Source organism: Cellulosimicrobium cellulans (assembly GCF_016921195.1).
Classification (GTDB): Bacteria; Actinomycetota; Actinomycetes; order Actinomycetales; family Cellulomonadaceae; genus Cellulosimicrobium; species Cellulosimicrobium cellulans_F.
The window spans coordinates 114,455-172,125 of the sequence record NZ_JAFGYF010000005.1; the positions used below are offsets into that span (position 1 = coordinate 114,455).

Genomic DNA, 57,671 nt, shown 5'->3' on the forward strand with positions numbered 1-57,671 from the left:
AAGTCCCTGCCTGACATAAACCCTGCGCTCCTGGTCGACTACCAGGTTCGTCACAGGAAGCCACAGCCTACGGCGGGGGGACGGGTACTTGGGCCGGTCGCGGGGAATTCACCCGGGACCTTCGTCCTCCGTGTGCGGGCCAGGGCCAGGGCAGGTCCCTGGCCCGCACACGGCGGGTCTGGGCGTCCGCTAGACCGTGCAGGTGGGGGAGGGGAACCCGGCCGCCCGCCACTGGTTGTACGTGAGCACGCCGCCGTAGCTCCAGCCGTTGTAGAAGAGGTCCTGCGTTCCGCTCATGGTGCACACCTCGTCACCGGGGAGCATGCGGGCGGAATTGGGGGTCGGCGACCCCTCCGACTTCCACCACTCGTAGGTGACGCTGTAGACGTCTTGGTTGGCGATGGAGTCGTAGAAGACGATCGTCGAGTCCCACGAGAGCTTGTAGAAGCCGCTGTCGCTGAGGACGTCGGGGACAGGCGAACCCGCCGCCTTCCACTGGTTGAGCGTGAGCTTGTGGGACTCGTCGTCGAGGTAGACGAAGACCTCGGAGCTGTTCGTGCCCCACTTGTAGTAATAGGAGCCCTCGATGTGCCCTGCGGTGCGAGGCGTCGGCTTGCCCGCCTTGGACCACTCGGCGAACGTGAGCTTCTTCCACTCCCACTGGGTCGACGCGTTGTCGAAGAACGAGACCGCGTAGATGTTGGACGACCACGGGTACTTGACGAAGTCGGTGGGGACGGGCTTCGGAGCCGGACGACCGAGGTCCACCCACTCCTGGAAGTTGAGGGGCTGGTGGTACTGCCCCGTGTGCGAGTGGTAGTAGAGCGCGCTCGAGTAGGGCACGCTGTATACGCCGTCGGACTGTGCCGAGGCGGAAGGGGCAGCAGCGACGGCGACGGCGCCGGCGGTGCCGAGGGCGAGGATCGACGCGAGGGCGCGTCGGAGGACGTGGTGCACGTATACCTGCCTGGGTGCTCAACTGCGCTCCCGGCCGGCTGCCGGGTTCGTCACAGCGAAAGCACAGCATACGGCGCCCCCGACGGTGCTCCTGCCAGAGGTCGGGTGAGCCAGAACGACACCCTCAGTGCGACAGGTGACGCACGAACTCCTGGACGGCGCTCCACTCCGGAAGCAGCCCGGCCGCGTCGGCCTCGGCGAGGGTGGGCGCCGAGGAGTCCTTTGGTGAGAGCTCGTAGGTGAGCTCGCGCCCGTCGCGTCCGTTCCGCGGCCAATCGATATCGAGCGCTGGATCGAGTGGGTTGATGCCGTGCTCTCGCCCAGGGGCGTACGGCGCGGAGCACAGATAGGTGACCGTCGACCCGTCCTCGAGCGAAAGGAACGCGTGCCCGAGGCCTTCGGAGAGGAAGACCGCGCGACGGTCGACGTCGTCGAGCAGCACGGACGCGGTGCGACCGAAGGTGGGAGATCCCCGGCGGATGTCGACGACGACGTCGAGCACGGCCCCGCGAGGGCAGGCCACGTACTTCGCCTGACCAGGTGGGACGTCGGCAAAGTGCACTCCTCGGAGCGCACCCGCCGCCGACACCGACAGGTTCGCCTGCTTGAGCTCGAGGTCCCGGCCGGTCGTCTCGGCGAAGAGGTCTGACTTGAACCACTCGAGAAACAGGCCGCGGTCGTCCCCGTGCTGGGTAGGGGTGAAGGACCATGCTCCGGCGATCGGCAGTTCTTCCACCCGCACCAGGACTCTCCGTTCGTTCGAGGACACCCGATGATAGACCCCGACGTGGGATCCGGACCTGCCAGGCCGACAGGGGCACTCGAACGCTAGGCTGTGTCGCCGTCGTCAACAGGAGGAGTCGCATGCGTTGGTTGGTCACCGGGGCCGGCGGGATGCTCGGCACGGACGTCGTCGCGACGCTCGGCTCGAAGGGAGAGGTTCTCGCGCTCGGCCGCTCTGATCTCGACATCACGTCCGCCGAAGCGTGCCAGAACCTGCTCCGCGAGGGTGACGTCGTCGTGAACTGCGCTGCGTGGACCGACGTCGACGATGCCGAGACGCACGAGGGGGAGGCCTTTGCCGTCAACGCCGTCGGCGCCGCGAACCTCGCAGTCGCAGCCGCGTCCGTCGGAGCGCGGATGGTGCACGTCTCCACCGACTACGTGTTCGACGGAGAGGCGGGGGTGCCATATGCAGCAGACGCTGCGCTCCACCCCGTCTCAGCCTACGGACGGACGAAGGCGGCGGGCGAGTGGGCGGTGCGGGCGGCGAGCCCGGCGCACCTCGTCGTGCGGACCGCCTGGCTCTACGGAGCCAACGGGTCCAGCTTTCCTCGGACGATCGCCAGACTCCTCCGTGAGCGGGGGAAGGTCTCCGTCGTGGAGGACCAGACGGGCCAGCCGACGTGGACGGCGGACGTCGCCGAGCTCGTCGCCGCTCTCGTCGTCGCCGACGCGCCGGGCGGGGTCTACCACGCCACCTCGTCCGGTGCGTGCACCTGGTACGAGTTCGCGCGTGCGGTCGCTGTCGAGCTCGAGATCCCCGTGGAGGCAGTGAGCCCGACGACGAGCGAGGACTTCGCCCGGCCGGCACCTCGGCCGACGTATTCCGTGCTCTCGCACGACACGATCGAACGCGCGGGGGTGGCGGTGCTGGGCGACTGGCGTGATCGGTGGGCGGTCGCCGCCCCCTCCGTGGTCGGTGGGCCGGCAGCGGAGGGCTGAGAGGCCGTCGGCCGAGACTACGCGTTCTGCCCTTGCCGGATCTCCGAGACCGCCTTGGGGGTCAGGATGCTGATCTCGGGCACACGACCGTCGTTCAGCGAGAGGAGCCGTGCCCAGGACGAGACCCAGTGGCGCGTCCCTCCTTGGACGAGGAACACGGAGTCGCTCGACGACGAGCGGATGAAGCGGCTCAGGGGTGGCCCTGCGGCGAGGCGCGACCACTGGGCGGCCGTGACGTCGACGGCGGCCGCGCAACTCGAGCCGAAGCTGGTGACCAGGTCACAGCTCGACGCGCGCCGCCTCGTGTTTCCGTCCACGAAGGCCACCGTCCCGTCCCGAGGGTCTCGAAGGAACCGCCCGAGCGGCTTGCCGGTCGCGAGGTAGGACAAGTAGCTGTCGGCCGCGTCGGAGACCCGACCCTGGGCGGAGAGGGAATCGAGGATTCCCGTCGTGGTGAGACGGTGCTTGGTGCCACCGACGACGAGATACACGTCAGGGCGGTATGGAGACATCACGAGGCTCCCCGTCGCTGTTCCCCAGAGCGCCGAGTACTTCGACTGCTCGGCCTTGACACGCCGTCGGATCTCGTCCTGCCGTACCCACAAGGTCTGGCCCGGACAGGAGGTCGAAGCGACGTCACGATGGCCGAAGATCGTCGGAAGCCGCTGCCCGTTGATCACGGTCGTCCCGCCCGCGTCGACGCCGTGGATCGACAGCTTCCAGCCGAGCAGCCGGACGATCGCGTCGACCGCGGCGTTGCTCACGGTGGCGGTCTGGTAGTTCCCGAGGACCGACACGCCCGTCGTCGGGGTGTTGTAGCCAGAGACGTGGGCGCCCGTCGTCTCGAGCTCGATCCCGCCTGCACGGCCCTCCCAGATCCGGCCGAACTTGTCGACGAGGAAGTTGTAGCCGATGTCCCCCCACCCGCGGGTCTGCGCGTGATACGCGTAGATCCCTCGGAGGATCGCCGGGACGTCTCCCGTCCCGTAGGTGTTGGTGCCCGCCGTGTGGTGGATGACGGCGGCCTGGATGTTGCCCTGCGCGGGCGACCACGTCCGCAGCGACTCGTCCGCGCCCCACTGGGCGCGGGAGTAGAAGGCGGGCGCCAGCGAGCTACCGGGATACCCCGACGCGACGGCGGCGTCGATCCCGGCGGACGCCGCCGTTCGGGCGCCCGACAATCCGCTCCCCGAACCTCCGCCGAAGCTCGCGGTGGCAGGCGGAGCGAGTGTGTCCGACGCGTCGGCAGCGCTCGTTCCCGGATCGATGATCACGAGTTCGAGGTCGTGGACCTCGCCGACGGCCCCGGTGACCCGGGCTTCGACACGGGACGCGTCGCCGACCACGAACGGTGCCGTCCCGGGGACCCCGCCCTCGGAGCCCGGCTCGATCTCGAGGGCCTCCCAGCTGCTCACTCGACCGGTAGCGTCTTCGGACCGCACCTCGACAGTCAGCCCGGTCGGGTCTGCAGGGCCTTGCCAGACGACCCCGACCGTCGCAAAACCGGAGACGTCGGACGAGGCATGGAGGCCGTCGAGCGCGTCCGCCGCCCTCGCGTCGGGCGAGTCAGCCGAGAATGGCGCGACCGACGGCGACTCACCGTCGGCGGAGGCCGACTCGAGCGGCACCTCCTCCACCGACGGTTCGACCGGTTCGGGATTCGCCGTCGAGGGAACGGCTGCCGGCACCGCCGTGGAGGCCGTGGGACGGGCGATGGTCGGCCCGGCGACGAGCGTCGTGGCGAGCATGGTGAGGGACGCCGTCAGCGCGACGGCGCGCCGGGTTCGGGTCAGCATCGTCCGGGCACCTCCTAGGAGACTCGGGCACCTGTCGGCGCCGTCGTCACGCTAACCCGTTGCCTCTCCCGTCGCGCGGGGGACGTCTCAGGAGTCGAGCAGCCCCAGAAGATACGTGCCGTAGCCGGACTTCACCAGCTTCTCGGCCCGAGCGCGCAGCTCGTCGTCCGTGAGGAAGCCCTGGCGCCACGCGACCTCTTCCGGCGAGCCGATCTTCAGCCCCTGCCGGTTCTCGATGGTCCGCACGAAGTCCGAGGCTTCGAGCAGCGAGTCGAAGGTCCCGGTGTCCAGCCACGCGGTGCCACGAGGAAGGACCTCGACCTGGAGCCTGCCTTGCCGCAGGTACTCGCGGTTCACGTCCGTGATCTCGTACTCGCCTCGCGCGGAGGGCTTCAGGTCGCGGGCGATCGCGACGACGTCGTTGTCGTAGAAGTACAGGCCCGGCACCGCGTAGTTGGACTTCGGTTCCTGGGGCTTCTCCTCGAGGGAGAGCGCGGTCCCGTTCTGGTCGAACTCGACCACGCCGTACGCGGTGGGGTCAGAGACCCGGTACGCGAACACGGCGCCTCCGTCGATCCCGTCGAAGCGGGTGAGCTGGGTCCCGAGGCCGGGGCCGTAGAAGATGTTGTCCCCGAGCACGAGCGCCGCGGAGTCGTCTCCGATGAACTCCGCGCCGAGCACGAAGGCCTGCGCGAGCCCGTTCGGTTCTGCCTGAACGGTGTACGTGATCGAGACGCCGAACTGTGAGCCGTCGCCGAGGAGCCGGCGGAACTGCTCGGCGTCGTGCGGCGTCGTGATGACGAGGATGTCCTGGATCCCCGCGAGGATGAGGGTCGAGAGCGGGTAGTAGATCATCGGCTTGTCGTACACGGGCACGAGCTGCTTGCTCACGCCGAGGGTGATCGGGTGCAGTCGGGTGCCGGAGCCGCCGGCGAGGATGATTCCGCGCATGGTGGCGATCTTCTCATGCCAGGTCCGCCTGTCCGAGGCAGCGCCCGCATACGCTACGATCCGCGTGTTCGCACGGCAGGTTTCCGGACGGAGAGCGATGAAGCGGCTCGTGAAGATCGTCGCGACGGCGTTGACGGCTGCCGCGCTGGGGCTCTCACTCGCGCCTCCCGCCAGTGCCGAGCCGAACACCTTCCTCGTCAAGTCCCGCTTCGACCCCACGATCTATGAGATCTCGGTAGACGAGTCGGGGGCAGCCCTGGGCGGTCGGACTGCGCTGACCTACGCGGAATGGGTCGCCCGCGGGCGGCAGACCGCTCACGTCCTCGAACCCGAGTACGCGGGTCTCCCGTGGTCGTCCACGATCTATGCGGTCACCAACTGGCCGGGCGAGACCTGGGCGGATGTCCGCCCCCTGACGTACGCGGAGTGGGTCGGGGCAGGACGTCCGCCCGCCGACCGGTCCTTCCCGTTCTGTGAGCGGACGTGGTGCTCAGTCACGCGCTACCCGACATCGTCCGAGCTCTTCGTGGACATCGAGGGGTCGGGCGGGGTGCACAAGCTCACCTACTCCGAGTGGACGAGGATCGGCGCCCCCGAGGTGTCCCTCGTCCAGACCGTGGGCTACTACCGGCTCGCGTGGAACGACCGCGTCTTCGCGGCGACGCCGATCTCCATCGGGCCGCGTTCCGCTTACGACTCGGACGTGTACGCCACAGGACGCTCGTTGACGCCCCAGGAGTGGCGAGCGTCCGGATCGCCGACCCCCAAGGTGGTCCCGTCCGCCGTGAGGGAGCGTTTCGTCGTCTTCGCGGGGAGCCGTGACGTCTATTACGACGGGCCAGCCGGCTTCTTCCCGATCACGTATCAGCAGTGGAAGGCGGCCGGTTCACCACCTCCGTCGCCGAAGCCCTTCGGCCCGCCGGTCGGCGGGATCGTCGTGGCGTCGTCCCGGTGAGCGGGGGACTCAGCGCGTCGACCCGTCCCGCGGTAGCGGTCGACGTGGTCGGCGACGAGGGAGGTGGCCTGTCGATCTCCGCCCGGAGCGGATTCCGGGTCCGGGCCGTCGCACTGTTGGTGGCGGCGTTCGCGTTCGCCGCGGCAGCGTCCCCGTGGGGAGCGGCACCCGCGGTCTCGACCGAGGCGTCGTTCGTGGTCAAGTCCCGCTTCAGTCCGAGCCTCTATCTCGTCGCTGGTTCTCCGGAGACGTGGGGGAGCACCCGCAACCCGCGCCAGTATCTCGATCTGGGTTCCTGGCGGGCTCTCGGCTCTCCGGCGCCCGCCGTCTGGGAACCTCGCTACTCGTCGCCGCCGTGGAGCGACACCATCTATGCGCTGACCTACTGGCCGGACTCCGACGACAGGCACGATGCCCACGCAGACCCGCACGTCCTGACGTTCGACGAATGGCGGTCGGTCGGGAGCCCCAGGCCCGTCAAGGACTTTCGAGCATGTACCGACGCGAAAGCGATGTGCCGCGTGTTCTCTCGTCCGTCGTCGCTGACCGAGATCTTCGTCGCGGAGACGGCCGTGCACGCCCCTACCCACAAACTGGCCTACTCCGAGTGGGTCTCGATGGGACGTCCTCTCCCGGACCCGACGGATCGCCAGCTCGGCGTCTACCGGTACTCGTGGAGTCCCATCCTCTTCTGGGACGTCCCGGAGAACATCGGGCCCGTGCACCACTCCACGACCAACGGTCACTCTGACGCGTGCGGGTCGCGGCTCGGCTACGCAGAGTGGGTGCGAGAGGGCTCGCCGACACCTCAGACGATCTCGTCGAGCAGAGCGAGCAGGTTCATTCAGGGCCCCCCGCGAGGCTTCGGCTATGACGACGAGATCTGGTACGACGGCCCCGCGGGCTTCTTCCGGCTGACCTACGCCGAGTGGTCCGGTGCCGGATCACCGAGGCCGACATCCGTGAGCTTCACGCCGTTCCTTCCCTCGTCCTGGACCTGCACCAAGTAAGAAGCATCGAGCCAGGCCGGCGATGTCAGCGGACACGGCCGACCGCCACAAACTCGTTGTAGACGAAGAGCTCTCCTGCGCTCCGCGGGAACGGGAACGACGACCAGCCCTCGACCTCGAGACCGAGCGAACGGAAGATGCTCACGAGACGCGGACCGTCCACGAAGTCCGTGTGGCTCGAGTCGCTCCTGAACCCCCGCTCCTGTGGGCAGACCGCCATGACGACCGCTCCCGGCAGGAGCGTCTCGACGTAGGGGCGAAGGAAGCTCTCCTGGCTCCGCGGCTCCAGGTGCTCGAGCACGTGGGCCACCAGTAGCCCGTCCCGGGGACGGTCGCTGTCAGGAAGCTGGAAGAACTCGTCGGGCAGATACGCGCGGTGCCCCATGGCGCGGCAGAACGCCACGGACGTGGGGTTGTGGTCGACACCGACGCTTCCTGTGACGAGCGTGGACAGGTTGCGACCGATCCCGCAGCCGAGGTCGATCGTCGACCGGCCACCCAGGTGTCGCCGCAGGTTCCATCGGTACGGAGCCTGGACGTGCAGCAAGCGCTTCCATGTGCTCCCCTGGAGCGCGCGGAGGCGGTCGGTGTAGTCCTCGGATGTCGTGTCGAGGTGCTGGGGTGCGCCGTCGAAGGCAGACTCTTCAGACACGTTCCCTCCAAGCTGCGCCGGTTCCGTCGAGAGTACACGGGGGGGGTTTCGGGACGCGGGAGGGGGTGCGACGTGCAGGCCAAGACTCTCGCCAGCCGTGTGTTCGTCCTCGTGAGCGTGCTCGTCGGTGTGCTGCTCGTCGTCGGGGCGGTGGCTCACGCCGACGTGCGCCTCGACCGTCTCCCCCGTCAGGCGGACCGGTCAGGGGTTCTCGACGCGGGTGGAGGCGGGACTGTCGATCGCGATGGCGTGCTCGCGACGGCGACAGTGCAATACATGAAGAAGCCGCACGATCCCGCGATCTATGAGGTCGACGGTGCTGCACGTCGTCAGCTCACCTACGCGCAGTGGGTCGCCGCAGGATCGCCGGTTCCCGAACCGACACGGACCGAGGTGGTCCGGTATCCGTGGTCACCGACCCTCTACGCGGTGACGTACTGGTCGTCAGCGGACTGGGACTGGGACAGGTTGACCTGGGAGGCATGGTCGGCAACGGGTTTCGTCGCACCGCGAGCGGCGGGATGGATCGACGGGAGCTCGATCTATCGGTGGGCTTCCGCGCCGGAGCTCTTCCTGCGGGGGCCCGACGGGAGCCTGCACAAGCTTGCCGAGCAGGAGTGGGCGGCGACCGGGTATCGCGCTCCCTCGGTCCGCGCCAACCAGGGGTTCGTCAAGCTCACGTGGCACGACTCGATCGCACGCATGTCCGATCTGCGCTACGGACAGGGGCGGCCGATCAGCCTTGCCGAGTGGCTCGCTGAAGGCTCGCCGACGCCTCGTGTCGCCGCGCGCTTCCCCGGGGACATCTTCGAGAAGGACTTCTCCGGCCCGGCGATCTTGTACTCAGGACCGACGGTGCAGAAGTACCTCACGCACGCCGAGTGGCAGTCGGCTGGCGCGCCGGCCCCCTACACAGGACGCAACGGACGGCTCGACACGTCGACGCTGTGTCCGGTGTCGTGGAATCGCTCGGTCCTCCTGCGGTGCGACGCCCAGCGCGCCCTCGAACGACTCAACAGCGCGTACTGGGGCCGCTTCGGGAGGTCGATGTCGATCGGCTACGGCTACCGGACCTACGCGACGCAGGTGTACCTCCGCATGACGCTCGGCTCGGTCGCCGCCGTCCCGGGGACGTCGAACCACGGGTGGGGCCTCGCCCTCGACACCGCGGAAGGGTCGCAGCACGGCTTCGGATCGCCTTCGTACGAGTGGCTCAAGTTGAACGCGCCCGCGTTCGGGTGGCAGGCGCCGCGGTGGGCGTGGCAGGACGGTTCCAACCCGGAGTACTGGCACTTCGAATACACCGGCTGACGGCGCTCCGTCACCGTGGCCGCCGGGCGCCGACCTCAGGAGGCCCGTTCGCTCTGCAGGAGCCGTGCGTGGCGGTCCGGGTCGGCATCAAGCCCGGCCGCGACGTCGGGCGCGAGGACGATGGCGGAGCCGTCCGCGCTCCAGAGCGCGACCAGCCCAGCGAGGACTTCCGAGATGCCGCGGCGCCCGTCAACCGTCTCGCGCGAACCCCGAGGGGTGATGAGGGCGGAGAACACTGCCGCGTGGGTCGTCGTGGAAGTGCCGTCGTCGAGCGCTGCCGCGTCAGGGTTGATGCCGGGCGCCAACCCGATTTGATCCCCGTACGTCATGACGGCCGACGCGGCATCGACCGCACCGGCAGGCAGGTCGCCGTCGAACCGGCGGGCGAGCGCCGGCAGCGTGACGGCGACGAGCTCGGCACGCATCCCGGTCCAGCGCTCGGGGCGCGTCGTCACGACGACGTCCGGTCGCGTGGCGCCGCCACCCGTCGTAGCGTCGTCCTCGGCGGCCACGAGCACGACCGTCGCTCCGACGCGCCATACAGCGAACGCCCAGACGACCGTGCGCCAATGCACGGGAAGGTCGAGGACGACTCGTGTACCGGGGCCGGCGTCGAATTCTTCGACGAGAAGGTTGGTCGTCTTGTTGACCCAGTTCTCGAGCACGGCGCCGGAGAGCTCGACGCGCTCACCGTCGTCGCCGTACCACGTCAGACGCGGCCGGCCCGGGTCCCGGGTCAGGAGATGCAGCAGGTCAGCGACGTGCGCGGGGCGGTCGCTGCGAGGTCCGAGGGGATGGGGAGCGGTCACCATGGACTCCACCCTAGAGTGCTGATATCGCGTCCCGACATGTCGGAATTTCACCCCTCGCCTCCTCGTCGCTATCACATTTCGGCTTGACGCCCGCGGACGACACGCGTGTAATTTCCTCAATGCAGTTTCCGGCGGGGTTCTCGCCACGAGGCCCGGCGAACGGCATGAAGGGGCGCACGATGTGGAACATGCTGGACGGGACGGGAGGGGCTTTCCCCTCCGACGCTGAACGAGAGGTGGAGCGCGTGGCACCGGTGCTGCCGCTCTTCGGCGAGCCGGTCGACGACTCGCTCATGGGGTGGCAGGAGCGCGCGCTCTGCGCCCAGACGGACCCGGAGGCCTTCTTCCCGGAGAAGGGCGGGTCCACGCGCGAGGCCAAGAAGGTCTGCACGGGCTGCGAGGTCCGCGCGGAGTGCCTGGAGTACGCGCTCGAGAACGACGAGCGGTTCGGCATCTGGGGCGGTCTCTCGGAGCGCGAGCGCCGCAAGCTCAAGCGCCGCGTCGTCTGAGGACGAGGACACCTCGGGCGGGTCCTCGTACGGGACGCCGGGCCGCACCCTGACGGGGTCACGACACCCCGCCACACCGGGGCGCGCAAATGCCGCGCCCGGAGCCGTGTCCGTCGCATGATCGACGGGACATGACTTCCTCCGACCTCACCACGTCCGCACGCAGCGCCCGCCCCGGCGACCTCACGCCGGGGGCGGCCGCGCGTGCCGCTGCGGTGCCGGGCGTCGTCGCGGCACCCGAGATCGTCGCCGCCATCACCGGGGCGCTGCCCGTCGTCACGACCGTCACGGCCGTGGTCGTGACACGCGGGAGCACGCCGTTCCTCGCGCACACCTTGGCCGCGCTGCGCGCACAGACGACGAGCCCGCACGCGGTCGTCGTCGTCGACGCCGCGACCGGCGACGCGACGCGTGAGCACGAGGGCCTCCAGCTGGGGGACGCGCGGTTCGTCGCGGCCCCGCGGGCCCGCTCGTTCGGGGACGCTGTCGATACCGCGCTCGCGCACGTCGAGCCGGGCACGTGGCTCTGGTTGCTCCACGACGACTCGGCCCCCGCGCCCGACGCGCTCGCCGAGCTCCTGCGCGCGGTCGAGCACTCGACCGCGGTCGCGGTGGCGGGACCCAAGCAGGAGCGCTGGACGGTGGGCAGAGGAACCGATCCCGCCGCGCCGTTCGAGCCGGGCACGGCGAGCCGCCTCGTCGAGGTCGGCGTCACGACGACGCCCCTGGGGCGGCGGATGACGGGGATCGACGACGACGAGATCGACCAGGGCCAGCACGACGCGCGCGACGACGTGCTCGCCGTCGGGCTCGCCGGCGCGCTCGTGCGCCGCACGGTGTGGCAGGAGCTCGGCGGGACCGACCCCGAGTACGGGCCGTTCGGCGACGGTCTCGACCTGTGCCGCCGGGCGCGGCTCGCCGGGCACCGCGTGATCGTCGTGCCGTCCGCGGTGGTGCGGCACGCGCAGGCGTCCCTCCTCGGCCTGCGCGAACGACGACGCGGGACGAGCGCGCTCCCCGCGCCCGACCCCGACTCCTCGTCGGCCGCACGGCGCAGGTCGCAGCTTCATGCGCGGCTCGTCGGGGTCGCTGCGCCGTGGTTGCCGTTCGTCGCGCTCGCGATGGTCCTCGGCGCGCCCTTCCACGCCGCCTACCGGCTGCTCGTCAAGCAGCCCGGCCACGCCGGGGACGAGCTGCTCGCTCCGTTGTGGGCGCTCGTCCGGGTCGGGCCCGTGTGGCGCGCGCGGCGCGCCGCGCGACGCACCCGCAGGCTCCCGCGTCGTGCGCTGCGTCCGCTCCGCGGCACGTGGCGCGAGGTCCTCGCGGAGCGTCGCGACCGCCGTCTGGCCCGCGCGGAGCAACGGCGGACCGCATGGGCCCCGACGGACATCGAGCGGCGCGAGCTGCGCGCCCTCGCCCTACGGCGGCGGACGGGGCTCGTCGCGACGGTCGTGGCCCTGGGGGCGTTCACGGCCCTCGTGTTCGGCCCGCTCGCGGGGGCGCTGCTCGCCGGCGGGCGCCTCGTCGGCGGGTCGCTGCTCCCCGCGACGGGCACGCTCGGCGACGTCTGGCGCGCCGCCACGACCGGGTGGGTCACGACCGGGCTCGGAGCCCCGGCGCCGGCCGATCCCTATGTGACGGCGCTGGTCCCCGCCTCCCTGCTCGCGGGCGGGGCGACGCAGACCGCGGTGAACCTCCTGGTGCCGGCGTGCTTCGTCGTGGCGGGGCTGGGCGCCTGGTTCGCTGCGGGGACCCTCGTCCGCTCGGTCCCGGCGCGTGCGTGGGCCACCCTCGTGTGGGTGGCCGCGCCGGCGCTGCTCGCCGCCGTCGGCGCCGGGCGGGTGGGCGCCGTGCTCGTGCACGCCACCCTGCCGTGGCTCGCGCTCGCGATCGTCCGGGCGCTCGGGCTGCAGCGCGTCGACGCCGTCGCCCCGGCAACGCCCGATGCCGCGCGTCCGGTCCCGCGGCGCGAGCCGGGGTCGCTCGCCGCGGCCGCGACCGCGGGCCTGCTCTTCGCCGTCGTCGTCGCGGGCTCGCCCGTGCTCCTCCCGGTCGGCGTGCTCGTGCTCGTGGTGGTCGCGGTCGGGGTGCCGGCCCACCGCCGCTACCTGGCCCTCGTGCCGGTCCCCGCACTCGTGCTGTTCGCACCGTTCCTCGTGCACGTGGCGAGGACCGCGGGCGACGGCGGGTGGCGTCTTCTGCTCGCCGACCCCGGTGCGCCCGTCGCGGCCACGGCCGCGCCGCCGTGGCAGCTGCTCCTCGGCCTGCCCGTGACGCCGGGCGCCTGGTTCGGGCTCGACGGCTCGGGCGCTGTCGACCTGCTCGCGCGGTGGGCGCCGTTCGCGGCCGGGGCGGTGGTCGTGGCGCTCGCCGTCGTGGCCGTGCTCCGCGGTCGTCGCCTCGCCGTCGGCGCGTGGTTCGTCGCCGCGCTCGGCCTTGCGACCGCCATCCTCGCCGGCTCGACCGTCGTCGCCGCCGGGACGACGCCGGACGCCCCGGTGACGGGCTGGCCCGGTGCGGGCACCTCGCTCGCGCTGCTCGCGCTCCTCGGTGCCGCGCTCGCCGGGGCGCCGCGGCTGCCCGACGGCGACGCCCCGCCCTGGCGGTCGGGTGCCGTCGTCGCCCTCGGTCTCGTCGTGACGCTGCTTCCGCTGGGCACCGCGGCGTCGTGGACGGCGGGCGTGCTCGACCGGGACGACGCCCGGGTCGGCGACGTCCGCGCGACGACCCAGCCCGTCGTCCCGCCGGTCGGCCGCCAGATGCAGTCCTCCCCGCGCCAGGCCCGGGTGCTCAGCCTCGAGCTCGGTCCCGGTGGGGTGGTCGAGTACGCGGCCCTGCGCTCGGACGGTCCGCAGGCTGTCGACTCCTCGGTCGTCGTGGAGGCGTGGCAGGCCGCGGACCCCGGCGCGACCGAGGGCGAGCTGCCCCGGGTCGTCGCCGACCTGGTCTCCGGCACGTCCGCCGACGTGAGCGACGGCCTCGGGCGCCTCGGCGTGGGCGCCGTGCTCCTGCCGGCGTCGGCGGAGCAGGACCAGGCGCGCGCGGAGCTCGTCGCGCGGCTCGACACGGTGCCCGGTCTCGAGCGCATGACGGAGGGGCAGTCGGGGCTGGTGTGGCGCGTGGCGCCTGACGGCCTCGACCCCGCCTACGCGCGGGTCGAGTCGGCCGCGGGGGCGCAGCCGCTCGACGCCGACCGTCAGGCGCTCCGACCGGTCGACACGGCCGTGCCGGCGGGGTCCGAGGACCGCGTGGTCGTGCTCGCGGAGGACGCCTCGTCGGGGTGGCGGGCGACGCTCGACGGCCGGCCCCTCGAGGCCGTCGACCCGGCGACCACCGGGGGGCTCCAGGCGTTCGCCCTGGGTGGCGCGGGCGGGCGGCTCGAGGTGTTCCACGCGGCCGACCACCGGTCGGGCTGGATGACGGCGGCAGGGATCACCCTGCTCGTGTACGTGCTGCTCGCGCTGCCGGTGCGGCGTCGTCGGGCGGGGACGAGGTAGCGCGGTGACGACGGAGAACGAGACGGGCGAGGGCCGGGCGGTCCCGGACGGGACGACCGCCGGGACGTCCCGCAGCCGGCGGCGCGGGGTGGTGCGACGCGTCACGACGACCGGCGCCGGCCTGGTTGGGATGCTCGCGGTCGGCGCCGTGGCCGCGTTCGGGAGCACGGGTGCGACGCTCGTCCCCGCCGCGCCGGCCCCCGCCGACCCGGTCGAGCAGGTCGCCGTCGAGCCGGCCCCCGAGGTCACGGTCTGCCCGGGCCCCGCGCGCCTCACCGACCCGGAGACGGTCGGCGACGCGCAGTTCGGTCCCGCGCCGGTGGGCACGGAGAGCAGCCTGCGCGCGGTCGTGGCGGGCGACGGGTCGGCCGAGCTCGGCGCGTTCGACGGCACGGCCGCGCGCGCCGACGCCCGGGCACTCGATCGCGCCCCGGACGCGGACGCGACGGTGAGCACCGTCGAGGACCCTGCTGCGGGCAGCGTCCTGACCGTGCGCCCGGGCGAGGGAGCGGCGCCGCGGGTCGCGGCGTCGGTCGGGTCCGTGACGACCGCCGGCGACCTGCGCGGCCTCGCCGCGGCGAGCTGCGCACGGCCCGGCATCAGCCAGTGGCTCGTGGGCGGGAGCACCCAGATCGGCAGCAGCACCCAGCTCGTGCTCCAGAACCCGGGCCTCACGCCGGCGGTCGTGCAGGTGGACGTCTGGGGCCAGGGCGGCCCGGCGGTGCTCTCCGGGGGCGGGCAGCAGCTCGTCGGGCCGGGCGAGGAGGTCGTGACGCTCGTCGAGGCCGCCGCCCCCGAGCAGCGCCGCCTCGTCGTGCACGTCGCGGCGTCCGGCGGGCTCGTCTCCGCGTACCTCCAGCACTCGACGCTCGACGGTCTGGTCCCGCTCGGGGTCGACTATGTCGTCCCCGGTTCGGAGCCTGCCGAGGACCTCGCGCTCGCGGGTGTCACGAGCGTCGGCGAGGCCGTCGACGACCCGCACGCCCCGCAGCTGCGCCTCCTCGCCCCGGGCGACGCCGCCGGGACCGCGCGCGTCACGGTCTACGGTGCGGACGGCCCCGTGCCGCTGCGTGGCGTGGAGGACGTCGCCCTCACGCCCGGGGTGGTCACCGACGTCTCGCTCGGCGGGCTCCCGGCCGGCTCGTACGCCGTGGCCGTGCACGCGGACGTCCCCGTCGTCGCCGGCGCGTCGGTCGACCGGCGCGGCGAGGCAGACCCCGACCTGCTGCACGAGGAACGTCAGTACGACCGGGCGTGGATCGCGGCGCGCGCGCTGACGCCGGCGTCCGCGGACGCTCTTTCCGACGAGGACGCCCCCGTCCACGAGGCCGACGCGCGTGCGGGTCAGGTTGCGCTCGTGCCCGGGACGGCGTCGGCGCTGACGCTGGCGGCGGTCCCGACGGCGGGCGGGGCGGAGGGCGACGACGTGACCGGACGCCTCGAGCTCCGCGTCCGCGCCTACGACGAGGACGGCGCCGAGGCCGGGACCACGACCGTGCAGCTCGCGGCCGGCACGGCGCAGACGCTCGACCCGTCCACGCTGCGGCCCGAGGGCTCGGAGGCGGTGGTCGCGGCCCTGACGGTCGACGTCGTCGGTACGCGGGGTGACCTGGACCCCGTCTGGTCGGTCACGGCGAGCGCGGGTCCGCCGAGCGGCGACGAGGGCGACGAGACACCGAGCCTGCTCTCGGTGCTGACGCCCGTCGTCGACGCGCCCGCGCCCGGCGAGGTCGCCGTCCGCGCGTCGAACACCGCCGGCCTCGGGGCCTGACGGGCGCCGCCCTCAGCGGTCGCCCGTGTACCGGGGGTCGATCTCCTCGGGGGTGCGAGCCAGCAGGTGCGCGACCTGCTCGACGAGCACGTCCCGGACGAGGTCCTCGAGATCCTCGGCGTCGAAGGCACGAGCCTCGATCGGACGCCGGTAGACGACGATGCGTGCGGGCTGCCCGGACTCCGCGGGGAAGCACCGGCCGAGCGGCACGCCACCGTCCTCCCAGGGTGCCGGGTCCGACGGCGGGACGTCCTCGACCGCGAACTCCGTCCCGCGCAGCTGCTTGGCCCACGAGCGCTCGACCCGTTCGACGACGTCCACGACGACGTCGTCGAACTTCTCCGCCCGCGTGCGGCTCGCGGGGGCGGTGGGCGGCAGGAGCGGCCCGCGGATGCCGCGACCACGGCGGTCCCGGCGTCGCGGCACGGGTCCCTGGCCGCCCGGGCCGGGCGCACGGGGCGGGATGACGAGGTCGTCGAAGGAGACCGGAGGAGGGGTGGCGGCGCCGCGCCGCGACCAGCGGTCGCGGGCTCGGCGCCCCTTGCCGGCGGGCTCGGGCCGCGAGCCGGGGGAGGGAGTGTTGCCACGCACACGACGACTCTAGCCCGCGGCGAACCGGCGCAGCGTGCCCACCACCGGCGGCGCAGGCACCTCGGACGGCGTGTGGCGTCTCCGCGACACGCCCGGAGGGCGTAAGGTCAGCGCGTGAGATCCGTCAGGCAGTGCTCGCGCACGGCGTGCGTCCGTGCCGCCGTCGCGACCCTCACCTACGTCTACGCCGACTCCACGGCGGTCCTGGGCCCGCTCGCGCACCTCGCCGAGCCGCACAGCTACGACCTGTGCGCCGAGCACGCGGAACGCCTCACCGCGCCGCGCGGCTGGGAGGTCGTGCGTCTGTCGCCGCAGTTCGTCGAGACCGGCCCGAGCGACGACGACCTGTCAGCGCTCGCGGACGCGGTGCGCGAGGCCGGCAAGGTGCGGACGGAGCCCGAGCCGCCGGACGTCACCGAGGTCGGACGACGTGGTCACCTGCGCGTGCTGCGCGCCGAGGGCGACTGACCCGACGCACCCCGTGCCCCGCCTCGGTAGGGTGGGCGGCGTGACGACCGACCTCTCCCACCTCATCAAGGCGTACGACGTCCGCGGCACCGTCCCGGACCAGCTCAACCCCCGGGTGGCGAAGGCCATCGGTGCCGCGTTCGGTCGGGCGGTGGTCCTGCCCGAGGTTCCCGTCGCGGACGGCGACGCGCCGGCCCGGGCGAGCGTCGTCGTCGGGCACGACATGCGCGACTCCGGGCCCGAGCTCGTCGACGCGTTCGCCGCGGGTCTCGCGGAGGCCGGGGTCGAGGTCGTGCGGATCGGGCTGTGCTCCACGGACGGGCTCTACCACGCGTCCGGCGCGCTGGGCGTGCCCGGTGCCATGTTCACGGCGAGCCACAACCCGGCCGTCTACAACGGGATCAAGCTGTGCCGCGCGGGGGCTCGTCCCGTGGGGCAGGACTCGGGGCTCGCGGAGGTGCGCCGACTCGCGGAGGGCTACCTCGACGAGGGCCTCCCGGACCCCGCGGACGACCCGGGATCGGTCACGGACCGCGACACGCTCGCGGACTATGCGGCGTTCCTGCGCTCGCTGGTCGACCTGTCGGGGATCCGGCCGCTCAAGGTCGTCGTGGACGCGGGCAACGGGATGGGCGGCTACACCGTCCCAGCGGTGCTCGGCACGGGTGCCGGGCTGCCCGCGCTGCCGCTCGACGTCGTGCCGCTGTACTTCGAGCTCGACGGCACGTTCCCGAACCACGAGGCGAACCCGCTCGACCCGGAGAACCTGCGCGACCTCCAGGCCGCCGTCGTGGAGCACGGCGCCGACCTCGGGCTCGCGTTCGACGGTGACGCCGACCGCTGCTTCGTCGTCGACGAGCAGGGTGACCCGGTGTCGCCGTCGGCCATCACGGCGCTCGTCGGCCTGCGCGAGGTCGCCAAGGAGGTCGAGGCCGGGCGCACGCCGACCGTGATCCACAACCTCATCACCTCGCGCGCCGTGCCCGACTTCCTCGGCGCCGCGGGCGCGCGGACCGTGCGCACGCGCGTCGGCCACTCGTTCATCAAGGCGGAGATGGCGGACAACGACGCCGTGTTCGGCGGCGAGCACAGCGCGCACTACTACTTCCGCGACTTCTTCTTCGCGGACACCGGGATGCTCGCGGCGATGCACGTGCTCGCCGCGCTCGGGTCGCAGCCGCACTCGCTGTCGGCGCTGGGGGAGATGTACGAGCCGTACGTCGCCTCGGGCGAGATCAACTCGACCGTTGCCGACGTGCGCGCGGCCCGGGCGCGCGTCGTCGAGGCCTACGTGACGCAGCAGGGCGGGGGCCCGGTCGAGGTCGACGAGCTCGACGGGCTGACCGTCTCGCACTGGGACTCCCACCCGCAGTGGTGGTTCAACCTCCGCGCCTCGAACACCGAGCCGCTGCTGCGGCTCAACGTCGAGGCGGCCGACGAGGACATCATGGAGAAGGTGCGCGACGACGTCCTGTCGCTCGTGCGCACGCACGACGACGACGAGGAGCGAGCATGAGCCTGCAGATCGACCCCTGGGTGCGCGAGGCGCTGCGCTGCCCCGTGACGGGCGCGCGGCTCGTCGAGGGCACCGGGCCGTCCGGCGAGCCGGAGCTGCACTCCACGGATCCCGACCGCCCGCTCGCATACCCGGTGCGCGACGGGATCCCGGTCCTGCTGGAGGACGACGCGCGCGAGCTGTGAGCAGTCAAACCACGGTGGCCACAATCGGTAGAGTCGGCCCGGTGCTCCGCTCGTCGGCGAGCCGGAGCGAGAGACGAAAGGACACACACCGTGAGCAACGCGCCCCAGGTCGTCATCCTGGCCGCTGGGATGGGAACCCGCCTCGGGCGGCCGTTCCCGAAGCCGCTGACCGAGCTCAAGGACGGGCGCACGATCCTCGCGCAGCAGCTGGGCAACGTCCGCGGCGCGTTCGGCCGTGACGTCCAGGTGCTCGTCGTCGTCGGGTTCAAGCTCGAGCAGATCCTCGAGGCCGCGCCGGACGTGACGTTCGCATACAACGAGCTCTACGACCAGACGAACACGTCCAAAAGTCTCCTCAAGGCGCTGCGCGCGACGGGGGACCGCGGCGTGCTCTGGATGAACGGCGACGTCGTGTTCGACCCCCGCGTCCTCGAGCGGCTCAAGCCGTACATCGAGTCCGGGCAGTCGTTCGTCAGTGTCAACACCGCGGCGGTGGGCGACGAGGAGGTCAAGTACACGGTCGACGCCGACGGCCGGATCGACGAGCTCTCGAAGACGGTCCAGGGAGCGCTCGGCGAGGCCGTCGGCATCAACTTCGTCGCGCCGGCGGACAAGGCGGCGCTCGTGGCACGGCTCGCCGAGGTGGGCGACCAGGACTACTTCGAGCGCGGCGTCGAGGTTGCGATCGAGAAGGACGGGCTCCAGGTCGTGCCGGTCGACGTCTCCGACCTGTACGCCGTCGAGGTGGACTTCGCCGAGGACCTCGATCGGGCGAACGAGTTCCTCTGAACCACCCGCACGACACCAACGGGCCGGTCTCCCCGGGAGGAGACCGGCCCGCCCTCGTTCCGCCGGCCGCGGTCAGCCTGCGCTCGGCGCCTTCGCCGAGCGCTGCGGGAACTGCGGCTGCGGGTTGAACCGGATGCCGGCGAGAAGCTGGCGGACCATCTGCACCTGGAGATTGCGCGGGACCCCGCCGCGACGCATCTTGCCCATCACGGTCTTCACGTACGTGATCCACGAAAGCTTGCCCTCGTAGTGCCAGCGGTACGACGACTGGTTGCGGGCGCCGTACTTGAACTTCCAGACGTTCTGCGCCGTGATCTGGCCGTAGTTCACGCCCTTGTTGTCGCCCATGTCGTGCACGACGTAGCTGTCCAGCACCTGGATTCCAGGGCGCGTGCGGCTCGAGAGACGCTTGGTGAACTCCTTGTCGTCGTACCAGATGAAGTACTCGGCGAGGGGCAGGCCGTGCTCCTCGACGGTCCAGCGCGGCAGCAGCACGGACACGAACGTGCACTCGCGGACCTTGACCGAGCTCAGCCCCTGGACGAGGTAGCGGGGCCAGTCCCACGTGGTGACGGCCTCGTTCATCTCGCAGAGCTGGCCGTCGACGAACTTCACGACGGAGCACGCGAAGGGGACGCGGTCGTGGACGTGCTCCTCGACCGCGCGGTGCTCGTCGAGGAGCCGCCCGAGCGCGTCCGGCTCCGGGTAGCAGTCGTCGTCCATGATCCAGAAGAAGTCGGCGCCGAGGTCGTACGCCCGGCGCAAGCCGGCGGCGAATCCTCCCGCGCCCCCGACGTTCTCCGGCAGCGACAGGACGTGCACGTCCTCGTCGCCGGCGATCGAGCGCAGGTAGTCGCCCGTCCCGTCCGTCGATGCGTTGTCGACGAGCACGATCGTCCTCGGGCGGACGCTCGAGGCACGGATCGACGCGATGCCCTTCTTGAGCTTGTCGAGGCGGTTGTAGGTCACGACGACGGCCGCCACGTACGGGGTCTGGGTCACAGGGTCTGCTCGCTGTTCGTCGGGAGAAACGATGGACTGGAGGTCGGTCAGGCGGAGGGCGGACCACCGGCGAGACGAGTCTCCACGATCTCGGTGAGCTCCGCGATCCGGATGTTGTCGCGCCGGCACTCGTCGATCTCGGCGCGGAGTTCGCGCACGTCGTCGCGCAGCGCATTGATCTCGCGGGCGAGCTGAGCCTTGCTCGTGCTCCGGACGCGCTTCATCGTCGCGGGCGCGATGCGCTCGCCGAGCCGGAGGATGTGCTGCTTCATGCCGTCCTTGCCTTGTTCGTCGTGAGGTGGGTGATCACTGTGCCGCGAAGGCGGTCGCGCTCGCCGCCGTCGAGCGGGGTGGTGCCGGTGAGGCCCAGTCCGAGCGGCGCAAGCTCCTCGGAGATCTCGTCGAGCACGAGGTGCCACGTCGTCGGGTCGCGGAACGTCACCGCGGGGTCGGGCGCGGTGTCGACCACGAGGGTGACCTCGCCGCCTGCACGCACCACCTGGCGAAGAAGGCGCCAGGCGGTCGACCTGCCGTGGTGCCCCAGCCGCTCGACCAGATGCGTCGCCAGCGCGTGCACCCTGGGTCGCTCCGCGATCAGGGCGATGAGGCCAGCGGTGTCCCGTGAGTCGATGAGGTTGGCCCGGCGCCACGACACGAGGCCGGCGGCCGCCTCGTCGGACGCGGACTGCGCGAGGCGGAGCGCCATCTCCGAGTAGTCGACGGCGACGACACGTCGACCGTGGGCCGCGAGGTGCCGCGCCGCAGCACCGAGTCCGCACCCGAGGTCGAGTACCGTGTCCCCCTCCGCCGTCCTGTCCAACAGGGAGTCCGCGCCCCGGAGGTCGGCGTCCTCGCCGGCGTGTGGGTTGTAGAGGTAGTGCTCCTCCCAGAAGTCGCGCTGGAAGTTGTACGACCCGAACCAGTTCCGGAAGCGCCGCGCCGTCGCGCGCGGGGTGCGGAGCTTGTACCCGGGCAGCGGGGTCCGCCAGTTCTCGTCGTAATTGACGACGAGCCAGTCCTGGGGCACCGCGGGAGCGGGGTAGTCGTGACCCTCGAGGGTCACGGTCGAGAACGGCAGCATCGACGCCTGCTCCATGGGCCCGCGGACGTGGAACGGCTGGTTGATCTGCCCGTCGGGCGTGAAGAACGCCGTGAAGACGTCGATGTACCCGTCGACGAGGCCGTCGTCGCGCCGGAACGTGACCTGCAGGTGCGCGTTGCTGTGCCGAACGAGCTCGTAGCCGCGGGCCTCGAGCTCTCGCGCGACGACCGACTGCTCGATCGCGACGTCGGCAGGGTTCTCGTGCATGGAGAGGTAGGCGAGGTCCGCGTCGTCGTCGTGCGGGAGGATCTTCCCGGACCGGACGGCGCCGAGGAGCGTGCCGCCGACGACGAACGGGAGCTTGTCGAGCTCGCGCAGGAGCGCCACGAGCGTGTCGAGCCGGTCGAGGAGCCGCTCCTTCAGGCCGGTGGCATCGCCGTCGAAGGTCTTTCCGAGCCGCCCCCACTTGTTCATGGCGACGTGGCGACCCGTCGCGTCGACGACCCGGATCGGTCCGTCCCCGGTGCCGATCTGGACGTCGCGCGTCCAAAGCACCCTCCCGGTGGCCGAGTCGCACAACGAGATCTCGGTCCTGCCGTCCAGGAACGGGCGCAGCGGCGCCGGCCAGGCGTGCTCCAGCCTCTCTCGAGCGGACGGGTTGGAGACGAGGTCGATCGACCAGACTCGGTACCCGTCGAGGAGCACGTCGACCGACGAGACGTCCGTCGGGACAGGTGCAGGGAGGCGGATCTCCGCGGCGCTGACGTCCAGGTGATCCGGGCGGGTCGCGGTGTGGCGGTGCATCGGGAACCAATCGGATGGAGGTGGGATCGTCGCGAGCGACGCGCGCGGTACCCCCGGAGTGTACGTGAACCGGCATGCCGGTCGCTCCTGTGAACACGAGCCGTACGTTCTGTGAACTCGGCCGTCGGGACGCGTGTCCGAGGTGCGGGGCGAGTACCCTGTGCCAGCGGGTGCGGTGGCGACGCAGCGTCGTCGCAGTGCCCGGACTCCCATCCCCTACGACGATCGAGGCGTGCCGTGACTACTGTCCAGAACGTCGTCTTTCCCACCGACCTGGACAAGCTCCCGCTTTATGTCGAGAGTCCGCGTGACGCCACGTCGTCGATCGACCTGGTCTCACGGCGATCCGCACGCCTGATCGCGGGCAGCGAAGTGTCGTTCGCGTCGTACTTCAACGCGTTCCCCCTGATGCACTGGGCGGCCAACACGTCGGCCGGCGCGGTCACGCTGGTTCTTGAGCTGTCGGGGCGCGGTCAGGTGCGCGTCGTCCGGACCGACGCCCGAGGACAGGCTGCCCGGCTGGACGCCGTGCGCTTCGAGGGCGAGGAGACCGTCCGTCTCTCCGTCCCAACCGCGGGTGCCGCCGACGGCGGGTGGTGCTGGTTCGAGCTCACGGCGTCGTCCGACGTGGAGCTCATCTCCGGGCGCTGGGAGGTCGACGCCGTGCCCGCAGAGGGCACCGTGACGGTGGCGATCACCACGTTCAACAAGCCGGACTACTGCGTGCGCACCCTCGGCGCACTTGGTGCGGACGACGACGTGCTGGCGGTCCTCGACCGCGTGGTCGTGGTCGACCAGGGGACGCAGAAGGTCGCGGCCGAGTCGGGCTTCGCGGACGCGCAGGACGGGCTCCAGGGCCGGCTGCACATCGTGGACCAGCCCAACCTGGGTGGTTCGGGCGGCTTCTCGCGCGGGATGATCGAGGCGATGGCCGCGGGCTCGACCCACGTGATGCTTCTCGACGACGACGTCGCGATCGAGCCCGAGAGCATCTTCCGGGCTGTGCGCTTCGCCGACGCGTGCTCGCGGCCGACGATCGTCGGTGGGCACATGTTCGACATGTACCGCCCGACAAACCTGCATGCCGTGAGCGAGATCGTGCAGCAGTCGAACTTCATGTGGGGACCCGCCGACCCCGACCACCGGCTCGTGGACTTCTCGGAGGAGTCGCTGCGCGCGACGCGCTGGCTGCACCGTCGCCCGTCGGCCGACTACAACGGCTGGTGGATGTGCCTCGTCCCCACCGCGGTGGTGCGCGAGATCGGGCTCTCGATGCCGTACTTCATCAAGTGGGACGATGCCGAGTACGGGCTCCGGGCGAAGTCGGCGGGCGTCCCGACCGTCTCGCTGCCTGGCGTCGCGCTCTGGCACATCACGTGGCAGGACAAGGACGACGCGATCGACTGGCAGGCGTACTTCCACGCGCGCAACCGGATCGTCTCCGGACTGCTCCACTCGGTCCGCGACAACGGCGGCGCGCTCCTCGCCGACAGCAGCCGTCTCAACCTCAAGCACCTGCTGTCGATGCAGTACTACGCCGCGACCCTGCGCAACACCGCGATCCGTGACGTGCTCCAGGGCCCGGACCAGCTGCACGCGTCGATGGGGACCCGTCTGGGCGAACTGCGGGCGATGTCCAAGGGCTTCGGCGAGGCCCGCACATACACGGCGGAGGATCCCGCGCCGCCGGCCGCTCACGGGGACGTCCCGCCCTCGGGGCGGGACCGCGGCCCACGTGGTGTTGCGCTCGCGCTCTTCACGCTCCGCGCGATCGCGCGCCAGCTCGTCGTCCCCGTGAGTGCCGAGCAGCGCCGGCGGCCCGACGCCCAGCTCGAGCGACGGCAGGCCGTGTGGTGGGAGCTGCCTCGGCACGACAGCGTCCTGGTCCTCGCGGGCGAGAACCGGACCGGAACCTGGTACCGGCGCGACCGCAGGGCGTTCGTCTCCTTGGGGTGGGAGTCGATGCGCCTGCACCGCGAGCTCAGGCGTCGGTGGCCGGCGCTCCAGGAGGCGTACCGCGGAAGGGCGGACGAGCTCGTCTCCCCGAGGGCGTGGCGCGAGACGATTGGCATCGTTGCCGGTGATGACTGACTGCGTGGCCGGGTCGTCCGGCAGGGATAAGGTGTGCCACGGTCTCGCGTGCGAGGCATCGAGCACGTGGAGGCTGAAGTGAGTGGTTCAGGCGTCGTCGCGGCGAGCAACAGGCCGATGACGCTGTGGAGAGCGCGTTCGGTGCTCGGCCTGCTCGTCCGGCGCGACCTCAAGGTGCGGTACGCGGACTCGCTGCTCGGTTACTTCTGGTCGATCCTCGACCCGCTGCTCATGGCGGCGGTGTACTGGTTCGTCTTCACCAAGATCTTCCCGCGCCCGATGGGCGAGGAGCCGTACATCATCTTCCTGCTCGCTGCCCTGCTGCCCTGGACGTGGTTCCAGAACTGCGTCGGCGACAGCGCCCGCTCCCTGCGGCAGGACTCCAGGCTCGTCCGGTCGACCCGTCTCCCGCGGGAGGTCTGGGTCATGAGGGTTGTGCTCTCCAAGACGGTGGAGTTCGGATTCTCCCTTCCTGTGCTCGCGGTCTTCCTCCTCATCTACCACCCCCACGTGAACAGCTACCTCTGGCTCTTCCCGCTGGGGATTGTCATGCAGCTCGTCCTGCTCGCCGGTCTCGGGCTCCTGCTCGCCCCGCTCGAGGTTCTGCTGCGCGATATCGACCCGCTCATCCGTGTCGCCATGCGGGTCCTCTTCTACGCGTCTCCGGTGTTGTACGGGCTTCAAGACGTCTACAACGCGGCGATCCCGGAAGTGTTGCAGACGCTCTACCTGCTCAACCCGATGACCGGCATCATCGCGGCTTTTCGCGCTGGATTCTTCCCGGGGATCGTGCACTGGGACGCGATCGCCATGGCGGGGGCCGTGTCGGTCCTCACGCTCGTCGTCGGGTGGGTCGTCTTTGCGCGGAGCGAGCGCTCCGTGCTCAAGGAGCTCTGATGGTCAAGCCTGCGGGTCAGCCGGACCCGATCATCTCGGTCAAGGACGTCGGCGTGCAGTTCAACCGCGGCCGCCGTAGCGCGGGACTGCGCCAGATGATCCTGCGCGGCGACCGTGGCACGAGCCACGACTCGTTCTGGGCCCTGCGGAACGTCTCCTTTGACGTCGCGCCTGGGGAGGCGATCGGCGTCATCGGCCGTAACGGTCAGGGGAAGTCGACGCTGCTCAAGGTGGTTACTGGGGTCCTCATTCCGGACGAGGGCACGGCGACCGTCCGCGCCGAGGTGTCGCCGCTTATCGAGATCACTGGCGGCTTCGTGCCCGACCTCACCGGCCGGGAGAACATTTATCTTGCCGCGGGCCTGCACGGGATGTCGCGGAAGCTCATCGACGAGAAGTTCGACGAGATCGTGGACTTCGCGGAAATCCGCAAGTTTCTGGACTCGCCGTACCGCCATTACTCCTCCGGCATGCAGGTGCGGCTCGCGTTCTCCGTCGTCTCCCAGCTTGACGGGCCGATCCTCCTGGTCGACGAGGTCCTCGCAGTCGGTGACAAGGCGTTCCGTGAGAAGTGCTATAAGCGCATCGACGAGCTGCTTGACGCGGGGCGGACGTTGTTCCTCGTGTCGCACAACAACGGCGACCTCAAACGGTTCTGCGAGCGGGGCCTCTACCTTCGCGGAGGGGAGTTGCGCGCGGACGGACCTCTCGGCGCGGTCTTGGAGCAGTACGCGAAGGAAGGCTGATACACCCGCGCGTATCACGACGGGGCCGTTACCTCGCGGGCCGGTCTTTGTTGTACTGACCGGACAGGTTGGTCAATCGGGTGATCGGTGGCTTGTTCCCGCAAGTGGTCTGGGTCGGTGGTGTCGTACTCATGGATCCAGGCTGGCAGTGCTGCGCGGCCTTCGGTCTCGGAGGTGTAGCAGCGGGCGTAGCCCGATCCGTTTGCGGGGACGTGTCGTTGCACGAGCTCAAGGCGAGGTTCTTCGAGGTCGTTGACGACGTCGGTAGTACGACGGTCGCTGCGCGCATGGTCGTGGTGAACCGGCACACGGCTGCGGGGTGGGTTCGGAAGGCTGGTCGCTGCTCCTAGAGGGCCGGGGTCATGGGCCACATTCGCGCAAGGGTGAGTACGAGCAGCTTCGGCGCGCGGGAATGCCTCGACGGCGGGCTGCCGAGCAGGGAGTCAATGTGTGCGCACGGTGGAGGACTGGGACCACGGGGTGCGTAAGGCACGCGGGGGCTCGAATCTACCGGAGGGCCGGCGGGCGGACTAAAAGATGGGGGTGACTAGCCATGTCGATGCGTCCGCGGGGCTGTCGGTCGTTGGTGTTGAAGCCGAGCTGAACCCACGATTCTCGCGACGTTGCCCGAGCGGGAGCAGATCGCTGACCTGCGCCGCGAGGGCGTGTCCTTGCGGGATATCGGGCGGATGTCGGGTCGCGCGGCCTCGACGATTATTCGGGAGGTCGATGCTCGGTCGGTAGAGGGGTCTACCGCCCGAACGCCGCGCACCGAGCCCGGGTGGCATCCCGCGCGCGCCCCAACGCGTCCAAGCTCGGGACCGCCGGGCGGTTACGTGACTTCGTCCCCGAGGGGCTGCATTTGCGGTGGTCGCCGAGCAGATCTGCCACACTCTGACCAAGGAGTACCCCGACGCCTGCGCCGTGAGGTCGGCGCGCTGCGCACTGGACGCACCCGCCGCAAGCGCGGCCCGGATCAACGCCAACCCCGGTTCGTCGAGGAGATGGCGATAATCTCCGAGCGACCGCCCGAGATCGAAGGCCGAGCCGTACCCGGGCACTGGGAGGGCGATCTGATCGTCGGCACCGGGTCGCAGTCCGCGATTGTGACCCTTGGTCGAGCGCAGCACCCTTCGTCATTCTGCGGCGCCTGCCCGGCGGGAACAGCGCCGAGGAGGTCCGCGACGTCCTGACATCACTGATCACGACGCTGCCGGCGCACCTGCGCGGATCGGTGACCTGACACCAAGGCTGCGAGATGGCCGCGCACAAGCAATTCACGATCGCCACGAACGTGCCGGTCTACTTCTGCGACCCCGCTCGCCCTGGCAACGAGGCTCGAACGAGAACGCCCAACGGGCTCCTGCGCCAGTGCTCTCCTGGGCACCGACCTGCGGGTACGGGGCCGAGGACCTGGAGCGCGTCGTACAGGGACTCAACGACCGACCACGCAAGACGCTCGACTGGTACCCCAGCCGAGCGCCTGCGTGATCTCGCCTGCGGGATCTACTTACGGCCACATGAACCATGCGATGGTGCGACGATCGCCAAAGCGGCCCCCGCGGCGACAGCCTTCGTCAGCGCAGCCGGGGCGCCCCGACGCGGCTGCGGTGAACCGAGGACCGCAGCGCGTCCGTCGCGCGGCGTCAGACGCCCGCGGACTCCTTGAGGTCGTCGACGAACGTCGGGTTCGCCTCGAGCCACGCCTGGACGGCCTCGGCCTCGTCGGCGTACTCGTCGGAGTTGAACATCATGTTCTCGAGCGAGAAGAGCTGCTCGTCGTCCAGGGTGAAGGCACCGACGAGCTTGGTCAGCGTCGGGTAGCGCTCCTCGAAGTCGCCCGCACCGTAGGTGTGGATGGACTCGGCGTCGCCGAGCGTGCCCTCGGGGTCCTCGAGGTCGCGCACGGGGAACTCGTCGTACGCCCAGTGCGGTCGCCAGAGCGTGACGGCGATGTTGTCGCCGGCCTCGGTCGCGCCCTTGAGCTCGGCGAGCATGGCCGGGGTCGAGGAGATCGTGTAGTCCATGCCCTCGAGCCCGTACGTGGGGATGACCGCGTCCTGGGTGACCTTGGTCAGGCCGGCGCCCGCTTCGATCCCGACGAGCTTGTTGCCGTACTCGTCGGCCATGGACGCGAGGTCCTCGAGGGACTGCGCGGGCGAGTCCTCGTTCACGGCGATCGTGAGCTTGGCGTCGTCGTACCAGGTGCCGAGGTCGGTGATGTCGTCGCCGTACTTCGCGACGTACTCCTCGTGGGTGATCGGGAGCCAGGCGTCGAAGAGCAGGTCGAAGTCGCCGCCCGCGAGGCCGGTGAACACGACGCCGATCTCGCCGGTCTGCGTCTCGACCTCGTAGCCCTCCTCCTCGAGGATCGCCTTCCACAGGTGGGAGACGGCGATGCCCTCGTCCCAGCCGGACGGGATGCCGATCGAGACCGAGGTCTCGTCCTCGCCGGTCGAGCCGCTGCCCGAGCCGGAGTCCGAGCCTGACGCGCAGGCGCTCAGGCCGAGGCCGAGCACCGCGGCGGTGGCGACGGCGGCCGAGCGGCGGGCGGTACGGGTGCGGGGCGTGCGTGCAGGGGTCATGCATGTCCTTCCGTCGGGCGACCGGGAGTCCGGGCGCCGTGGGTGGGTGTGATGCCCGACGGCGTCGGGCGGGACGTGCGGGGGCGGGGGCGGGGGCGCGGTGCCTGAGGTCAGGCCCGGGTCGCGGCGAGGGCGCGCGCGACGGGCGCCTTGGCCCCGAGGCCGGCGGTCACGCGGTCGAGGAACATCGCGAGGATGACGACCGAGAGACCCGCCTCGAAGCCGAGCGCGATGTCGATGCTCGACAGCGCTGCGACGACGTCGTTGCCGAGGCCGCCGGCGCCGACCATGCCCGCGATGACGACCATGGAGAGCGACAGCATGATGACCTGGTTGACGCCGGCCATGATCGTCGGCAGGGCGAGCGGGAGCTGGATCTGGCGCAGGATGCGACCCGGCGTGGAGCCGAACGCGTGGCCGGCCTCGACGACCTCGGAGTCCACCTGCCGGATGCCGAGCTCGGTGAACCGGACGCCGGGCGCCATGGCGAAGATGATGGTGGCGATGATCCCGGGCACGGGGCCGGTGAGGAAGATGACGACGGTCGGGATGAGGTAGACGAACGCCGGCATGGTCTGCATGAAGTCGAGCACCGGCCGCACGACCGCGGAGACACGGTCGTTGCGCGCGGCCCAGACGCCGAGCGGGATCGCGACGACGAGGGCCAGGACGGCCGACAGCAGGACGAGCGCGAGCGTGTCCATCGCGTTGTCCCACTGGTCGACGCCGGCGATGACGACGAACCCGACGAGCGATCCGAGCGCGAGCTTCCAGCCCTTGGAGAGGAGCGCGAGGGCGGCGAGCGCGAGCGCGACCACCCAGAACGGCGGGCTCGACAGGACGGCGTCGAGGCCGTCATAGATGCCGACGAGCACGTCCTTGACGAAGCGGAAGAGCGGCCGGAACGTCGTCGTCATCCAGTCGACGAACGTGTCGACCCACTCGCCGAGCGGGATGCGGGGGACGAGGGTGTCGTTCACGCGGCACCTCCCTCGGTCGAGGGCGCACCGTTCACGGGCGCGTCCTCCACGGGCGCGTCGGCCGGGGAGCCCTGCGCACCGAGGTCGATCTCGCCGGTGCGCGGCTGGTCCGGCGGGACCATGGCCTCGAGCAGGGTGACGCGCGGGACCACGCCCACGAGGCGGCCCTCGGCGTCGGTCACGGCCACGGGGAGCGAGGACTCGGCGGCGGGCGCGAAGATCTCCGCCAGGGGCGTGTCCGGGGAGACCGGGGCGACGCCGTCGTGCACGAGGTCCCCGATGGACTCCTTGCCGGCCTTGAGCGCGGCCACCGCGTCGTCGTCGCGCACGATGCCGTGCAGCACGCGCTGGCGGTCGACGACGTACGCGGCCGACACCTGCGCCTCGCGCATGGCGCGGCTCGCCTGGCGCGGCCCGCCGCTGACGGGGACGACGACGGCGGGGCGGACCATCACGGACGACGCGGTGAGCACGCGCGTGCGGTCGACGTCGGCGACGAACTGGGCGACGTAGTCGTTCGCCGGGTCGGACAGGATCTGCTCGGCGGTGCCGATCTGGACGATCCGCCCGTCACGCATGACGGCGATGCGGTCGCCCAGGTGCATGGCCTCGTTGAGGTCGTGGGTGATGAAGACGATCGTCTTGCCGAGGCGCTGCTGGAGGTCGAGGAGCTGCTCCTGCATCTCGCGCCGGATGAGCGGGTCCAGCGCGCTGAACGCCTCGTCCATGAGCAGGACGTCGGTGTCGGCCGCGAGCGCGCGGGCGAGGCCGACGCGCTGGCGCATACCGCCCGAGAGCTGGGACGGGAGCGAGTCCTCCCAGCCGCCGAGCCCGACGAGGTCGAGCGCGGTGCGCGCCTTCTCGCGGCGCTCGGCCTTGCCGACGCCCTGAATCTCGAGCGGGTAGGCGGCGTTGTCGAGCACGGTGCGGTGGGGGAGCAGCGCGAAGTGCTGGAACACCATGCTCACGCTGCGGCGGCGCAGGGCACGCAGCTGCTTCGCGTCGGTCGCCGCGAGGTCGGTCCCGCCGACCACCACGTGGCCGGCCGTCGGCTTCCACAGGCCGTTGAGCATGCGGATGAGCGTCGACTTGCCCGAGCCGGAGAGGCCCATGACGACGAAGATCTCGCCGCGGCGGACCTCGAAGGTCGCGTCGATGACCGCGGCGGTCCCGAGCGCCTTGACGTCGTCGCGCGACGCGCCCTGCTCGAGGCGCCGGATGGCCTCGACCGGCCGGCGGCCGAAGACCTTGTAGACGTCGCGGACGGAGACGGCGACGTCGGCGGCGGTCGTGGCCTGGTGCTCGGGTTCCGCGGTGGTGCGGTCTGGTGGGGTGATGCTGGGAGCAGTCATGCGGGCGGGTCTCGCCACCTTCCGTGCGGGGGACCGGCACGCCCCGCGCGAGGACGGCGCCAGAGTGGTCCGGCGGCGGCGTCTCGGGAGCGTGGCACGTGACCCTGGTCGCGTCGCGGTCGGGCGCCCGAGGGCGACCTCCGCGCTCTGCGCGCAGCGAGCCACATGCTGGTCCGACGTCAATCGGTACTCCAGCACCCTGCCTGATTCGAGGTTCAACTTCTACCCAGAGGGCCGCGACCAGGGGCCATTCCAGGACGTTTCTTGACCCAGCATCGTTGGAACGACGCGGACGACGGGCGATCCTGGATCGTTATCTCTTTGTGATCTTGTGATGGTCAAGCATTCGTGTTACGCGCGCGCCCGGGCGCGCGCGCCGGACGAACGGTGTGACGCGCGCCGGGCGTCCCCATCGCCGGGGCCGGGCGGCGCCGTCGTCGGTAGGCTGGGCACGGGCGGGCCGCGGTCCCGTCCGGCGCGGACGGGAGCCCCCAGCGCAGCCACCGGCCGACCACCGGGACCGGCCGGCAGCACCGGCCCGACCGGCACCGAGAACGCACAGGAGAACCATGTCCACCACAGCGCCAGCCCCGACGACCAGCACCCCGGGAGCCACCCCCGGCTTCGACGAGGTCCCCGGCCGCTACAAGGTCCGCGACCTGTCCCTCGCGGCGGCGGGCCGCCACCAGCTGCGCCTCGCCGAGCACGAGATGCCCGGCCTCATGGCGCTGCGCGCCGAGTACGGGGAGTCGCAGCCGCTCGCCGGGGCGCGGATCGCCGGGTCTCTCCACATGACCGTGCAGACCGCGGTCCTCATCGAGACGCTCGTCGCGCTCGGGGCGCAGGTCCGCTGGGCGAGCTGCAACATCTTCTCCACGCAGGACGAGGCCGCGGCCGCCGTCGTCGTCGGGCCGCACGGCACGCCTGAGGACCCGCAGGGCGTGCCCGTCTTCGCGTGGAAGGGCGAGAGCCTGGAGGAGTACTGGGACTGCACGGAGCAGATCCTCGTCTGGCCCGGGGACTCCGGCGGGCCGAACATGATCCTCGACGACGGCGGGGACGCGACCATGCTCGTCCACCTGGGGCTCCAGTACGAGCGCGCGGGCGTGGTCCCGCCGGACACGCTGCCGGGCGAGCCGGACCACACGCACGAGATGAACGTCGTGCGCGCCGTGCTGCGCCGCGCGCTCGAGGCGGACCCCCTGCGCTGGACGACGATCGCCCAGGCGATCCAGGGCGTCACCGAGGAGACGACGACGGGCGTGCACCGCCTCTACCAGCTCGCCGAGGCGGGCGAGCTGCTCTTCCCGGCGATCAACGTCAACGACTCGGTCACCAAGTCGAAGTTCGACAACAAGTACGGCATCCGCCACTCGCTGCCCGACGGCATCAACCGCGCGACCGACGTGCTCATGGGCGGCAAGGTCGCGTTCGTCGCGGGCTACGGCGACGTCGGCAAGGGCGCGGCGGAGGCGTTCCGTGGCCAGGGCGCGCGCGTCGTCGTGTCCGAGGTCGACCCGATCTGCGCGCTCCAGGCCGCGATGGACGGCTACCAGGTCGCCCGGATCGAGGACGTGCTCGGCGAGGCCGACTTCTTCATCACGACCACGGGCAACAAGGACGTGATCCGCGCCGAGCACCTCGTCGCGATGAAGGACAAGGCCGTCGTCGGCAACATCGGCCACTTCGACAACGAGATCGACATGGCCGGTCTCGCCGCGGTGCCCGGGGTGTCGCGCACCGAGATCAAGCCCCAGGTCCACGAGTGGACGTTCGCGGAGCCGGGCCCCGACGGCCAGCCCGCGGGGCGCTCGGTCGTCGTGCTGTCCGAGGGACGCCTGCTCAACCTCGGCAACGCGACCGGCCACCCGTCGTTCGTCATGAGCAACTCGTTCTCCAACCAGGTCATCGGCCAGATCGAGCTGTTCCAGGATGCGACGGCCGCCGAGCGCGAGGGCCGCGAGCGGTCGTACGCGCGTCAGGTCTACCGCCTGCCCAAGGTGCTCGACGAGAAGGTCGCCCGCCTGCACCTCGACGCGCTCGGCGTGCGGCTCACCGAGCTCTCGCCGGCCCAGGCCGACTACCTCGGCGTCCCGGTCGAGGGACCGTACAAGCCCGAGCACTACCGCTACTGAGCACCGCGCCGAGTCGTCCGGCACGCGCCCGAGGAGGCCGTATGGACCCGTCGTCCGACGAGCGCACGCCGGTCGTGCCCTCGCCCTCCACGGGCGGGGGCACGGCGGGACAGGCCGGACTGCCGGTCGAGGGCGATCCCGACGGGCCGCCTCCGGGCGTCCGGCCCCTGTGGCACCGCGTCGGCGACCGGTGGGAGCGCGAGCCCCCGCACGACCTGCTCTACGGCGCGATCGTCGCGGGGTTCGTCATGGCCGTGTCGAGCGTGCACGCCCCGACGGGGGACCGGGTGGTGGTGGCGACGGGCCTCGTCGCCGTCGGGTACTGGCTCGCGCACTGCTACGTCGACGCGGTCAGCGGGCGCTTCCACGACAGCGGGCACTCCCTGTGGGACCGCACCCTCACGGCGCTCCGGCTCAACGTGGGGGTGCTGCTCGGCGCGGTCCCGGGGATCGTCGTCTACCTGCTCGCGTCCGCGTTCGGGCTCGACGTGGAGGACGCGGCGCTCGTCGCCGTGTGGTTCACCGTCGTCCTGCTCGGCGTCGTCGGCTTCCTCGCCGCGTACCGGGCGGGCGCCCGCGGCGGCCGCCTCGTGGGGGAGACCCTGCTCGCCGCGGCGTTCGCGGGCGTCGTCATCGGCGTGAAGTACCTCCTGCACTGACGCGCGCCGCCCCGTCGCCGCCGGGCGGAGGCGGGGGTTGTCCCTACCCCGGTGCGGCGGCGGCCACCCTGTCGTCGTGACCGCGGCTCGCCCAGACTGGCACCATGACTGCCGTGACCCCTGACCAGCCGAGCGTCGCGCCCGCGGGCGACCCGACGTCGGGCGCCCCCCACCCCCGACCGGCGCACGGCGCGGCGACGGCGCAGACCGGACCCGCGACGGGTGTCGCGTCGACGCCCACGACGGGGGACGTGCCGGCGTTCGCCGGCACGCAGCCCGACCCGCGGTACGTCGACCACCACGAGCGGGTGCCGTTCGCGCGCGCTCCGTTCCACCGGCAGACGTGGAGCGCGTACGGGTACCTGTGGCTCGCGCTCCTGCTCGCCCCGTTCGCGTTCGCCTACGGGCTGTTCGCGGTGGTCTTCCTCGTGGCGATGCTCGTGCCGGTCATCGGCCTCGTCGCCGCGGGCTGGGTCGTGGTCGGCGGGCGCGGCTGGGGCTCGATGTACCGGTCGCTGGCGCGCTCGGGGCTCGGCGTCGACGTCGCGGCCCCCGCCCCGTACGTCCGGCGCCGCGGGTTCTGGAGCACCCTGTGGGGCGGTATCGGCGACGGGACCGGGTGGCGGGCCGTCCTCTTCCTCGTCGTGACGTTCCCCCTCGCGATCGTGTCGTTCGTGGTGAGCACCGTCTTCCTCGCCGTGGGGCTCGGCGGGACGACGCACTGGATCTGGTCGCGCTGGCTCCCGCTGCAGCAGGCGAGCGACGGGTCGTGGCACCGCGGCGCGTCGTTCGGCACCGACTGGTACGTCGACACCCCGGTGCGCCAGCTCGGCCTGGTCCTGGTGGGCGTGCTGTTCCTCTGGCTGTGGGCGCAGGTCACGCGGGGCTTCGCCCAGCTGTTCCGCGCGCTCACCGTCGCGCTGCTCGGCCCGACGCTCTCGAGCCTGCGCGTCGCCGACCTCGAGGAGTCGCGCGGCCGCACCGTCGAGGACGCCGACGCGAAGCTGCGGCGCATCGAGCGCGACCTGCACGACGGCACGCAGGCCCGGCTCGTCGCCGTGGCCATGCAGCTCGGGGAGGCCAAGGAGCAGCTCGCCGCGGGCGGCGACCCCGACGAGGCGCTCGAGCTCGTCGACCTCGCGCACTCCTCGACCAAGGAGGCGCTCGTCGAGCTCCGCGAGCTCGCGCGCGGCATCCACCCGCCCGCGCTCGACAACGGGCTCGCCGTCGCTCTCGAGACGCTCGCGGCGCGCTCGCCGCTCCCCGTCACGGTCGACGTCGACCCCGCCGTCGAGGCGTCGGGGCGCCTCGCGCCGGCCGTGGAGTCGATCGCCTACTTCTGCGTCGCCGAGCTCGTCACGAACGCGGTCAAGCACGCGCGCGCCACGGGCGTGTACGTGCTCGTCGAGCGGCAGGGCAGCGGTCGCGGCGCGCGGCTGCGCCTGCGGGTGCGCGACGACGGCCAGGGCGGCGCGCGCGTCGTGCAGCCCGGGTCCGACGGCCAGCGGTCCGGCCTCGCGGGCCTCGCGGAGCGCGTGCGCTCCGTGGACGGCTCGTTCGAGCTCACGAGCCCGGTCGGCGGCCCGACCGTCGTCACGGTCCTCCTGCCCGTGCGGGTCTGACGTGCGCACGGACGACCGTGTCCTGCCGGGGCGCGTGGGCCCCGTCGGGCACGATGTCCCGGGGGCACACCGCCCGCCGGGGTCGTCGCACGGCCCGCCCGACCGGAAGGACACCATGCGGCTCGTCATCGCCGAGGACTCCGCCATCCTGCGCGACGGGCTCGTCGCGCTCGTCACCCGCCGCGGTCACGAGGTCGTGGCCGCGGTCGCGGACGGCGACGAGCTCGTCGCACGGGTGGCCCGGCTCGCGGCCGAGGACGCGCTGCCCGACGTCGCCGTCGTCGACATCCGCATGCCCCCGACGTTCACCGACGAGGGCCTGCGCGCCGCCCTCGCGCTGCGGGCCGCGCACCCCGACCTGGGCGTGCTCCTGTTCTCGCAGTACGTCGAGACACGGTTCGCGAGCGAGCTGCTCACCGGGGGCGCGCGCGGCGTCGGCTACCTGCTCAAGGACCGGGTCGCGGACGTCGGCGAGTTCGTCGACGCGCTCACCCGCATCGCGGCCGGGCAGACCGTGCTCGACCCCGAGGTCGTGAGCCAGCTCATGGGCGCGTCGCGGTCCGACGACGGTCTGGCGCGCCTCACGCCGCGCGAGACCGAGGTCCTGGAGCTCATGGCGCAGGGCCGGTCGAACTCCGCCATCGCGGAGACGCTGTTCCTCTCCTACGGCGCGGTGGAGAAGAACGTCACGTCGATCTTCGGCAAGCTCGGCCTGCCCCAGGACGCGGGCGACCACCGCCGCGTGCTCGCCGTGCTGCGCTACCTCAAGGTCTGAGCGGGGCGGGGGACAACCCCCGTCGGACCGGGTGGTCCGCCGCGTCCGGCGCGGGGGACCGTCCCGTACCGGGACGAACGTGATGTTTCGAGACTGGTGAGCACCGGGGATCCTCCCGGGCACGCCGACCTTGGAGCATCCCGTGGCCGTCCTGTCGCCGCCGCCGTCCCCGACCCGCGCACCTTCCCCCGCGCCCGCCCGACCGGCTTCCCCGGGCGGGCCGCACCCTCGTCCTGGCCGGTCGTCGTCGGACGCCGCGCGGACGCCCGTCCCCGCTCGCCTCTCCGCCCCCGACGTCGTCCGCCGACCTCGGCGCGACGTGTTCGTCGACGCCGTGCGCGCCGTCGCGACGCTCAGCGTCCTGACGGTGCACTGGCTCATGGCGGACGCGACGTGGGACGGCGAGCACCTGGACATCGGCAACGCCCTCGCGCACGGCGCCGGCTGGACCGTCACCTGGGTCTTCCAGGTGCTCGCGCTGCTGTTCTTCGCCGCCGGCGCCTCGGCCGCCTACGGGCTGCGGCGCGGGCCCGACGGCGGTCGCTCGCCCGGGCTCGCGGGTCCCGGGCGGGTGGTGGCCCGCCCGAGCGTCCTCGCCGACCTCGCGGCCGGGGCACGGCTCGCCGCACGGCGCGTGCCCCGGCTGCTGCGGCCCGTCGGGGTGTTCGTCGGGGCGTGGGCCGTCGCGATCGGGGTGCTGCTCGCCGCGGGGCTGCCCGGGGACGCCGTGCGCTCGCTCGCGACGCTCGCGCCGCAGCTCCTGTGGTTCCTCGCGGTCTACCTCGGCCTCGTCGTGCTGACCCCGCTCCTGCGGCGTGCGCTGCACGCCGCCGGCTGGTGGGCCGTCGGCGCCCTCGTCGCCGCGCCGCTCGCCGTCGAGGCGCTCCGCTTCGGCGCCGGGTTGGAGCGCCTCGCGCTCGTCGACGTCGTGCTCGTGTGGGCCGTCCCCTACGCGATCGGGCTGCTGTACGCCGACGCGCGCTCGGGGACGCGGGTCGTGCGCCGGGGGCGCGTGGTGCCCGTCGCCGTCCTGCCGCGGCCGCTCGTGCTCGTCGGGGTCGGGCTCGCGGCCGTGGCGCTCGCGGCCGTGCTCGTCGTCGTCGGGCCGTACCCGGTCTCGCTGATCGGCATGCCCGGGGACGCGATGTCGAACCTCGGCCCGCCCACGGCACCGGTCGTCCTGCACGCGATCGCGCTCGTCGCGCTCACGCTCGCCGCCCGGGGGCCGCTCGTGCGCTGGGCGGACGGGCGCGGCCGGGCGGTCGTCGCGGGCCTCGCCCGACGGTCGATGACCGTCTACCTGTGGCACCTCACGGCGATGATCGTCGTCGTCGGGACGGTGCTCGTGGTCCTCGGCCAGGAGCTCCCGACGCCGGGCAGCGCCGACTGGTGGGCGAGCCGCCCGGTCTGGTTCGGCGCCTTCGCGCTCGTGCTCGTGGGCATCTCCCGCGTCGTCGGGCGCTTCGAGGACGCGCGTCCGGTGCGACGCGCGTCGGGGCGTCAGCGCGCGGGGTCGGGGATCGAGTAGGGGAGCCGGTGCAGCAGCTCGGCCTGCTGGCCTGCGAGAGCCTGCGCGCGCTGCGCCGTCGCCCAGTCCCGGTCGCGCCGCTCGGCGAGCACCGCCAGGAGGAACGTCTCCGGGTGCGTGCCGGGCGGCGGGCCCGGCGCGACGTACCGCTCGACCTGTCCCGCGAGCTCCTGGCCGAGCCGGGCCCGCGACGCCGGGTGGAGCCTGCCCGCGCGGGAGAGGAACTGCCGCGCGGCGAGCGCGAGACCGTCGGGCAGGCGGCGCATGTCGGCGTGGGACGCCCACGCCGCGAGGTGCGGCGGCATGACGAGCGGCGCGAGCGTCGGTCGCCCGCCCCGCACCCGGATCGCGTACGTCCCCGCCGCCATGTCGCCGAGGCGCTTGCCCTTGTCGTTCGTCAGCGACGCGACCAGCGCGACCGAGCCGAGCGTCAGCCAGATCTCGCCGACGCCGACCAGGGCGCGCAGGAACGCGTGCCGGAAGCGGACCGGGCCGCCGTCGTCGCGGACCACCCGGATGCCCAGCGCCAGCTTGCCGAGCGAGCGGCCGCGCGACAGCGTCTCCACGGTCGTCGGGACGACGACCATGACGAGGACGGCGAGCGCGATCCCGATGGCCGGGGCGAAGTCCGGGTCGACCAGCTCGAGCGAGCCCGACGTCGCGAAGAGCAGCGCGAACAGCGCGACGAAGAGCGTCAGCATGTCGAGGAAGAGCGCGAGACCGCGCGTGACGAACGACGCCGGTCGCGCGTCGAGGACCACGCCCTCGCCGATCAGGATGCCGTCCCGCACGCTGCTCCTCGCTCTCCTCACGTCACGGGCCCGTGCCCGCGCGCCGGTCGGCGCACCGGCGGCACGCCCTGTGTGGCAGGGTATCGGTCGTGGACCTCGACGCCTTCACCGACGTGCACCGCGCGCAGTGGGACCGCCTGGAGACCCTCACCTCGCGGCGCACGCTCGACGGTGCCGAGGCGGACGAGCTGGTCCGGCTCTACCAGGCCGTCGCGACGCACCTGTCGACCGTCCGGTCGGTCGCGCCCGACCCCGTGCTCGTCTCGCGACTGTCCGTGCTGCTCGGCAAGGCGCGGACGCGCATCGCCGGGGCGCACGAGCCCGCATGGCGCGACGTCGTACGGTTCCTCACGGTGTCCCTCCCGGCCGCCCTGTACCGGATCCGGTGGTGGTCGGTCGGCGTGACGGTCGCGTGCCTCGTCGTCGCGCTCGTCGCCGGTGTCTGGGTCGCGACGACGCCCGAGGGCCTCGCGTCGATGGGCCCGCCGAGCGTCCAGGAGAACTACGTGAACGAGGCGTTCGCGTCGTACTACGACCCCGGGCTCGACTTCGCGACCGTCGTCTGGACCAACAACGCCTGGATCGCGGCCCAGTGCATCGGGCTGGGCATCACGGGGATCTTCCCCGCCTACGTGCTGTTCTCGAACGCCGTGGCCATCGGGTCGACCGGCGGCATGATGGCCGCGCACGGGGAGCTCGGGCTCTTCCTCCAGCTCATCGCGCCGCACGGTCTGCTCGAGCTCATGTCCGTGTTCGTCGCCGGGGCCGCGGGGCTCCGCATCTTCTGGGCCTGGGTCGACCCAGGCCCGCTGCCGCGCTCGCGCGCGCTCGCCCAGGAGGGCCGCGCACTGGTCACCGTCGCGATCGGGCTCGTCATCGCGCTCGCGATCTCCGGCGTCATCGAGGGATTCGTCACGGGCTCGACCATGCCGTGGTGGCTCAAGATCGTCATCGGCGCGATCGCCCTCGCGGCGTTCTGGGTCTACACGATCGTGCTCGGCCGTCGTGCCGTGGCGGCCGGCGAGACCGGCGACCTCACCGCCGACCACGCGGGCGACGTCGCCCCGGTTGCGGCCTGAGGGTTCATCCTTCTCGGCTCTCGGCTCTCGGCTCTCTGCCTGCCGGTCGCGGTTCTTCGTGCCGGACGCCGTTCAGTCGTGCACGACGACGCACACCCGCGCGGCCGGCCATGCGCACCGGACCCAGTCCTCGGCGCGCGCGACGAGCGCGTCACGCACCTCGGGCTCGCGAAGCCGGTCCGCGGGAGAGCGGGGGACGTCGGCGCCGCTCACGCCACCCGCACCCGTGCCGCGCCCGGTGACGTCACCCGCGGGGCCGCGCAGCGGGCGCACCTCGACGTGCACGACGTCGTCCGCGGGCTCGTCGGGCGACGTCGCCCCGGTCGTCGCGGTGGTGGGGGCGGACGGGGTGGTCGTGGCGGTCGGGCGCGCCGTCCACGCCCCGGCCACGCGTCCGTCGACGAGCACCGTCGCCGCGACCTGGCCGTTGACGCTCACGACGCTCTTGACCGGGACGTCGCCGAGGATCCGCGTCCGGTCGTCGTGGGAGAGCACGAGGTTGTCGAAGTCGCCCGCGAGGACCACCGGCACGGACGCGTCGCCGGGCGGGCGGGGCGCGTCGGGAAGGTCGAAGAGCTCCTTGCCGTCCGGGCCGGTGAACGTCTCGAGATCGGGACGCAGGGCGTCGAACGCAGCCTTGAGGCGCGTCAGGCCCGACCATCGCTGGGCGTCGGCCACCGACGCCGGGCCGAACGCCGCCAGGTATCGCCGCACGAGCCGGACGCGTGCCGCGAGGTCCGCGTCGGGGTCGGTGCCGCGCGCGACCGCGTCGAGGGCGTCGTTCGACCGCCCGAGCCACGCCTGCGCCGTCGTCCACGTGGTGGTGGTCCCGGGTCCGCTCGCCCCCCAGAGACCGCGCGGCGGCACCTGGACCAGCGGCAGCAGGCAGCGTGCCCCGTACGCGAGGTGCTTGGGGTCGACGTCGGGCCACCGCTGCGCCAGCCGCCTGCCGAGCTCGACGGACGTGAGCGGCTCGTCGAGCACGTCGCGCGCGACCTCCTCGAGGTCGTCGAGGTCCACGTCGGCGAGGGCCGCGCCGTGCTGGTTCTTCGCCCGCAGGTACGCGGCGAGCGTCGGCCGCACCAGCGCGGTGAGCTCCAGGGCGTCGTCCGCGGCGACCAGGTGCACCGTGCCGCGCAGCGCGCCCACGCGCACGACCTCGCGGTCGGTGAGCAGCGAGCCCAGGTCGTCGGGCGTGAACGCCGCGAGCCGCGACCACAGGGCGGGATACGGCGACGACGGCACCTGCGACTGCAGCCCGACGAGGTGCCGTACCTCGTCCAGCACCGACGCGTCGCGCGGGGCGTCGAGGTGCTGGCGCGCGAGCAGCGCCCGGTTGAGGTCGTCGTGGCTGAGCCGCGGCCCGAACCGCTCGTCGCTCATCAGCAGGTCAGGACAGGACGATCGCGAGCGCCGGGATGAGGAACGTCGCGAGGAGCGCCGCCACGACGATCATCGCGACGCGACGGTTGCGCCGTGCGCGCTGTCGGGGATCGGTCGGCTGCCAGGCCACGGGGTTCTCCTGAGGTCGGTGAGCGTACCCGACGACCCTACCGTCGTGCCCCGACACGGGTCGCCTCCGGGCCGACGTAGAACCGGGGTCCCGCGAGGTAGAACCGCGGTCCCACGAGGTAGAGCCGTGGTCCCACGAGGTAGAGCCGTGGTCCCACGAGGTAGAGCCGTGGTCTAGCGAGGTAGAACCGTGGTCTGGCGAGGTAGAGCCGTGGTCAGATTACGGGCCCGCGTGGTCGGGTCCGCGGCGCGGGTGGTCTCGGTGCTCGGGGCTGCGGCGCCGTCACCCTGGTCCCTCGGCCGTGGGTTCGAGGAGCGCCGCTCTGACGCCCCTTCGCATCCGAGCCCACCCCCACCGCTCGGCGATCGTCTCGCCCGGGACGTCGGTCACCGCTCGCGACCATCGGGAGGCCCACCAGGGCCGGTGCGCCCATGCCGGCTCGGCATGAGCCCGACCAGGCCGTCCCGGCGGGTCGAGCAGGCGAGGCGGGTTCGTCCCGCGCGGCGGACGCGCCAAGACCACCTGCTCGTCGTGACGGCACCGCGATCGGCGATCGTTCCGGCGCGACGGTGCGGCGTCCCGGCCGGTCGCGCGACCCGGCAGGTCGCGCGGCCCGGGCCGAACCCACCCCGCGGGCGGTCGCCCGAGGTGAGGGCCGACCAGGGTGGGTCAACGCCGGTCGGGGTGGGTGGTGGTGCCGCGTCGTGGCGGGCCTGGCGGGAGCCGCGAGGAACGAGCGGCGGATGGTAGACGCGGCACCACCACCCACCCCGACCACCCAAGGCGACCAGAACGCCGTCGAACACAAGAACCACGGTTCTACCTCGCGTGACCACGGTTCTACCTCGCGTGACCACGGTTCTACCTCGCGCGACCACGGTTTCTCCCTCGGCGGACCGAGGTGCCCCGCGGCCACGAGTCAGAGGCGGCCGGCGGCCTTGAGGGCGAGGTAGGTGTCGGCGAGGCGGGGGGCGAGGTCGTCGGGGAGGGCGTCGACGACCTCGACGCCGCGCTGGCGCAGGACGGTCGTCACGGCGGCGCGCTCGATCTCGCCGCGGGCCGCCGCGGCGGCGTCGTAGACCTCGGCGGTGCCGGTGCGGTCGTCGCGCAGGGCGGCGACCTCGGGGTCGCCGGCCGCGGCGAGCACGACCTGGTGCTTGGCCGTGAGCTGCCCGACGACGGGCAGCAGCCCGGTCTCGACGGCGGCGGGGTCGAGGGTCGACAGGAGCACGACGAGCGCGCGCTGGGACAGCCGTTCGTGGACCGCACCGACGAGCCCCGGCCAGTCGGTCTCGAGCAGGGCCGGCTCGAGGGGGGCGAGCGCGTCCGCCATGGCGGGCATGAGGCGCGGCCCGGCGGCTCCGGCGACGCGCGAGCGCACGGTGCGGTCGTACGCGACGAGCTCGACGCGGTCCCCCGCGCGCCCGGCCAGCGCGGCGAGCAGGAGCGCGGCCTCGATGCTCGCGTCGAGGCGCGGCTCGTCCCCGACGCGCGTGGCGGAGGTGCGCGACGTGTCGACGACGACGAGCACGCGCCGGTCGCGCTCGGGCCTCCAGGTGCGCACGACCATGTCGCGGCCCCGGGCGGACGCGCGCCAGTCGATCGAGCGGACGTCGTCGCCGAGGACGTACTCGCGCAGCGAGTCGAACTCGGTGCCCTCGCCGCGCACCTGGACCGCGGCGCGACCGTCCATCTCGCGCAGGCGCGCGAGCCGGCTCGGGAGGTGACGGCGGGACGCGAACTCGGGGAGCACGCGCAGCCGGCCGGGCACGGCGATCGACGCCTGGCGCGCCGCGAGCCGTAGCGGGCCGAACGAGCGGATCGTGACCCGGTCGGCGACACGCTCGCCGCGCCGCGTCGGCACCAGGACGGTCGTGACGCGCGTCGCCTCGCCGGGCGGGAGGTCGACCGGGTGCCGGTTGACCTGGGTCCCGGCCGACGGCGGCCACGCGTCGCGCACGAGCGCGCGCAGCCGCCGCGGTGCGAGGTTGGTGAGGGTGAGGCGCGACGTCGTCGTGTCGGTGAGCCGGACGGAGCCGGGCACGCGGCGCTCGACCGCGACCCGCCGGGGGGACGCCGCGAGCGACACGTCGAGCGCGCACAGCGCGACGACGAGCAGCGTCCACACGAGCACCGTCCCCGGCACGGGGAACAGCAGCACGGGGACGATCCCGAGCGCCGTGAGCACGACGGCGCGCCACGTCAGGGCCACGTGCGACGCCTCAGCGGGGCACGGGGACGGACGCGAGCACGGTGTCGAGCACGCTCTCGGCCGTCACGCCCTCGAGCTCGGCCTCGGGCCGCAGCTGCACGCGGTGGCGCAGCGTGGGGTGCGCGAGGGCCTTGACGTCGTCGGGCGTCACGTACGACCGGCCGGACAACCAGGCCCACGCGCGCGACGTCGCGAGCAGCGCGGTGGCACCACGCGGGGAGACGCCGAGCGACAGCGAGGGGGAGTGGCGCGTCGCGCGGCACACGTCGACGGCGTAGCCGAGGACCTCGCGCGCGACCTGCACGCGCGCGACCTCGGAGCGTGCCCGGTCGAGCACGTCACGGCCGGCGACGGCGCGCACGCCGGCGGCCGCGAGGTCGCGCGGGTTGAACCCGGCGGCGTGGCGCGCGAGCACCTCGACCTCCTGCTCGCGCTCGGGCAGGGGCAGCACGACCTTGAGCAGGAAGCGGTCGAGCTGGGCCTCGGGCAGCGGGTACGTCCCCTCGTACTCGACGGGGTTCTGCGTCGCGATGACGAGGAACGGGTCGGGCAGGGGGCGCGGCGTCCCGTCGACCGACACCTGACGCTCCTCCATCGCCTCGAGGAGCGACGCCTGGGTCTTGGGGGGTGTGCGGTTGATCTCGTCCGCGAGCAGCAGGTTCGTGAAGACCGGGCCCTCGCGGAACGAGAACTCGGCGGTCCGCGCGTCGTACACGAGCGAGCCGGTCACGTCGCCCGGCATGAGGTCGGGCGTGAACTGCACGCGCTTGGTGCCGAGGTCGAGCGATGCGGCGAGCGTGCGCACGAGCAGCGTCTTCGCCACGCCGGGCACGCCCTCCAGCAGGACGTGTCCCTTGCACAGCAGCGCGATGAGCAGGCTCGTCACGGCGCCGTCCTGTCCGACGACGGCCTTGCCGACCTCGCTGCGCACGGCCGCGAGGGCCTGGCGCAGCTCGGGCGACGGCGCGGGGGGTGCGTCGTGCGCGGGAGCCGGCGGCCGGCCGTACGCGGCCGGGGGCGCGGCGGCGTAGCCCGCCGCCGGGGCCCCGGCGGCGGGCGGTCCCTGCTCGTGCCCGGGTGCGCCCGCCGCCGCGCTCACGCGGTCGGCGACGCTCGGGTCCTGGTCCTGCGGCTGCCCCGGGTGCGGGGGCGGCGCGTAGCGGTCGGGCTGCGGCACGGAGCCGTCGGGGTGGTGCGTCACGAGTGGTAGACCTCGCTCTCGATCCGGTCAAGGTGACGCGCGAGCTCGAGCAGTGCCGCGTCGTCGGCGGGTGGTGGTCCGTACAGGAGCTGGGCGACCTGCTCGCCCGGGCGGCCCGTCGCACGGGCGACGGCGTCGACGAGCGCGGGCGCGTCGGCGGAGCGCGGGAGGCCGAGCCTGTTCGCGAGCCGGTCCGCGGTGCCGGCGCGCAGCCCGGCCGCGGCGTGCCCGCGCGCCCCGGCGCGGCGGTAGAGGCGACCGCGACCGCGCGTCGTCTCCGCGGAGCGCACGACGACGGGCAGGTCCTCGGTCACGAGCGGGCCGAGCCGGCGGCCGCGCCACAGCACGACGACGAGCACGACCACGAGCACCTGGAGCGCGACGACGCCGAACCACGGCGGGAGGGAGAGAGCCGGAGTCTGCTCGTCCTCGCCACCGCCGAGCGACGTGTCGAACGGGTCGGGCACGAGCCACACGAGGCGGTCGTTCGAGCCGAGCGTCCACAGCGCGAGGGCGGCGTTGCCGTCGTCGGTGACCGTGTCGTTGCGCAGCACGGTGGTCGTGTCCACGGCCCGCACGGTCCGCTCGTCGGTCTCGTGCACGAGGTAGGCGCCGACCGTCGGGTCGTCGGGGGAGGGGAAGCACAGGACGGTCGTCCGGTCGACCGCGAGGAAGCCGACGCCGTCCGAGCGCAGCGCGCCGGCGGCCTGTGCGGCCGGGTCGTCGCAGCGCGGGGAGCGCGTGGCCGTCCCGGGTCCCCAGTCGTAGGCGAGCTCCGCGCCGGCGTCCGTCGCGGCCGAGAGGAGGAAGTCGGGCGGCGCCACGAGGACGAGGTCGGTGGGTGTGCGCACGAGCGCCTCCACCTGCTCGTCGAGCAGGAAGTCGCCCTGCGCGACGAGCAGCGTGCCGCCGTCCGCGGCCGCCGTGACCGCGTCCGCGACCGTGGTCACGTAGGTGACCTCGACGCCCTGGTCGCGCAGGACCTCCGCGACGGCCCGGGCGCCGGCGGGCCCGGGGTTGTCGGGCGCGAGGGGCGTGGACGACGTCGTCGGGCGTGCGAGCGCCGAGAGGCCGGCGAGCGCGACGAGGGCGAGGACGACCACGAGGGGCCAGCGCGCGCGGCGCCACCGGCTGCGGGCGCGCGACCCGGCGGTGGTGCCGTCGCCGACGACGGGCACGTACGCCGTCGTCACCGCGCGCGGCCCGCCCGCGTGGTCCGCGGGTCCCGCGGCGGGCGGTGGTCCGGGGTGGGTCGTGCTCACGCCTCACCGCCGGGGGTCGTGGTGGCCGCCGTCGCGACCTCGGCGCGCAGCACGGGACGCGTCGCGAGCGTGCGCTCGTCGAGCGCGCGCAGGAACGCGTCCGCCTCGGGCCCGACCGCGGCCTTGCCGTACGCGACGTCGTCGAACAGGTGCGCGCCGCGCTCGAGGCCGTCGGCCACGTCGGGGACGCGCTCGCCCGCCGCCTCGGCGGCCTCCCACGCCGTGCGGCCGGGACGGGCGTCCAGGACGGCCCGCTCCTCGAGCGAGCGGACGACGGCGCGGAAGCGCTCGAGCGCCGCGGTCGCCCAGTCCGCACGGGAGGCCGCGGCGTCGGCCGCCGCGCGCATCTCGGCGGCGGTTCGCACGTCGTCGTCCAGCACGACGGCGGACGCGGCCGCCCGGCGCGACAGGCGCACCGGACCGGCGACCCAGTACGCGATGCCGGCCACGAGCAGCACGACCACGACGACGAGCACCGCGGTGAGCGGGCCGCCCAGGTCGAGCGTGGGCGCGCCGTCGAACAGCCCGAGCACCCAGTCGACGAACCGCTGCAGGAGCGACGGCTCCGTGCGGTACTCCGGCCTCGCGAGCTCCTCGACGAGCCATCGGCGCGCCTCGTCGGCGCCGGGCTGCACCGGCACGTCGGCCGCGAGCGACCGCAGCGTCATGCGGGCGGCTGCGCGTTCGCCGCCGCGGCGAGCTCGACGTCCAGGCCCTCGCGGCGCATGCGCACGTCGATGTAGAGGAGCGCGACGACGCTCCCGAGGAACAGCGTCATGACGATCGTCGAGAGCGCGACACCGAGCGCCAGCAGGGCGTTCGCCACGAAGCTCTGCCCTGCGGCGAGGAGGAACGTGCTCACGAGGCTGAACGGCGAGACGACGATCTGCACGACGACGTACATCGCGACGTACGCGAGCAGGTAGATGCCGAAGAGGCGCCAGAAGCTGCCGCGCGTGAGGAGCCACGAGCGTCGGACGGTCGCCCAGAACGGCTGGCCCTCGAGCGCGAGCGCCGGTGGCACGAGCCCGGTGCGGGTCCCGACCCAGACCGCGAGCACCAGGAGGCCCGGGAGAGCGACCAGGAGCAGGACCACGCCGAGCGCTGTCGCGGCGGCGAAGCCCAGGGCGACGAGGAGCACGACCAGCCCGACGGCGACGGCCCAGGCCAGGCCCAGCAGCAGGGAGAAACCGATGAGGAACCACGCGCGCCGGCCGACCTGCGACCAGACCTCCCCGGTCGTGGCCTTGCGGCCGATGACGGACTGCCCGATGGACACCGTCAGCAGGCCGCTGACGATCGGGGTGGCCAGGCTGGTCGTGAGCCCCGTCCCGAGCGTGCTCGAGTAGAGCATCGCGAAGTCGTTCTCCATCCCGCCCAGCCCGGTCTCGTCCGGCAGGGAGAAGAAGAAGTCGGCGAAGTAGCCGGAGAACGCCCAGCCGAGCAGCGCGCCGACGATCGTCGCGACGACGACGACGAGGGAGCTCAGGCCCAGCATCACGCGCGGGTTGTGGCGGATCGCGCCGAACGCGCCGTCGAAGATCTCGCCGAGCGACAGCGGGCGCAGCGGGACGATCCCCGGCTTCGCGGCGGGGGCCACGTAGGGCGCACCCGCGAAGCCGGCAGGCGGGCCGTAGCCGGGGGCGCCGTATTGCTGCTGCCCGTACTGCTGCTGCCCGTACTGCCCTTGCCCGTACTGTCCCTGGCCGTACTGACCCTGCCCGTGGCCCGGCTGGCCGTACCCGCCCGGACCCTGCGGCGCTGACTGTCCGTACTGCGGCTGCCCGTACTGCGGCTGCCCGTACTGCGGCTGCCCGTACTGCGGCTGCCCGTACTGCGGCTGCCCATACGACGGCTGTCCCCACGCCCCTGGCGCGGGGGCCGCGGGCGGCTGGTCCGCCGTCGTGTCCTGACCGGGTCCGTACCCGGGCGCGTACTGGCCGTACCGGGGCTGCGGCTGCGACGGCGCTGAGCCGCCCGGTGCTCCGTAGCCGGGTGCCCCGTGCGCGGGGGCGCCCCAGCCGTCGGCGTCACCACCGGGGCCCGTGGGCGTCGTCGGGCCGGGCGCCGCCGCCGGGTCCGGCGTGGCACCGTCCGGCGTGCCGGAGGTGTCGGGTGTGCTCATGTGCTCGTGGTCCCCCGCGGTCGGCTCGGGCGTGTCGGTCCAGGCTGCCGGGCGGCGATCGGCCACGGCGGCGAGGCCACCCTAGTACGCGCCTCCCGCGCGCGGGGGTTCACCCGCGCCGCGGCGCCGGGCCGCGCCGAGCGGAGGCCCGTCGATGGCAAGATGTCCGCATGAAGGTTCGTGTGCTCGTGGTCGACGACGACACCGCCCTGGCCGAGATGATCGGGATCGTCCTGCGCTCCGAGGGCTTCGAGCCGGTGTTCTGCGCGGACGGCGACCTCGCGCTCGAGACGTTCCGCAGCACCCAGCCGGACCTCGTGCTCCTGGACCTCATGCTCCCGGGCAAGGACGGGACCGAGGTGTGCCGCCTCATCCGTGCCGAGTCGGGCGTGCCCGTCATCATGCTCACCGCGAAGAGCGACACGGTCGACGTCGTGCTCGGGCTCGAGTCGGGCGCCGACGACTACATCTCCAAGCCGTTCAAGCCCAAGGAGCTCGTCGCCCGCATCCGGGCGCGCCTGCGCCGCACCGAGGAGCCGGCCCCGGAGCACCTGTCGATCGGCGACGTGGAGATCGACGTGACGGGCCACCGCGTCTCCCGCGGGGGCGAGCAGGTCGCGCTCACCCCGCTCGAGTTCGACCTCCTCGTCGCGCTCGCGCGCAAGCCCTGGCAGGTCTTCACGCGCGAGGTCCTCCTCGAGAAGGTGTGGGGTTACCGGCACGCCGCGGACACGCGCCTCGTCAACGTCCACGTCCAGCGTCTGCGCTCGAAGATCGAGCACGACCCCGAGAACCCGGAGATCGTGCTGACCGTCCGCGGCGTCGGGTACAAGGCGGGCGCGACCCGCACGTGAGCGCGACGGCCGGCTCCAGCGACGGGCGCTGGCGGGGGCTCTGGCGCCGGGTCCGTCGACGTGCGCGAGCGACCGCCCGCCGCGTCGTGTGGCGTTGGCGCTCGTCGATGCAGCTGCGCGTCGTGACCTCCGCGCTCGTGGTGGGCGTGCTCACGGTCGGCGCGCTCGGCGCCTACCTCACCGACGCGATGCGCGACGGGCTCTACGAGCGGCGCGCGGCCGAGGTCGACCTGGAGAGCGCGCAGTCGACGCAGCAGGCGCGCAGCACGCTCGACGCGTCGCCTGCCGCGAACGCGACGGAGGCGCAGTCGCTGCTGTTCGACCTCTTCTCCATGCTGCAGACCACGGGATCGTCGCGCGACGTCTTCCTGTGGCAGGCGGGAGGGTCGAGCACCGTCGGGTTCCTCGACCTGTCGACGAACCCGCAGCTCGTCGACCTCGTCACGCCCGAGATGCGCGCGGCCACCGTCGCCGCCGACGGCGAGCAGTACCTGCAGTCCGTCGCCATCCCGGTCGACCCGGCGGACCCGGACTCGTCGGTCGTGCCGGGCATCGTCGTGGGCTCCACGGTCGAGGTGCCCGTCGCCGGCACGTACGAGCTCTACTACCTCTACGACCTCGAGGCCGACCAGGAGACGCTGCGCTTCCTGCAGTCCGTCCTGCTCGTCGGCGCGCTCGTGCTGCTCGCGCTGCTCGTCGGCATCACCGCGCTCGTCACGCGCCAGGCCGTGCTCCCCGTGCGGCAGGCGGCGACCGTCGCGGAGCGGCTCGCCGACGGCCGCCTCGACGAACGGCTCCCGGTCAAGGGGCACGACGAGATGGCGTCGCTCGCGCACTCGTTCAACGAGATGGCGCGGAGCCTCCAGGACCAGATCGGGCGCATGGAGGAGCTGTCGATGCTCCAGCGCCGGTTCGTCTCCGACGTCTCGCACGAGCTGCGCACGCCGCTCACGACGATCCGCATGGCGTCCGAGGTGCTGTACTCCTCGCGCGAGGAGTTCGACCCCGTCTCGAAGCGATCGACCGAGCTGCTCCAGACCCAGCTCGACCGGTTCGAGGACCTCCTCGCGGACCTGCTCGAGATCAGCCGGTTCGACGCCGGGGCCGCGGTCCTCGACGCCGAGCGCCGCGACCTGCGCGACGTCGTCAACGCCGCGGTCGACCACGCCGCCCCGCTCGCCGAGCGCAAGGGCGTCTGGCTGTCGGTCCACCTCGGGGACGAGCCCGTGACCGCGGACGTCGACCCCCGGCGGGTCGAGCGCATCGTGCGCAACCTCGTCGTCAACGCGATCGAGCACGCCGAGGAACGGCCCGTGGAGATCACGGTCGAGGGCGACGGGCACGCCGTCGCGGTCGCGGTGCGCGACCACGGGGTCGGGATGACCGCGGACGAGGTCCAGCACGTGTTCGACCGATTCTGGCGCGCGGACCCGGCCCGCGCGCGCACGACCGGCGGCACGGGCCTGGGGCTCGCGATCTCGCTCGAGGACGCCCACCTGCACGGCGGCTGGCTCGAGGCCTGGGGCCGCCCGGGGCGCGGCGCCAGCTTCCGGCTGACGCTCCCGCGACGCGCGGGCATCCGGCTCCAGTCCTCGCCGCTGCCGCTCGTGTCGGAGGCGGCGGTCGGCCGAGGGCTCCCCGCCGAGTGGAGCGCCACGACGGCGGTCGTCGAGGACGTCGAGGGGACGGCGGGCCCCGCCGACCTGCCCTCCGTCACGGGCGGGATCCCCGTCGTCCTGCCCCGCGACCACGACCCGTCCCCGGGCCGTGGGGCGGAACCCCCGCCCGGGGAGCAGACGGAGCGGCTGACCACCGACGACGTGCAGGAGGCGCGATGACCACGACCGGGACGCTGCGTCGTCGGACCGTGCGCGCGCTCGCCGCCGGGTTCGCGACGGCGTTCGTCGCCGCGCTCGGCGCGTGCGCCTCGATCCCCACGTCCGGACCGGTCACCGAGGGCGAGGCGACCCCGGAGGATCCCGGCCAGCCGTTCGTCAGCGCCGCGGCCCCGCGCCCCGACGCGTCCCCGTCCCAGATCGTCCAGGGCTTCCTCGCCGCCCAGGCCCAGGGCGCGCGGAGCTCGTTCGACGTCGCCTCGGAGTTCCTCACGCCGGAGGTCCAGGAGGAGTGGTCCCCGCTCGCCCAGGTGGCGGTCGTGGCGGGCGAGCCCGAGCTCGTCGTGGACGAGTCGACGCTCGAGGGCGGGACGACGACGGTCCGCACGACGGCGGAGCTCGTCGGCACCGTGGACGAGCACGGCGTCTACACCGAGGAGGTCCCCGGGCAGACCATCGAGATCTCCTACGGCCTGGTGCGCGACGACCACGACCAGTGGCGCATCGACACGGTCGACGACGGACTGACGATCACCGAGACGAACTTCGCGCAGACCTACAAGCAGGTCAACCTCTACTTCCCGACCCTCGACCGGGAGTACCTCGTGCCCGACGCGCGCTGGTTCCCCAGCCGCAACTGGCAGGCGCTCGCGGTCCGGGAGACCCTGCGCGGGCCGGCGGAGTGGCTGGCCGGCTCCGTGGCGACCGTCGCCCCCGAGGGCACCGCGCTGAGCATCGACTCCGTCCCGGCGGCGGAGGGGACGATCTCCGTGCCGCTCACGGATCCCGTCACCGCGGCCTCGTCCGCGGACCGCGCCCTCCTGCTGGCCCAGCTCCAGGCCTCCCTCGGGGGACGCGTCGAGATCACGGTCGACGTCGGCGGGTCGGTGCTCTCGGCCGACGAGGTCCCGACGATCGGCGTGGCCACGACCCCGGACGACCCGGTCGTCCTGGCGGGCGACCAGATCATGAGGCTGCAGGGCCGCACGACCGAGCCGGTCGCGTCCGCCGCACCGCTCACCGGCCTCCAGCCCACGGCCCTCGCGTTCCGCGGGCGCTCCACCGACGCGGCGTTCGTCGTCCGCGACGGAGGGAGCCGCATCGTCACGGCGCCGACCGCGGAGGCCGGGCCGACGACGCTCCTGACGGGATCGAACCTGCTCGCCCCGTCGATCGACCGCTTCCAGTACCTGTGGAGCGGTCCGCAGGTCCAGGCGGGTGCGTTGCAGGTCGTGAAACTCGGGGAGGCGGGTTCGGACGAGGCCGTGACCCCCGTCGCGGCGGCCTGGCTCGAGGGGCGCACGATCATGTCCGTGCGGGTCGCTCCGGACGGTGCGCGGATCGCCGTCGTGAGCGACGCGGGGAGCGGCGCGCAGATCCACGTCGCCGGCATCGTCCGCGACGAGGCGGGGCGCCCGACCCAGCTCTCCGAGCCGGTGCGGGTGGGCCAACCCGTGCTGGCGGCCACCCAGGTCACGTGGGTCGACCGCGCGCTCCTGGGGGTCCTCGGGCGGACGTCGGGGACGGCCGAGCCCGTGGTGCAGCGTGTCCCCGTCGGCGGGCCCACGGTGCCCTCGTCGCCGGTCGAGGACGCGGTCTCGCTCGCCTCGGCGACGGGCGCCTCCACGACGCTCGTCGGGACGAGCGACAGCAGCCTCTACGCGGCGGGCACCTCGACCCTCTGGACCAGGGTCGCGACCGAGGTGCGGCTGCCCACCTTCCCGGGCTGATCACGGCGGCGACGCCGCGCCGTCCGGGGCGGCACGTCGCCTGTCCAGGGTGGACCACAGGACCGGCCGTCGGCCCGCACGAGCGCCCGTACGGCGCCGTCGTCCACAGGTCCCGCGACCGCGCCCGCACGCGGGACCCTGCCCGGGCAGGCTGGTCCGGTGCTCCTCCGTGCCCTCGACGACGTCGCGCGCCTCGTGCTGCCTGTCGCCTGCCCGGGGTGCGCCCGCCCCGACGTCCGCTGGTGCGCCGACTGCCTGGCGCCGCTCGGCGCTCCGCTGCGGCGCCGCGAGGAAGGAGCTCCGCGCCTCGACCGGCTCGACGGCGTCGCGCCCCTGCCCGTCTGGGCTCCGGCGCGTTACGAGGGCCCGGTGCGCGGCGTGGTCGTCGCGTGGAAGGACCGTGGCCGCGCCGACCTCGACCGTCCGCTGGCCGCGGTCGCGCGCCGCGCGGGCACCGCGCTCCCGGTGCTCCTCGGCGCGGGCGCCCGACCCGTCGCGAGGCCGTCGACGCGCGCGGTCCCCGGGCGACCGGCCCGAGCGGTCCTCGTCGTTCCCGCCCCGACGTCCGCCGCGGCGCGCAGGGCCCGCGGCCGGGACCCCGTCGTCGTGCTCGCGCGCGGTGTCGCGGCGGGCCTCAGGGCCTCGGGGACGCCGGCACGGGTCGCACCCCTGCTCGTGCAGCGCGGGCGTGCGCGCGACCAGGTCGGGCTGGGCTCCAGGGCGCGCGGCGCACGTCTCGGCGCGGTCGGGGCCGCGACCGGGCCGGTGACGCGTCGTCGGGTGCGCGAGGCCGAGCGGGACCGGCTCCCGTGCCTCCTCGTCGACGACGTCCTCACCACCGGAGCGACCCTCGCCGCGAGCGAGACCGCCCTCGCCCGCGCCGGCCTTCCCGTGCTCGGGGCCTTCGTCCTCGCGGCGACACCCGCGCCCTCGAGGCGTCGTGAGGCCGCCCCGGAAGGCGCCGTGACGCGCCTCTCGACGACGGGCCGAAGGTCCTCCGGTTCACCTCCCGTTGGTGCTGCCGACACCCCGGAGCGCGGGTTAGTCTGAGGGCCAGTCGCCGCGGACGACGGAGGTGCAGCGCACGTCCGGCGCCGCGCGAGCGTACCGAGCGCGCGGCCTCGCGCCGCAAGGAGGTGGTAGCCCACCGCACCCGCAACGGGTGCTCCTACCGAATCCGAACGAGGCGCTCGGACGCATCGAGCCGGGCGCCGCACAAGATCCTCGCGGAGGCTCACATGGAGATCGTCGTCGTCGGCAGGCACACGGAAGTGGCAGACCGCTTCCGCCGGCACGTGGAGGACAAGCTCGCCAAGGTCCAGCAGCTCGCGCCCACGGCGCAGCGCGTGGACGTCGAGGTCACCCACGAGAACAACCCGAGGCTCTCCGGGGTTCGCGAACGCGTCGAGCTGACCGTGCGCGCCAAGGGACCCGTCGTCCGTGCCGAAGCAGCGGCCGACGACCGGTTCGGCGCCCTCGACCTCGCGATGGACAAGCTCGCCGAGCGCCTGCGCCGTGCCCGCGACCGTCGCAAGGACCACCGCAACCACACCGTCGTGCCGCCCGTCGACGTGCGCCCCTACGACGCGGCCACGCACGCCGCACCCCCGCCGCCGGCGCCGACCGCGCCCACCGAGCCCGGGGAGGCCGTCGAGACCACGCTCGGCGACTCGCCCGTCGTCATCCGGCAGAAGCTGCACTCCGCGGAACCCATGACCGTGGACGACGCGCTGTACGAGATGGAGATGGTCGGCCACGACTTCTTCCTCTTCGTCGACGTCGAGACCTCGCGCCCGTCCGTCGCCTACCGGCGCCGCGGCTGGACGTACGGGGTCGTCGCGCTCGACACGTCCTGCGACTGCGCCGACGCCGTGGTCGAGAAGACCGCCTGACCGGCACCGACGCGCCCGGACCCACCCCGGGTCCGGGCGCGTCGCGCTGTCCGGACCCCGTCGTTCGTCGACCGGACGACCGTGGCGGGCCCAGAGGTGGTCGTGGCGCGTCCGGTGGCCGAGACGTGCCGGGAGCACGTGGTCGGCACGGGACGGGCGTGTGGGTGGGGGCGGGCAGGATCGGGGCGTGGTCGCCACGCCGTCGAGGTCCGAGTCGATGTCCCTGTCCCAGGCGCGCCGCGTCGCGCTCGCCGCGCAAGGGCTGCACCGTCCGCGCCCGTACGACGGCACGAGCGGTCGAGCGCCGACGATGCGGCAGGTCCAGGGGGTGATCGACCGCCTCGGGCTCCTGCAGATCGACTCGGTGAACGTGCTCGCGCGGGCGCACCTCATGCCGCTGTACGCGCGTCTCGGCCCGTACGACACGGCGCTGCTGGACCGCGCGGCGGGACGGGCGCCGCGCCGTCTCGTGGAGACGTGGGCCCACGTCGCGTCGTACGTGCCGCCCAGCACGTGGCCGCTGCTCGAGTGGCGTCGCCGCCGGTACCGGACGGAGGCGTGGGGGACCATCAGCGCGGTCGAGATGAGCCACTCCGAGGCGGTGGAGGACGTGCGCCGCCTCGTCACCCAGCGCGGCCCGATCACGGCGAGCGAGGTGCACGAGATCCTGGAGGCGGAGGGTCGGGCGCACCCGCGGGACCGGTCGCAGTGGGGCTGGAACTGGACCGTCGCCAAGCGCGCGCTCGAGTTCCTGTTCTTCACGGGCGAGATCACGTCCGCGCGCCGCAACGGCGCGTTCGAGCGCTGCTACGACCTCACCGAACGCGTGCTGCCGCCGGAGGTCCTCGCGGCGCCGCCCGTCGCGGACGCCGACGCCGTCCGGGCTCTCCTCGAGATCGGTGCGCGGGCGCACGGGATCGGGACGCTGCGCTGCTTCAAGGACTACTTCCGGCTCAAGGGCCCCGCGGTGCGCACGGCGTTCGACGAGCTCGTCGAGGCGGGCACGCTGCGGCCGGTGACGGTGCGCGGCTGGGACGAGCCGACGTACCTGCACGCCGACGCCGCGCTGCCTCGGCGCGCGACCGCGACGACCCTGCTCAACCCGTTCGACCCGCTCGTGTTCGAGCGCACGCGGCTCGAGCGGCTGTTCGACGTGCACTACCGGATCGAGATCTACGTGCCCGCGGCCAGACGGGTCCACGGCTACTACGTCCTGCCGTTCCTCGAGGGCGAGCAGCTCACGGCGCGCGTCGACCTCAAGGCCGACCGGCGGGCCGGCGTGCTGCGGGTGCTGTCGGCGCACCGGGAGCAGGCGGCGGGGGAGCAGACGGCGGCGCGGCTCGCCGCGGAGCTCCGCGTGCTGGGCGGGTGGCTCGGCGTCCCGGACGTCGACGTCGCACCCTCGGGCGACCTGGCCCCTGCGCTCGCGGCCGAGGTGGCGGCGACGGGCTGACGGGTCGGTCGGGCCCCGCGGCCCCGGTGGGCGGGCCGCCCGCGTGGGGCCCCGACGTCGTACCCTGGCGCCGGGCTCGCCGGTGAGGTTCGTCGTCGGCGAAACCTGGGCTGGTCCGACGCCGCTCCGACTCGCCTACGATGTTGTGTGACGTTGCCGACGTCCGCTGCCGTGCGCGCCCGCGCGGGAGAGCGTCGGCGCTGCTCCCGGACCACCCGGCCCGGGCACCGATCGATACGGGAGTCCTGCGTGCCTTCGATCCTCGACAAGGTCCTTCGCATCGGCGAGGGCCGGATCCTCAAGAAGCTGTCCGGCATCGCCGACCAGGTGAACAAGCTCGAGCCCGGCTTCGAGGACCTCACCGACGAGGAGCTGCGGGAGGAGACCGACCGCTTCAAGGCGCGCCTCGAGGCGGGCGAGACCCTCGACGACCTGCTCCCCGAGGCGTTCGCCGCGGTGCGCGAGGCGTCGCGGCGCACGCTCGGCCAGCGGCACTTCGACGTCCAGCTCATGGGAGGCGCGGCGCTGCACCTCGGCAACATCGCCGAGATGAAGACCGGTGAGGGCAAGACCCTCGTCGCGACCACGGCCGCGTACCTCAACGCGCTCGAGGGCAAGGGCGTGCACGTCGTCACGGTCAACGACTACCTCGCCAAGTACCAGAGCGAGCTCATGGGCCGCGTCTACCGGTTCCTCGGTCTCAGCACGGGCTGCATCCTGTCCGGGCAGACGCCGGCCCAGCGCCGCGAGCAGTACGCCGCGGACATCACGTACGGGACGAACAACGAGTTCGGCTTCGACTACCTGCGCGACAACATGGCGTGGTCCACGGACGACCTCGTGCAGCGCGGCCACCACTTCGCGATCGTCGACGAGGTCGACTCGATCCTCATCGACGAGGCGCGCACGCCGCTCATCATCTCGGGTCCCGCGTCGGGCGACACGAACCGCTGGTTCGGCGAGTTCGCCAAGGTCGTGCGGCGCCTGAACCCGGGGTCCGACTACGAGGTCGACGAGAAGAAGCGCACCGTCGGCGTGCTCGAGCCGGGCATCGAGAAGGTCGAGGACTACCTCGGCATCGACAACCTCTACGAGTCGCTCAACACGCCGCTCATCGGGTTCCTCAACAACGCCATCAAGGCGAAGGAGCTCTTCAAGCGCGACAAGGACTACGTCGTGCTCAACGGCGAGGTCATGATCGTCGACGAGCACACCGGGCGCATCCTGCCCGGCCGCCGCTACAACGAGGGCATGCACCAGGCCATCGAGGCCAAGGAGGGCGTGCAGATCAAGGCGGAGAACCAGACGCTCGCCACGATCACGCTCCAGAACTACTTCCGCCTGTACTCCAAGCTGTCGGGCATGACCGGTACCGCGGACACCGAGGCGGCCGAGTTCCAGGGCACCTACAAGCTCGGCGTGGTGCCGATCCCGACGAACCGCCCGATGCAGCGCGTCGACCAGCCCGACCTCGTCTACAAGAACGAGGAGGGCAAGTTCGACGCCGTGGTCGCGGACATCGTCGAGCGCCACGCGAAGGGCCAGCCGGTGCTCGTCGGCACGACGAGCGTCGAGAAGTCCGAGCTGCTGTCGTCCAAGCTCAAGAAGCAGGGCGTGCCGCACGAGGTCCTCAACGCGAAGCAGCACGAGCGCGAGGCCTCGATCGTCGCCCTCGCGGGCCGCAAGGGCGCCGTGACCGTCGCGACGAACATGGCCGGCCGCGGTACCGACATCATGCTCGGCGGCAACGCCGAGTTCATGGCGGTCGCGGACCTCGCGGCCCGCGGGCTCGACGCCGCGGAGAACCCGGAGGAGTACGAGGCCGCGTGGCCCGACGCGCTCGAGAAGGCGAAGGCCGCGGTCGCGGCGGAGCACGACGAGGTCCGCGAGCTCGGCGGCCTCTACGTGCTCGGCACCGAGCGCCACGAGTCGCGCCGCATCGACAACCAGCTCCGCGGTCGTTCCGGCCGTCAGGGCGACCCGGGCGAGTCCCGGTTCTACCTGTCGATGC

Annotated in this window: 49 protein-coding genes and 1 pseudogene (2 of these 50 running past the window's edge); 28 read left to right on the forward strand and 22 right to left on the reverse strand. The window is 72.9% G+C overall.

Annotated features, from left to right (window positions below; all coding sequences use genetic code 11):
• The 3 genes from JN535_RS12350 to JN535_RS12360 form a co-directional block, all read right to left on the reverse strand.
• Window positions 1-17 carry the beginning of a hypothetical protein gene (locus JN535_RS12350; protein WP_205205856.1) on the reverse strand. The gene continues 772 nt to the left of window position 1, outside the view, so the window shows 17 of its 789 coding nt (coding positions 1-17); the start codon lies at window positions 15-17; the stop codon falls past the left edge of the window.
• 172 nt (window positions 18-189) lie between these two features.
• Window positions 190-957, reverse strand: a complete 768-nt coding sequence (locus JN535_RS12355; protein ID WP_205205857.1) for a hypothetical protein — start codon at window positions 955-957, stop codon at window positions 190-192.
• Window positions 958-1,081: 124 nt separating this feature from the next.
• Window positions 1,082-1,699 carry a dTDP-4-dehydrorhamnose 3,5-epimerase family protein gene (locus JN535_RS12360; protein WP_205206005.1) on the reverse strand — a complete coding sequence of 206 codons (618 nt, stop codon included), beginning with the start codon at window positions 1,697-1,699 and terminating at the stop codon, window positions 1,082-1,084.
• A 122-nt stretch (window positions 1,700-1,821) separates the two neighbouring features.
• Here JN535_RS12360 and rfbD point away from each other — a divergent pair, with 122 nt between their 5' ends.
• Complete coding sequence (gene rfbD, locus JN535_RS12365) at window positions 1,822-2,682, forward strand: dTDP-4-dehydrorhamnose reductase (RefSeq protein WP_205205858.1); 861 nt, start codon at window positions 1,822-1,824, stop codon at window positions 2,680-2,682.
• A gap of 17 nt (window positions 2,683-2,699) precedes the next feature.
• On the opposite strand, the gene JN535_RS12370 is transcribed toward rfbD, so the two are convergent.
• Together JN535_RS12370 and rfbA are read right to left on the reverse strand one after the other, a co-directional pair.
• Window positions 2,700-4,097: an N-acetylmuramoyl-L-alanine amidase gene (locus JN535_RS12370; protein WP_205205859.1), complete on the reverse strand. Its 1,398-nt coding sequence runs from the start codon at window positions 4,095-4,097 to the stop codon at window positions 2,700-2,702.
• A gap of 468 nt (window positions 4,098-4,565) precedes the next feature.
• Window positions 4,566-5,429, reverse strand: a complete 864-nt coding sequence (rfbA, locus tag JN535_RS12375; RefSeq protein WP_205205860.1) for a glucose-1-phosphate thymidylyltransferase RfbA — start codon at window positions 5,427-5,429, stop codon at window positions 4,566-4,568.
• Here rfbA and JN535_RS12380 point away from each other — a divergent pair.
• Together JN535_RS12380 and JN535_RS12385 are read left to right on the forward strand one after the other, a co-directional pair.
• A complete protein-coding gene (locus tag JN535_RS12380) occupies window positions 5,428-6,384 on the forward strand; it encodes a hypothetical protein (protein ID WP_205205861.1) in 957 nt (318 codons plus the stop codon). The two genes, rfbA and JN535_RS12380, sit on opposite strands and share 2 nt — an antisense overlap.
• A gap of 44 nt (window positions 6,385-6,428) precedes the next feature.
• The gene (locus JN535_RS12385; RefSeq protein WP_205205862.1) at window positions 6,429-7,394 is read left to right on the forward strand and encodes a hypothetical protein; all 966 of its coding nucleotides are present in this window, start codon (window positions 6,429-6,431) and stop codon (window positions 7,392-7,394) included.
• Between the two features lie 25 nt (window positions 7,395-7,419).
• Here JN535_RS12385 and JN535_RS12390 read toward each other — a convergent pair whose 3' ends face one another.
• A complete protein-coding gene (locus JN535_RS12390) occupies window positions 7,420-8,205 on the reverse strand; it encodes a class I SAM-dependent methyltransferase (RefSeq protein WP_205205863.1) in 786 nt (261 codons plus the stop codon).
• Here JN535_RS12390 and JN535_RS21575 point away from each other — a divergent pair.
• Window positions 8,158-9,357, forward strand: coding sequence for a M15 family metallopeptidase (locus JN535_RS21575; RefSeq protein WP_205205864.1), 1,200 nt, complete (start codon window positions 8,158-8,160; stop codon window positions 9,355-9,357). The two genes, JN535_RS12390 and JN535_RS21575, sit on opposite strands and share 48 nt — an antisense overlap.
• Window positions 9,358-9,392: 35 nt before the next feature.
• Here JN535_RS21575 and JN535_RS12400 read toward each other — a convergent pair whose 3' ends face one another.
• Complete coding sequence (locus tag JN535_RS12400; protein ID WP_205205865.1) at window positions 9,393-10,169, reverse strand: TIGR03089 family protein; 777 nt, start codon at window positions 10,167-10,169, stop codon at window positions 9,393-9,395.
• A gap of 179 nt (window positions 10,170-10,348) precedes the next feature.
• On the opposite strand from JN535_RS12400, the gene JN535_RS12405 reads away from it, so the two are divergent.
• The 3 genes from JN535_RS12405 (at window position 10,349) to JN535_RS12415 (ending at window position 15,946) form a co-directional block, all read left to right on the forward strand.
• On the forward strand, window positions 10,349-10,678 hold the full coding sequence (locus JN535_RS12405; protein WP_275892227.1) for a WhiB family transcriptional regulator: 330 nt from the start codon (window positions 10,349-10,351) through the stop codon (window positions 10,676-10,678).
• 131 nt (window positions 10,679-10,809) lie between these two features.
• Entirely contained in the window at window positions 10,810-14,175 is a 3,366-nt protein-coding gene (locus JN535_RS12410; RefSeq protein WP_205205866.1) for a glycosyltransferase, read from the forward strand.
• A 4-nt stretch (window positions 14,176-14,179) separates the two neighbouring features.
• Window positions 14,180-15,946, forward strand: a complete 1,767-nt coding sequence (locus JN535_RS12415; RefSeq protein ID WP_205205867.1) for a DUF5719 family protein — start codon at window positions 14,180-14,182, stop codon at window positions 15,944-15,946.
• 12 nt (window positions 15,947-15,958) lie between these two features.
• Here the strand turns inward: JN535_RS12415 and JN535_RS21580 are convergent, their stop codons facing one another.
• Window positions 15,959-16,537: a metallopeptidase family protein gene (locus JN535_RS21580; protein WP_307868658.1), complete on the reverse strand. Its 579-nt coding sequence runs from the start codon at window positions 16,535-16,537 to the stop codon at window positions 15,959-15,961.
• Window positions 16,538-16,651: 114 nt separating this feature from the next.
• On the opposite strand from JN535_RS21580, the gene JN535_RS12425 reads away from it, so the two are divergent.
• The 4 genes from JN535_RS12425 to JN535_RS12440 all read left to right on the forward strand — a co-directional run bounded on the left by JN535_RS12425 (window position 16,652) and on the right by JN535_RS12440 (window position 19,495).
• The gene (locus tag JN535_RS12425) at window positions 16,652-17,005 is read left to right on the forward strand and encodes a DUF3499 domain-containing protein (protein WP_047232115.1); all 354 of its coding nucleotides are present in this window, start codon (window positions 16,652-16,654) and stop codon (window positions 17,003-17,005) included.
• 40 nt (window positions 17,006-17,045) lie between these two features.
• Window positions 17,046-18,521, forward strand: a complete 1,476-nt coding sequence (locus JN535_RS12430) for a phosphomannomutase/phosphoglucomutase (RefSeq protein WP_205205868.1) — start codon at window positions 17,046-17,048, stop codon at window positions 18,519-18,521.
• Entirely contained in the window at window positions 18,518-18,706 is a 189-nt protein-coding gene (locus JN535_RS12435; protein WP_205205869.1) for a Trm112 family protein, read from the forward strand. Before JN535_RS12430 ends, JN535_RS12435 begins: the two co-directional genes overlap by 4 nt.
• A gap of 90 nt (window positions 18,707-18,796) precedes the next feature.
• A complete protein-coding gene (locus tag JN535_RS12440) occupies window positions 18,797-19,495 on the forward strand; it encodes a phosphocholine cytidylyltransferase family protein (protein WP_307868660.1) in 699 nt (232 codons plus the stop codon).
• A 72-nt stretch (window positions 19,496-19,567) separates the two neighbouring features.
• On the opposite strand, the gene JN535_RS12445 is transcribed toward JN535_RS12440, so the two are convergent.
• Genes JN535_RS12445 through JN535_RS12455 form a run of 3 tightly spaced genes read right to left on the reverse strand, consistent with a single transcriptional unit; the run spans window position 19,568 to window position 22,343 of the window.
• Window positions 19,568-20,497: a glycosyltransferase family 2 protein gene (locus JN535_RS12445; RefSeq protein ID WP_307868662.1), complete on the reverse strand. Its 930-nt coding sequence runs from the start codon at window positions 20,495-20,497 to the stop codon at window positions 19,568-19,570.
• 47 nt (window positions 20,498-20,544) lie between these two features.
• Window positions 20,545-20,769, reverse strand: coding sequence for a DUF6752 domain-containing protein (locus tag JN535_RS12450; protein ID WP_205205870.1), 225 nt, complete (start codon window positions 20,767-20,769; stop codon window positions 20,545-20,547).
• Window positions 20,766-22,343: a class I SAM-dependent methyltransferase gene (locus JN535_RS12455; protein ID WP_205205871.1), complete on the reverse strand. Its 1,578-nt coding sequence runs from the start codon at window positions 22,341-22,343 to the stop codon at window positions 20,766-20,768. The genes JN535_RS12450 and JN535_RS12455 overlap by 4 nt, the downstream gene beginning before the upstream one ends.
• Before the next feature lie 237 nt (window positions 22,344-22,580).
• On the opposite strand from JN535_RS12455, the gene JN535_RS21585 reads away from it, so the two are divergent.
• From JN535_RS21585 to JN535_RS12480, 4 genes and pseudogenes are all read left to right on the forward strand, one after another.
• Complete coding sequence (locus tag JN535_RS21585) at window positions 22,581-24,434, forward strand: glycosyltransferase (RefSeq protein ID WP_205205872.1); 1,854 nt, start codon at window positions 22,581-22,583, stop codon at window positions 24,432-24,434.
• A 117-nt stretch (window positions 24,435-24,551) separates the two neighbouring features.
• A complete protein-coding gene (locus JN535_RS12465; RefSeq protein ID WP_205205873.1) occupies window positions 24,552-25,331 on the forward strand; it encodes an ABC transporter permease in 780 nt (259 codons plus the stop codon).
• The gene (locus JN535_RS12470) at window positions 25,331-26,077 is read left to right on the forward strand and encodes an ABC transporter ATP-binding protein (RefSeq protein ID WP_205205874.1); all 747 of its coding nucleotides are present in this window, start codon (window positions 25,331-25,333) and stop codon (window positions 26,075-26,077) included. The genes JN535_RS12465 and JN535_RS12470 overlap by 1 nt, the downstream gene beginning before the upstream one ends.
• Before the next feature lie 450 nt (window positions 26,078-26,527).
• A pseudogene (locus JN535_RS12480) lies at window positions 26,528-27,572 on the forward strand (IS30 family transposase); the annotation flags it as partial.
• Window positions 27,573-27,723: 151 nt separating this feature from the next.
• On the opposite strand, the gene JN535_RS12485 reads toward JN535_RS12480, so the two are convergent.
• The 3 genes from JN535_RS12485 to JN535_RS12495 all read right to left on the reverse strand — a co-directional run bounded on the left by JN535_RS12485 (window position 27,724) and on the right by JN535_RS12495 (window position 30,994).
• On the reverse strand, window positions 27,724-28,662 hold the full coding sequence (locus tag JN535_RS12485; RefSeq protein WP_205205875.1) for a glycine betaine ABC transporter substrate-binding protein: 939 nt from the start codon (window positions 28,660-28,662) through the stop codon (window positions 27,724-27,726).
• Window positions 28,663-28,772: 110 nt separating this feature from the next.
• Window positions 28,773-29,642, reverse strand: a complete 870-nt coding sequence (locus tag JN535_RS12490; RefSeq protein WP_205205876.1) for an ABC transporter permease — start codon at window positions 29,640-29,642, stop codon at window positions 28,773-28,775.
• A complete protein-coding gene (locus tag JN535_RS12495; protein ID WP_205205877.1) occupies window positions 29,639-30,994 on the reverse strand; it encodes a quaternary amine ABC transporter ATP-binding protein in 1,356 nt (451 codons plus the stop codon). Before JN535_RS12495 ends, JN535_RS12490 begins: the two co-directional genes overlap by 4 nt.
• Before the next feature lie 569 nt (window positions 30,995-31,563).
• Between JN535_RS12495 and ahcY the strand changes: the two genes are divergently transcribed.
• From ahcY to JN535_RS12520, 5 genes are all read left to right on the forward strand, one after another.
• The gene (ahcY, locus tag JN535_RS12500; protein WP_205205878.1) at window positions 31,564-33,129 is read left to right on the forward strand and encodes an adenosylhomocysteinase; all 1,566 of its coding nucleotides are present in this window, start codon (window positions 31,564-31,566) and stop codon (window positions 33,127-33,129) included.
• 41 nt (window positions 33,130-33,170) lie between these two features.
• On the forward strand, window positions 33,171-33,788 hold the full coding sequence (locus JN535_RS12505) for a hypothetical protein (protein WP_205205879.1): 618 nt from the start codon (window positions 33,171-33,173) through the stop codon (window positions 33,786-33,788).
• A gap of 104 nt (window positions 33,789-33,892) precedes the next feature.
• Entirely contained in the window at window positions 33,893-35,410 is a 1,518-nt protein-coding gene (locus tag JN535_RS12510; RefSeq protein ID WP_205205880.1) for a sensor histidine kinase, read from the forward strand.
• Between the two features lie 115 nt (window positions 35,411-35,525).
• Window positions 35,526-36,185, forward strand: coding sequence for a response regulator transcription factor (locus JN535_RS12515; RefSeq protein ID WP_205205881.1), 660 nt, complete (start codon window positions 35,526-35,528; stop codon window positions 36,183-36,185).
• Between the two features lie 319 nt (window positions 36,186-36,504).
• Window positions 36,505-37,713 (forward strand): acyltransferase family protein, encoded by a 1,209-nt coding sequence (locus tag JN535_RS12520; protein ID WP_307868664.1) that lies wholly within the window; start codon window positions 36,505-36,507, stop codon window positions 37,711-37,713.
• Here the strand turns inward: JN535_RS12520 and JN535_RS12525 are convergent.
• Window positions 37,686-38,504: an RDD family protein gene (locus JN535_RS12525; protein WP_205205882.1), complete on the reverse strand. Its 819-nt coding sequence runs from the start codon at window positions 38,502-38,504 to the stop codon at window positions 37,686-37,688. The two genes, JN535_RS12520 and JN535_RS12525, sit on opposite strands and share 28 nt — an antisense overlap.
• An 89-nt stretch (window positions 38,505-38,593) precedes the next feature.
• Between JN535_RS12525 and JN535_RS12530 the strand changes: the two genes are divergently transcribed.
• Window positions 38,594-39,583, forward strand: a complete 990-nt coding sequence (locus JN535_RS12530; protein ID WP_205205883.1) for a stage II sporulation protein M — start codon at window positions 38,594-38,596, stop codon at window positions 39,581-39,583.
• A gap of 72 nt (window positions 39,584-39,655) precedes the next feature.
• On the opposite strand, the gene JN535_RS12535 is transcribed toward JN535_RS12530, so the two are convergent.
• The 7 genes from JN535_RS12535 to JN535_RS20845 form a co-directional block, all read right to left on the reverse strand.
• On the reverse strand, window positions 39,656-40,966 hold the full coding sequence (locus JN535_RS12535; protein ID WP_205205884.1) for a winged helix DNA-binding domain-containing protein: 1,311 nt from the start codon (window positions 40,964-40,966) through the stop codon (window positions 39,656-39,658).
• A 7-nt stretch (window positions 40,967-40,973) separates the two neighbouring features.
• Window positions 40,974-41,096: a hypothetical protein gene (locus JN535_RS21270; RefSeq protein WP_255318720.1), complete on the reverse strand. Its 123-nt coding sequence runs from the start codon at window positions 41,094-41,096 to the stop codon at window positions 40,974-40,976.
• A gap of 919 nt (window positions 41,097-42,015) precedes the next feature.
• Window positions 42,016-43,308 carry a DUF58 domain-containing protein gene (locus JN535_RS12540; RefSeq protein WP_205205885.1) on the reverse strand — a complete coding sequence of 431 codons (1,293 nt, stop codon included), beginning with the start codon at window positions 43,306-43,308 and terminating at the stop codon, window positions 42,016-42,018.
• A 10-nt stretch (window positions 43,309-43,318) separates the two neighbouring features.
• Window positions 43,319-44,260: an AAA family ATPase gene (locus JN535_RS12545; RefSeq protein ID WP_240201115.1), complete on the reverse strand. Its 942-nt coding sequence runs from the start codon at window positions 44,258-44,260 to the stop codon at window positions 43,319-43,321.
• Between the two features lie 245 nt (window positions 44,261-44,505).
• Window positions 44,506-45,771 (reverse strand): DUF4350 domain-containing protein, encoded by a 1,266-nt coding sequence (locus JN535_RS12550; protein WP_307868666.1) that lies wholly within the window; start codon window positions 45,769-45,771, stop codon window positions 44,506-44,508.
• The gene (locus JN535_RS12555) at window positions 45,768-46,439 is read right to left on the reverse strand and encodes a DUF4129 domain-containing protein (protein WP_205205886.1); all 672 of its coding nucleotides are present in this window, start codon (window positions 46,437-46,439) and stop codon (window positions 45,768-45,770) included. The genes JN535_RS12550 and JN535_RS12555 overlap by 4 nt, the downstream gene beginning before the upstream one ends.
• Window positions 46,436-47,896 carry a DUF7544 domain-containing protein gene (locus JN535_RS20845; protein WP_240201064.1) on the reverse strand — a complete coding sequence of 487 codons (1,461 nt, stop codon included), beginning with the start codon at window positions 47,894-47,896 and terminating at the stop codon, window positions 46,436-46,438. The genes JN535_RS12555 and JN535_RS20845 overlap by 4 nt, the downstream gene beginning before the upstream one ends.
• A gap of 170 nt (window positions 47,897-48,066) precedes the next feature.
• Here JN535_RS20845 and mtrA point away from each other — a divergent pair, with 170 nt between their 5' ends.
• From mtrA to secA, 7 genes are all read left to right on the forward strand, one after another.
• Window positions 48,067-48,750: an MtrAB system response regulator MtrA gene (gene mtrA / locus JN535_RS12565; RefSeq protein WP_047232133.1), complete on the forward strand. Its 684-nt coding sequence runs from the start codon at window positions 48,067-48,069 to the stop codon at window positions 48,748-48,750.
• 107 nt (window positions 48,751-48,857) lie between these two features.
• A complete protein-coding gene (gene mtrB, locus JN535_RS12570) occupies window positions 48,858-50,588 on the forward strand; it encodes an MtrAB system histidine kinase MtrB (protein ID WP_205205887.1) in 1,731 nt (576 codons plus the stop codon).
• Window positions 50,585-52,315, forward strand: coding sequence for an LpqB family beta-propeller domain-containing protein (locus JN535_RS12575; RefSeq protein ID WP_205205888.1), 1,731 nt, complete (start codon window positions 50,585-50,587; stop codon window positions 52,313-52,315). Before mtrB ends, JN535_RS12575 begins: the two co-directional genes overlap by 4 nt.
• A gap of 159 nt (window positions 52,316-52,474) precedes the next feature.
• Window positions 52,475-53,365 (forward strand): ComF family protein, encoded by an 891-nt coding sequence (locus tag JN535_RS12580; protein WP_205205889.1) that lies wholly within the window; start codon window positions 52,475-52,477, stop codon window positions 53,363-53,365.
• Between the two features lie 188 nt (window positions 53,366-53,553).
• Window positions 53,554-54,207, forward strand: a complete 654-nt coding sequence (hpf, locus tag JN535_RS12585) for a ribosome hibernation-promoting factor, HPF/YfiA family (RefSeq protein ID WP_205205890.1) — start codon at window positions 53,554-53,556, stop codon at window positions 54,205-54,207.
• Between the two features lie 187 nt (window positions 54,208-54,394).
• Window positions 54,395-55,660 carry a winged helix-turn-helix domain-containing protein gene (locus JN535_RS12590; protein ID WP_374100502.1) on the forward strand — a complete coding sequence of 422 codons (1,266 nt, stop codon included), beginning with the start codon at window positions 54,395-54,397 and terminating at the stop codon, window positions 55,658-55,660.
• Between the two features lie 249 nt (window positions 55,661-55,909).
• On the forward strand, window positions 55,910-57,671 hold the 5' portion of the coding sequence (secA, locus tag JN535_RS12595; RefSeq protein ID WP_205205891.1) for a preprotein translocase subunit SecA. The gene runs 1,289 nt beyond the window's last position; only the first 1,762 of its 3,051 coding nucleotides appear in the window; the start codon lies at window positions 55,910-55,912; its stop codon lies off the right edge, out of view.

What these genes read in the sequence shown, in the direction of transcription:
- JN535_RS12515 (WP_205205881.1), top strand. Translation starts at nt 35,526, where the DNA reads ATGCGGCTCGTCATCGCCGAGGACTCCGCCATCCTGCGCGACGGGCTC.
- JN535_RS12470 (WP_205205874.1), top strand. Translation starts at nt 25,331, where the DNA reads ATGGTCAAGCCTGCGGGTCAGCCGGACCCGATCATCTCGGTCAAGGAC.
- rfbD (WP_205205858.1), top strand. Translation starts at nt 1,822, where the DNA reads ATGCGTTGGTTGGTCACCGGGGCCGGCGGGATGCTCGGCACGGACGTC.
- JN535_RS12380 (WP_205205861.1), top strand. Translation starts at nt 5,428, where the DNA reads ATGGTGGCGATCTTCTCATGCCAGGTCCGCCTGTCCGAGGCAGCGCCC.
- JN535_RS12555 (WP_205205886.1), bottom strand. Translation starts at nt 46,439, where the DNA reads ATGACGCTGCGGTCGCTCGCGGCCGACGTGCCGGTGCAGCCCGGCGCC.
- JN535_RS12455 (WP_205205871.1), bottom strand. Translation starts at nt 22,343, where the DNA reads ATGCACCGCCACACCGCGACCCGCCCGGATCACCTGGACGTCAGCGCC.
- mtrB (WP_205205887.1), top strand. Translation starts at nt 48,858, where the DNA reads ATGCAGCTGCGCGTCGTGACCTCCGCGCTCGTGGTGGGCGTGCTCACG.
- JN535_RS12495 (WP_205205877.1), bottom strand. Translation starts at nt 30,994, where the DNA reads ATGACTGCTCCCAGCATCACCCCACCAGACCGCACCACCGCGGAACCC.
- JN535_RS20845 (WP_240201064.1), bottom strand. Translation starts at nt 47,896, where the DNA reads ATGAGCACACCCGACACCTCCGGCACGCCGGACGGTGCCACGCCGGAC.
- JN535_RS12400 (WP_205205865.1), bottom strand. Translation starts at nt 10,169, where the DNA reads ATGGTGACCGCTCCCCATCCCCTCGGACCTCGCAGCGACCGCCCCGCG.
- ahcY (WP_205205878.1), top strand. Translation starts at nt 31,564, where the DNA reads ATGTCCACCACAGCGCCAGCCCCGACGACCAGCACCCCGGGAGCCACC.
- JN535_RS12405 (WP_275892227.1), top strand. Translation starts at nt 10,349, where the DNA reads ATGTGGAACATGCTGGACGGGACGGGAGGGGCTTTCCCCTCCGACGCT.
- JN535_RS12505 (WP_205205879.1), top strand. Translation starts at nt 33,171, where the DNA reads ATGGACCCGTCGTCCGACGAGCGCACGCCGGTCGTGCCCTCGCCCTCC.
- JN535_RS12485 (WP_205205875.1), bottom strand. Translation starts at nt 28,662, where the DNA reads ATGACCCCTGCACGCACGCCCCGCACCCGTACCGCCCGCCGCTCGGCC.
- JN535_RS12450 (WP_205205870.1), bottom strand. Translation starts at nt 20,769, where the DNA reads ATGAAGCAGCACATCCTCCGGCTCGGCGAGCGCATCGCGCCCGCGACG.
- JN535_RS12575 (WP_205205888.1), top strand. Translation starts at nt 50,585, where the DNA reads ATGACCACGACCGGGACGCTGCGTCGTCGGACCGTGCGCGCGCTCGCC.
- JN535_RS12510 (WP_205205880.1), top strand. Translation starts at nt 33,893, where the DNA reads ATGACTGCCGTGACCCCTGACCAGCCGAGCGTCGCGCCCGCGGGCGAC.
- JN535_RS12535 (WP_205205884.1), bottom strand. Translation starts at nt 40,966, where the DNA reads ATGAGCGACGAGCGGTTCGGGCCGCGGCTCAGCCACGACGACCTCAAC.
- JN535_RS12410 (WP_205205866.1), top strand. Translation starts at nt 10,810, where the DNA reads ATGACTTCCTCCGACCTCACCACGTCCGCACGCAGCGCCCGCCCCGGC.
- mtrA (WP_047232133.1), top strand. Translation starts at nt 48,067, where the DNA reads ATGAAGGTTCGTGTGCTCGTGGTCGACGACGACACCGCCCTGGCCGAG.
- JN535_RS12435 (WP_205205869.1), top strand. Translation starts at nt 18,518, where the DNA reads ATGAGCCTGCAGATCGACCCCTGGGTGCGCGAGGCGCTGCGCTGCCCC.
- hpf (WP_205205890.1), top strand. Translation starts at nt 53,554, where the DNA reads ATGGAGATCGTCGTCGTCGGCAGGCACACGGAAGTGGCAGACCGCTTC.
- JN535_RS12465 (WP_205205873.1), top strand. Translation starts at nt 24,552, where the DNA reads ATGACGCTGTGGAGAGCGCGTTCGGTGCTCGGCCTGCTCGTCCGGCGC.
- rfbA (WP_205205860.1), bottom strand. Translation starts at nt 5,429, where the DNA reads ATGCGCGGAATCATCCTCGCCGGCGGCTCCGGCACCCGACTGCACCCG.